We start from the raw sequence: 57,671 nt of genomic DNA, 5'->3' as shown, positions 1-57,671 counted from the left end.
CTACCGACAACTTCTGTTTCAGGGAATTAAACGGGCTCGGGAATTAAATCTTAATAAAATTGATTTTGGTGTATCTGCAACTTTCGAGAAGAGAAAACTGGGAGCCACGATAATTCCAAAAGTAGCCTACATTCAAGCCCGAGATAATTTTTCAATGGAATTAATGGGCACACTTCAAAACGAAGACAAAACACTTTAAAACGATACAGGAAATAAAGTCTAAAAATACAGTCGTCAGTTCGAGTGTTTTTCATGGAATAAAATGGAATGAAAAATGTATCGAGAACCGCTTTAGTTCTTCTCTGTTTTGTCATCCCGACGAAGGAGGACACGAGGACATTGTACGAACGGGCGAAGCAATCTCATCAGTCAAACCTTTGCCATTAAAACAACTAACATCAAAAATATAAACTAATCAAGTCTTCATTCCCTTTCCTTCTTATTCCCCTCCTTCGGAGGGGCTGGGGGAGGAAGAGAGCTGGGGGGTGAGGTTAAACCAAATAAACATGTTCAAAAGTACTATTGAAGAATTTAATAAAAAAGTAAATATAATTATATCCATAGAAGATAACCATCTCAAAAAAGCAATTGATGGCATTAATTTATGCAACAAAACCTTGGCAACCCTAAAAGAAAGAGTCGAGCAAAACGATTTCGACACAGTACCCGATGAAATTAATTTCTTTAAAAATATCAAACCACTTCCGATGAGTTACCTGATTTATTTTACCGAACTGCGTTCTTGCGAACTTCGCAAACCCAAAGCGGGCACATCCTATCAGATCGAATTTTTTGAAAAGGAAATGCGAAAAATTAATAAATTTTTCTCTCGCAATTTAGATTTTGTTAATTATATGGAGCAAGGATACACCTATATCGATCATCAGTTTTTCACAAGAAACCCAGGTAATAATTTTCCTTTCACACCAATGACAGATTACTATCAATATCCCGAATTTTCCTCCTCACATGACATGCTTTGGGCCAAAGTAAAAGCAATGCACCGATTTATTCATTACATCCGCGAAGCAATGCAAAAACTCAATGCTGGTAATACAATTATGTTTAACGAAAAAAAACACAAAGTACTCCTTTGGACAGCTCCAAAAACGGCACTCACGGAATTAATCTATGCGCTATATTCCAATGGGGCCTTAAATCATGGAGCAGCCGACATAAATACTATAGCCGCTTCTTTTGAGGATTTCTTCAACATCAAAATAGACAATATCTACAAAACCTATTCAGAGATTAAAGATAGAAAGAGTAGCAAAACAAAATTCTTAGAAGAACTGATGCTGAATCTACAGCAAAAAATCCATAAAGAAGACGAGTGACTAAAAATCGTAGCCAATCGTACCTCCGAAAAACACAGCCAAGAAACACGGTCTATAATGGAGTCATAAAGTCTAATAACTTGCCATCCAGTACTATTTTGATGCTATTTAAAATAATAACTATTCTCACATTAATGCCCCAATTGGGGCATTTTTCATTAGAATAATAGATTGTGTAATCCGAAACTTGAACAAATTCAAAAATGAAAATAAAAGAAACTCAGAAAAGCCCCAAAACGTGCTTTTAAAAATGTTCAAATGTTAAATTACTTCGGTACTACGAAAGCCATTGGGATTAAAAAAGAATAAAAGCAATCAATTTTGTACCACAATAAAGTTATAAAATTAATTATAACCTTAAATCGTTTTAAAATGGCAGCAACAATTATCACAACAGAAGATCTTTTAGAATTCAAAATTGATTTGTTAGAAGAAATTAAAAAAATTATCGGATCGCAAACTACCGAACAAAGCAAAAAGTGGCTAAAATCCCCCGAAGTACGAAAGTTGTTAAATATCTCTCCCGGAACACTTCAAAACCTGCGTATCAATGGAACACTGACCTACACCAAAATCGGTGGCACTATCTATTACGCTAATCAAGACATTGATAAAGTACTGGAAAACAACAAGGTTAGTGCTTCTCCAAACTTATTCAAATGAACTGTCATTGCTTCGTTCCACTAGTTATCGGAATGAAGTAATCTCACAAATATCGACTAAGGATGGCACGAGGACTTTGTCCTAAAAGGCAAAGCAATCTCATCAACTTTATGCTCTTACCTCAATTCCGTACTCCTTATGGTTAATCAAACTGAATACTAAAAACTGAACACTGAACACTATCTCATGAACTACATCAAACACCTCACCGGATTTTTTAATAAAATCAATTATGAACCCAACCTAAATCCAACGCACATTTCGCTCTATTTGGCACTTTTCCAATGTTGGAACGTAAACCGATTCAAGAATCCAACAGGCATTTCTCGGGAAGAAATCATGAAAGCCAGCAAAATCAATTCAAAAGCAACGTATCATAAATGCATGAAAGAATTAGAACTTTTAGGGTTTATGGTATACAATCCGACATTCAATCCACACTCTTGCTCCAACATCATTATGATCAATTTTTCTGAAAAAGAAAAAACAATTTCAAAAATACCACAACCAACCCATTCAAAAAATGAACCCGTTCACAATTTGACCGAATCAAAAAATGAACATGTCATTGAACAGGTAAATGAACAGCTCTATATATATAATAAAAAACAAACAGTTAAAAACAATTTAAACAATACAAAAATAGATATAGAAAAAATTTCAAGAAATGAACCAGTTCAAAATTTGAATCCTTTGATAAATCCAAAAGAGAAAGAAATAAAAACGGAGACCGGTCAGCAAATACTTCCAGTATTCGCTGCTACCAATAAAAAACAAACTGAAAGCGGGCAGCAAAAAGAAAAAAGTTGCGCCAAAAAAGAAAAAGCTGTTGAACTCGATTTATTTTTTGAAACCACAGTGCCATCACTCGAAATGATACTGGAATACTTCTCTTTCAAGGAAAGCTCCCAAATAGAAGCCAATAAGTTTTTCAATTACTACTCCAGCATAGGTTGGCTCATAGGCGGTAAAACAAAAATGAAAGATTGGAAAGCTGCAGCAAGAAACTGGATGCTCAACACAGCTAAGTTTGCTGCTAACACCCAAAAATCCGATTACAACGCCCAACCAAAACCGATGCACTTGCACACAGCAACCCAGAAAAACTATGACGAACCATTGTAAATCCGTCCGTGAAACCTTCCTGGTCTACAAAGGTTTCAAAGTGTATAATTTCCAAAAATGCTTGGAATATTTAGAAAACCAAGGAAAAACAACCTATGGAAGTTCGTTTCATATCAGCGAAATGGATCACCCCACCATCTACAAATTGTTGATTTATATGATAAAAGATGAGAAAGCTGCCATAAACCAAAATATAGACTTATCAAAAGGAATTCTATTATCAGGTTCAATAGGTTGCGGAAAAACATCCCTAATGAACTTAGTACGTCCTTTTGCTTATCATGCATCCGATTACAAAATCAAAACATGTAGGGAAGTCTCGTTTGAATTTGCCAAAAATGGCTTTGAGGCCATCAACTGCTACACGCTAAAGCAAACCAATCGATCGAAACTAACCGGTTATTGCTTTGACGATTTGGGTGCCGAACAGCAAATAAAGCACTTCGGAAATGATTGCAACGTCATGGCTGAGGTACTCATCAGCCGTTATGAACAGTTTGTCGAAAACAAATCGGTAACCCACATAACCACCAACCTATCCGCCTCCGAAATCGAAAACAACTACGGCAACCGACTCCGGTCCAGAATGCGACAAATGTTCAATTTGATAACATTCGACCAAAACACCAAAGACAAACGATAAAGTCATTGCGAGGAACGAAGCAATCCCATCACGAGAGGCTCAACCCTCCTTTCACTATTCACTATTCACCGTCATCCTGAGCGAAGACGAAGGACACTATTCACTAATCACTACAAAAAAATGAAAAAAATCAACACCTTCTGGAACTGGTTCCAAGACAACAACAAAACCATCCAAAACCTTATAAATGAAATCCCTAAAAATCAAAAACACATATGCTTTTGGATAAACAAAAACCTCAGCTACTATTGCAAGGAAATTGACTTCATAATTGTATTTCCAAAAAATGGCAATACCAAATCCGAACTCATCATAACTGCCAATGGCAACCCGGAATACTTTAACCCGGTAATTGATTTAATCGATAATGCACCACAATTGAAGAACTGGAAATTTACCGCGTTCATACAACCAACCGAAAGAATTGACAAAATTATTGATGGATTTGACGAGCCTTATATCTTTCATGAGATTACATTAAAAGCAAGCGAACTCAAATTTTTACCTGTTGAGTATCATGAATTATCGCATAAGGTAGACATTGTAGTTTTTCTAAAAAACTATAATTTGTATTGCGATACAAAGACGTTACAGCAAGCAATTTTTATCATCATGCAAGACATTGTAGGAGAAAAATCCCTGTACCAAAACATCAATTTTGTGCAGTTGGCACAAGTACCGGATAACAAGGAGGGATTGATTCAATTATACGATTTTCAATTGTTTCTGGACAATCTAAACGGTGTAGATTTAAATAATTATTTTCTCAAAATGTGGGAAACCGTAAGGTAAAACAAAACCCAAAGTTTATTTTTGATTTTATTGAGTACAAATGGCTGATTATAAATGTTGAGCTGTCATTTATAAAAAAAACCATACGAACCTGTTCATTATTTGAATAGGTTAGTATTATTAAAATTAATAGATTTACGTTTTCATTTTACCACCACAATAATGCAAATAGTCCATAAAATAAATGATTTTCTGTTCATCATTTTTCCAGAATTGGAAAATGCCAATGAAATGGAAATCTTCAATGCAATTCAAAAATACTACACGTATGGCCCTTTTGTGCCGAAAGTTACGATAGATAATGGCAGTGTTACTGTTGAAGTAGATACAGAAATCATTGCCACGCAGGATGCCGATTACAATAAAACAATCGCTTTGTGCGAAAAAGGAAAGTTTGATGAAGCAAAGATTATCCTGGAGAAACTCATCCTTAAAAACCCTTCAAATTCAGAATACCACAGAATACTTGGGCAAGTACTTTCAGAGCAAGGGGATCAGGATGAAGCAATAAATGCTTTAATTGATGCCTTGCGCTGGAATTCATTTAACGGTTGGGCGTTAATGATGATGGGAAATATTTTCGCAAGACATAAAAAAGATAGTGCAACAGCGATGAAATATTATGACCAAGCGATAGTGGCCAATACTGCAGATCACATTACTTTGGCGAATATTGCCTATTTACTTTTTCAAGAAAACAAATTCGAAGACGCTAAAAAATACGCATATGAAACATTAAAATTAAATGACAAATACCCGAATGCGCATTTTATCCTTTCGTTAATCGCCCAATCAAAAAACGATTTACATTCTGCTTTCTATAGTGCTTTACAAGCAATTAAATTTTCTAAACAAAAAGACGCATTATACCACAACGCGGTAAAACAAGCCTTTGACACAGCAAATAAAATTACAGGAGATCTTGATGGTGAAAAAATATTTTCTGCTTACAGAAGCCAACTGGAAGGTGAAGGTGGAACAGAAATAGAAATTTATGCCGATGACGAAATCAAAACAGCTGCCAAAGTAGAAATTGCAGAAAGATACAACCGTAACAAACACATAGTAAAATACAAAAGTACATATCCTGCAGTTGAGCATTTAGTGATGCACGAATTGGTGCATTTAGATTTTGTCAACCAAGCCCGAAAAGAAAACCTTAACCAAGTATTCATTTCAACCCAACAAAACAAAAACAATTTTATTGAAACCATCCTTCCTGCAATCAATAATTTAAAATCAAAAATACAAGACCAGTCCACAATAGACTTTTTTATAGAAAGTGTATTCTCTGGCTTAAACTTGCAAACCTACAATACTCCTATCGATGTATTCATTGAAGATTTTCTGTACAAAGAATATGCAGAACTAAGACCGTTCCAATTCCTATCCTTATTCGGTTTGCTTCAAGAAGCTATAAAAGCAGTGACTGATGAACGAATCCTAGACATTGCACCACAGAGTGTTATCTCAAAAACAAGAACGTTCAGCTTAGTTAATGCTATGCAATTCAAGGAATTATTTGGCATCGATACCATTCAAGAATTCAAACCAACTCGGGCGGAACTAGATCTCGCAGATGCATTTTACAAAGAATTTATCGAATACCGTGAGGATCGCAAACCAGGAGAAGAATACGAATTGATAAAGCACTGGGCACAAGACCTTGGTTTAGACACCTTTTTCGAACTCGAAAGCGAAGCCAAATTCGAGAATAAAAACAACATCGATGATTTCCTAAACAAATTGCAGCAAGACCCTTTCGGACTGGAGGAAACAGAAGACCCATTTCAAAAAAGAGAAATGGAAAAATTCCAAAAACACCAAGAAGAGATTGGAACCAATATGGCAATCGTGATGTTTATGGTCGAAGCCCTAAAACATTTCAAAGAAAAAGATGCTGAACTCATAAAACAAGCCGCTTTCGAATTGGCAATGTTAGGAACACAAGGTATTGATCCCAACAAAAAAGACTATATCATTTCAAGCATCAACAACAAACGCTTTTCCGGAAATCAAGTCTTGGCATTTTATTATGTTTCCTGGGCATTAGCAATACCTGAACAAGTACAGCATTTAGGTTTAGATTTTCATAAAGAGTTTATAATGGCTAAAAAATTATCTGATTAATAATTTATGTATTACAATACAGACATAAACATCATTGGAAGTATCCCTGATTATCATTTGATATACAAGAGGTTGCCATTGCTTTTAAATGACCCAAAGGAATTAGAAAATATTTAAGTAACCAATAATGAATTTGATTTTAGAACTGAAAAATCTTGGATTAGGCTTCAAATCAAATTTTAATTGTATTCAGAAAAAATAAGCAATCTAGCACTAAATGAATTCAGAAAAAACCACTACTCTAAATCATAATCTAACCATAGGACAAAGAATATCTACTAGAGGAGAAGATTTTATTGTTACGGGCACTAACACAAATCACGATGGTTCACAATTATTGGAAGCTGAGGGCATTAGTGAATTGGTGAAAGGAAAACGATTTTCTTTTGATACCAATTTAGATACCGACATAAAACCTATTGACCCCAATTTCACGACACTTATTCCTGATACCGACAGTGGTTACAGAAAAACAAAATTATTCCTAGAAACCCAAATCCGGAACTCAGCTATATTTTCAGATAAAATAACGATTGCTACAAAAGCTGCTATAAATGCAGCAGAATACCAATTAACTCCTACCCTAAAAGCACTCCAATTACCAAGACCTCGCCTATTAATCGCAGACGGTGTTGGATTAGGAAAAACAATCGAAGTGGGTATTTTTCTAGCTGAAATGATCAAAAGAGGCAAAGGAAAACGCATTATGGTATTGGCTCCAAAATCAATACTAGCACAATTCCAACAAGAACTGTGGAACCGTTTTGCTATTCCTTTGGTACGATTAGATTCTGATGGAATTGCGAAAATTAAATCACAATTACCAGCCAACAAGAATCCTTTTGAATACTACGATAAAACTATCATTTCAATTGACACCTTGAAGCAAAACGCAAAGTTTCGTCATTATTTAGAAAAATCGAGATGGGATGTTGTGGTTATTGATGAATGTCATACAGTGGCTAATGATAGAAGCCAAAAAGGAGATTTGGCACAATTCATTGCGAAAAAATGCGAATCATTGATTCTTACTTCTGCGACACCACACAATGGTAAAAAAGAAAATTTTGCCAACCTCATCAATATGATTGAACCAACTGCCATTCCAAAAAATGGCGAGTACGATAAAAGTCACGTGGAGCCATACTATGTGCGTAGATTCAAAAATGATATTGCAGATGAAACAGTTAGAGCCAACTTTCAGGAACGAAAAATTGTCCGTTCCTCTGCTTCCTTAAGTGTTGATGAAAATGATTTTTTACAATACCAACAAGAACTTAAATTTCTGGCTATTGAGAAAATAAAAGAAGGAAACGAACAAAAATCCAAAAACGATTTTCTGTTTTCTATAGGTTTATTCAAGGGGTTTATGTCATCGCCTCTTGCTGCTTTAGAAAGTGTAAAACGAAGATTGGAAAAAGTCAAAGTTAAAAACAATTCTGATGATAGTTTTGAGGATAACGTAGAAATCTTGGAGACCTTAAAAACCAAAATCGAAAAAATTCTATCTGCAAAATCAGATACAAAATACAAAAAATTAAAAGAAACGCTACTAGGTTTAGGATGGTCTGGCAAAAAGCAGGACGACCGATACGTTATTTTTGCGGAACGCATCAAAACGCTGGAATATTTGAGAGACAATCTTAAAAATGATTTCAAAATTACGGATGAGGCTATTGCCTATTTTCACGGTGGTCTTTCGGATAGTGAACAACAAAACATCGTGGAAGATTTTGGAAAACAAGATAGTACAGTAAAAATTCTATTGTGTTCTGATTCAGGATCTCAGGGGGTTAACTTACATTATTTCTGTAACCGTATGTTCAATTATGACATTCCTTGGTCCTTGATTACTCTAGAACAACGAAACGGTCGTATTGATCGCTATGGGCAAAAGAAGACTCCTTTTATTCATTACATTATTGCCGAATCCGATATTGATGGATTGAAAACCGATTTACACATTGTAGATCGATTGACCAAAAAAGAAGAAGAAGTCTATAAAACATTAGGGGATGCTGGTTCTGTAATGAAGTTATACGATACCGATAAAGAAGAAAAGTTTATAGAACAGGCATTTTTAAAACAAAATGAAAATTTTCTGGACAGCACCGCCAAAGCAATGGTCGATTTTGACTTCTCCACGCTTTTTAACAATGAGGATGATAAAACAGCCGTATTGGTTACTGACAATCCTTATGAACAACCAACCTCTATCTACTCTTCTGATTTTAAATATTACGAGGCTTTGTTCGAGCAATTAGACTCAGCAAAACAATTACAACACAAGGAAGTTACGGTAGCCGAAGATTATATTGAAATTGTTAACACCAAAGACCTTAACCAAATCTTATTCGATTTGCCACCAGAATCTAAACCGGCTATTGGCAGTTTATACAAATTATCATTGGATAAAGATTTAGTCCAAAAATCCATTGAAGATGCCCGAAAGAAAAAAGGAGCTTGGGCTGAATTTCAGGTGCTCTATGATTTACATCCTGTCGTACGGTATTTTATGACCAAATTAGAAGCCAGCGTGGATAAAGATGTGGCATTAGTTGCCAAATCTAAAATATTTCCCGCTCAAACTTCTTGGTATATTTTTCAAGGACAAATTGCCAATAATCTTGGACAACCGGTATTGTCCGATTTTTATGTGGTAGGATTGAATGACGACGGAACTATTCATCGAAAAACACTCGATTTAAATCAGTTCATTTCAGAGTTTAAATTGTCAGAAAAGTTGTTTACGGAAACCATAACAGAAGAAGATCTTGCAAACTTGCAAAGCATTTTGCCCGATGCCGTAGAATGGGCACACAGCCGTATGCAGGAAGAACAACAATTGTTGGAAGGTAATATGGAGACCAAAATGGCCACTTACCAAACCAAGATCGAAAGTTGGCACGCAGCAGCAATAGAACAATTAGAAATTGATTTTACAGATAAATCCTTGGGTAATTATTGGGCAAAGATGAAAGACAATAAACAGCGGGAAATAGAAACGATTTTAAGCAGTTCCAGCCAATACTTTCAAGACTTAACTTCCTTGCAAGGACAACCTTATTTAAAAGTAATTGCTGTTTTTTATAATTCATAATCAGATATGCTTAAATTTCTAAAAAATACCGGAGATTATTTCTCTACCAATTATTTTGATGAAGATTTCACTTCTAAAGTGTTGTCTAAAACGGGTTATGCGGCAGAGGATATCAAAGAATTCAATAAAAAAATTACGCCTTTAAAAGACCGTTTCTTCCGATTCAAACAATTGTTTATTGAGGGAAAACTACGTGTCAAAGATAAAATTGAAGAAACCCATAAGTTTCATTCTTTCCTACTAAATGTGTTGGGATATGATGGCGACCATCCGCAATATAAAAATCTGTTCCATCTAACCGAAAAGGATGTGATTCCGGTGCGTCATATTTTGTATCGTGGAGACCAACCACACGTGATGATAATGGAAATGCAAGCTCTAATCCGTGAAGATGATACCGAACCCGATGGTCTATTCGAACAACAATACAATGTAGCCGAAGAAGAACTGTCCAATCCCCCGCAACGCTACCACCGCAGTCAATGGGATAAGGTTTTCACTACGCCAACTGGTGTTAGCATTTCTCCGGTAATTATCAATAAAGCCATTTCTGAATTGTTTCTGTTGGAACAACACAACCGCCCGAAATACATTATGCTTTTGGCTGGAAACATAGTTTTTCTTTTAGAGCAGGAAAAATGGTTCCGTGGTAGTTATTTAGAAATTGACTTGGAAGAATTATTCACCGAAGCAACTGCAAACCGGAATGCCAATAATTATGCACTGTTTTATTTCCTTTTGGGAAAAGAAACTCTGGCTCCCGACAGCAATATGGTTTTGCTGGACCAATTGGATGAAGACAGCCACAAAAGCGCCTATGAAGTTACCAAAGATTTAAAAACAGGTATCATCAATGCGGTCGAAGCTTTGGCTAACGAAGCGATATGGTATCATAATAATATCAAAGCTTTAGAACAAGACCTAGACGAAACAGACGATACCTTCGAACAGGAAATCAAGGACGACTGTTTGCGCATTATCTACCGTTTACTCTTTATCTTCTATGCCGAAAGCCGAGAAGAGTTAGACATTCTGCCAAGCAATGACCCTATTTATAATAAAGGTTATTCGCTCGAAATGTTGCGTGAACTCGAACAAGTTCCTTTGTATTCCGAAAGTAGTATCAATGGCTATTTTTTTCACGAATCCTTGAGTAAATTATTCTATGTGTTGAGTTCCGGTTATCGTGAAAGTGAAAACGGCAACAACAAAAGTTTCCGCGTGCGCCACATCGACTCCCCAATTTTTGACGACCGCAAACTCTATCATTTGCACAAAGTAAAATTCCGTAATAAAACCTGGCAAGATATCATTTGTCAATTGTCACTTTCCAGACAACAAAAAAACAAAACTCGTGGGCGTATTTCGTATGCCAATCTGGGAATTAACCAGTTGGGTAGCGTGTACGAAAGTTTATTGGCTTTCCGAGGTTTTTATGCCGAACAAGATTATATCGAAGTTCACAAAGCAGGGAAACCGCATGAAGGAACGTATATGGTGCCACGTTCCCGCAGAGACGATTTCAAAGAAAACGAAATCCTGAAAGACAATAAGGATCAAGACATCATTACAAAAAAAGGAACTTTTGTCTATCGCCTGAGTGGTCGTGACCGACAAAAATCAGCTTCCTATTATACACCTGAGGTATTAACCAAGTGTACCGTAAAATACACCCTAAAACCCATCTTGGAAAAGTTGGAAAAAGGCGAAATGAAAGCCGTTGAATTACTGGAACTAAAACTATTGGAACCGGCAATGGGTGCTGCTGCCTTTCACAACGAAATGATCAATCAGGTAGCCGATGCCTATTTGAACTACCGCCAAAAAGAACTCCGTGACAGTGGCAAAAACGAATGGCGTGTAGCTCCAGACAAATACCTCGAAGAACTGCAACGTGTAAAAGCTTACATCGCTACCAACAATACCTACGGGGTCGATTTAAACCCAACGGCTATTGAGTTGGGTAAACTCTCTTTGTGGCTCAACGTGATTCATAAAGATATGGAAACGCCTTTCTTTAGCAACCGTTTGGCGGTAGGTAATGCCGTGGTGGGTGCTTGGTTGAAAGTCTATGATGCTAAAGATTTAATGGTAGATTTAGACAAAAATGGTACTGTAGCTACAAAACAATCCAAAAAAGAATGGTGGGACAAAGCTCCTCGTCTATTGGAATTCAAACCTTCTACTGATTACGACAAAATAAAACACAACCGCAAGCAGGACGAAATCTATCATTTCTTGTTGCCTGATAAAAATATGTTGGCCTCTGCAGGGATTAAAATGCTGAAAGCGGCCTTTGAAAACGAAAACAAAGCAGTTACCAACTGGAAAAAAGAATGGTGCAAGCCACTCTCCAAAACCGAAGTAGAAAAACTAAGAACCATTAGCACCAAAATAGACGAACTGCTCAGGGAGTATTACAAATTTCAACGCTCCATAAACCAAGCAACTGCTACCAAACAACATATTTTTGGCGTGCCCGTAAAACAAATTACGGCCGAAATGCGCAGTTATGACGAAAAAGAACGCCTTGCTGATCAACGCAACCGCCACAACGCACCCTATTTCAAACTAAAAATGGTGATGGATTATTGGTGCAGTTTATGGTTTTGGGATGTGCGGGAAGCAGCTGCAATACCCAACCGCAGACAATACTGGCAAGACATTGAAGAAATCCTGAAGCTTGATGTAAACAAAGCCATTGAGGGTATCGAAGACCGCCGAGGACAACAATCTATGTTTGAAACTGGTGTGCAAATGAGTATGGTGTTAGAACCTGGAACCTCCGCTGTAGAAAATCAAGCTTTTACCGATGTGGTGGTTGACAGCACCCAACAACAGGATTTGTTTGACAAAAACCAACGACTAGTTTTGGTAAGCCAACTCGCCAAACAATACTTTTTCTTTCACCCGCAACTGGAGTTTCTGGAAGTGTTTTGGGAACGTGGAGGTTTTGATTTGATTGCCGGAAACCCACCGTGGTTGAAAATTACCTTTGAAGAAAAAGGCATTATCTCCGAGAAATTTCCTGAAGTGGATATTCGCTCTGTAACCGCACCGCAAATACGCACAATGCAAAGCGAATATTTTAGCATAGAAACCCAAAAAGAAGCCTATTTAAATGAAAATATAGGTACCGAATGTGCCAGTGTTTTTATGAATGCCTACCAAAACTATCCTTTATTGAAAGGACAACAAACCAATTTGTACAAATGTATTTTAGAAAATGGGTTTAATATGTTAGGCAAACAAGGGTATATGGGTTTAATCCATCCTGAGAGTGTTTACGACGACCCTAACGGACAACCTTTGCGTAAAGAAATCTATCCAAGATTGAAGTATCATTTTCAATTTGTAAATACATTAAAATTATTTCAAGAAATATTACATTGGACAACTTATAGTCTCAATATTTACAGCGGAAAAAACACAGAAATTGATTTCTTTTCAATGAATAATTTATATCATCCATCAACAATTGAAACCTCTTTTATCCATAATGGAAGCGGTCTTACTGGTGGTTTGAAAATCAAAGACGAAGCTACACAAAATTATGAATGGAATATTAAACCCCATAAAGATAGAATTGTTAAATTCTCATCTGATAGATTAAAAATTTTATCTAAAACTTTTGAGAATACAGATGATGGAGAAACGGCTAAATTAGTTTCCATTCACTCTGCATCAATAATTAATGTTTTGGAAAAATTAAGTTCATTTAAGTCTTCAATTCAAGATTTTCCATCAAAAATAACGGAAGGTTGGCACGAAACAAATGATGTGAATGAGGGAACCATTAGACGTGAAACTCAATTTCCAACTATTGAAAGTAATGAAATGGTTTTTAGTGGTCCCCATATTTATGTTTCAAACCCATTATACAAAACACCAAGAGAAATTTGCACTCAAAAAGATCATTTTGACACAATAACTGGAAATTTAATTTCAGAAGATTTTATTGCCCGAACTAATTATGTCCCGGATCTAAATACTAATCTTTTTCCAAAATTAATAAAGGGTTTTAATACAGGAAAGAAAGATGAAGTTGGAAATGATATTTACGATAATTGGATAGAATATTACAAAGTAGGCTTTCGAAAAATGTTAAGCCAGACTGGAGAACGTACATTAACTAGTGCCATATTACCCCCAAAATCAAGCCACACCAGCGGTGTTATTTCAATCATATTAAAAGACACCGAAAAACTTGTAGAACTTATTGGTTTAACTTCTTCAATAACGCTTGACTTTTTTATTAAAACTGTTGGAGCATCCAATTTATATGACGGTAGAATTTCTTCGTTTCCACTCGGTATCGAAGATAAATACAAATCGCAATTGTTCAATCGCACCTTGCAACTCAATTGCTTGAACAAGTACTATGCGCCCTTATGGCAGGACAACTGGCAGGACAGTTTTACTCAAGACCACTGGAGCAAAAACGATACTCGGTTAAAACCGTTTGCAACCTTAACCCAAGAATGGCAATGGAGTACGCCGTTGCGCAACTGGTTTGAGCGTCGCCAAGCCTTGGTCGAGATAGATGTGATTACCGCTACGGCATTGGGCTTGACCCTGGAGGAGTTAACCTTAATTTACAACGTGCAATTCCCGGTACTGCAACAAAACGAAGACGACACTTGGTACGATACCAAAGGAAATATTGTGTTTACGTGCAGCAAAGGATTAACTGGTGTTGGTCTAGACCGCCCAGTTTGGGACACCATCAAAAACCTAAAATCTGGAGAAACTTACGAACACACCATTGAAAAAAGCGAACTGTACAGAGGTCAAAAAATGACGTATTTCGCGCCATTTGATAAGTGTGATAGGGTGGAAGATTATAAACTGGCTTGGGAGCATTTTGAAGAGGTTTTTGAAGCGTAAAGTTCGAAAGGTTTTACTACAACCAAACGAAATATAATTTATCCTCACCCCCAGCCCCTCTCCTTTGGAGAGGGGCTGGGGGTGAGGATAAATTAGGATAGTATTTGTGTCTAAAATTGCTTTCTAACAAAAACAGTAATTTCAAAAAACGTTTTAATTTTTGTCGCAAATATTGCCTAAATGTGCGACAATTAATTTAGAGTAAAGCTATATAAAATAAGAGATTGTTCCGTTTGTAATTGTTTATGCCTAAAAAATATTTCGTCACAAATATTTACTATATTTGTGACAAGATCATGAAATGAGCATAACCGATAAATTAGTCATAAACACGAATGATGATATGTGAATTACATATGACCGATAAAAAACAATAAATATCAGCATATGAAAAAAGAACCACAAAATATAGAACAAAAAGTATTCAATAAAATGAAAAGAACCAAGCCGGGCACTTTGTATTTTATTGAACAATTTAGCAAATTAGCCGAAAAAACCGCTATTCGTAAGGCGTTACAACGCCTAAAAGAAAACGAAAAAATAGTACGAGTGGCACAAGGTATTTATGTAATCCCAAAAGAAAGCGAACTCGTGGGTAAAATAATACCCGGTGCCGAAGAAGTAATGGCTGCCATTGCCAAAAAAGACCGATTCCGAATAGTACCTACAGGCATACAAGCACAACATTTATTGGGATTGAGCACACAAGTACCTATGAGATTGGTCTATCTTACGGATGGTGCTCCAAGAACAATACATATTGGAAAACAAACCATTAACTTAAAAAAAACAATACCCAAAAATCTGATTGCCAAAGGAGAAATTAGTGGTTTGGTAATTCAGGCCTTAAAAACCATAGGAAAAGACAAACTAGAGGAAAAAAGCGAAACGATTATCTTGGAACAATTAAAAAAAGAAAAACCAGAAAACATCCTTCACGATAGCAAACTAGCACCAGCCTGGATTGCAACTATTCTGAAAAAAGCAATACCAACCGAATGAAACGCCCACGAAAATTATCATTGATACACAGGGATATGATTATAGGTGTTCCATCTTCCAATAAAAAGCAAATAGTATAATCGGATGAAAACATTTTTACAACTCGATAAAGAAGAGAAAACAGTAATTTTTGAACAAATCAGAACCAAAACAGGACTTCCCATTCAAGCCATTGAAAAGGATTGGTGGGTAACACAAACATTAGGATTAATTTTTGCAATGGATTGCGCACCGCAAATTGTTTTTAAAGGGGGCACTTCATTAAGCAAAGCTTGGAATGTTATTGAACGTTTCTCCGAAGATATCGACTTGGCACTGGACAGAAGATATTTAGGTTTTGATACCGAAATGAGCAAATCCCAAGTCAGTAAATTGCGTAAAGCGTCCTTCCAATTCATCTCCACTATTTTCTTCTCCCAACTAAAAGAGCAATTTGAAAAAGCAGGTTTCACCGATTTAAAAATACAATTGGCTGCCGTTAAAGATACTGACCAAGACCCGTTAATTATTGAAATCTACTATCCAGAAGTAAGTCCAACATCAGAGTACCTAAAACCACGAATTTTAGTCGAAATCGGTAGTCGCTCCTTACGAGAGCCCTGTTCACCCAGAGTATTCTCTTCATTGGTAGGAGAACACTATCCCGACCAATCCTTTGCAGACAAACCCATTACGGTAGCAACCGTAAATCCGGAACGTACCTTTCTGGAAAAAGTATTTCTTTTACACGAAGAATTTCAAAAAAAGCCAGATAAAATTCGTACTGATCGATTGAGCCGACATTTGTATGACCTAGAAAAATTAATGAATACTCCTTATTTTCAAATAGCAATTACAGATAATGTTTTGTATCAAGGAATTGTGGATCATAGAAGTACCGTTACTCCCATTAGAGGCATTAATTATGCCAATCATACTCCCTCAAAAATCAGCATTATTCCACCAGCAAGTATCCTAAAGGAATGGCAAAAAGATTACGAAATAATGCAGCAGAATATGATTTACGGCAACTCGCTTTCATTCGAAAACCTGATGGAAAGAATTACAGAGATTCAACAAAAAATAAATGCCAAAAAATAATCCCTTATGTTACCACTACAACAAGCTTACGAAGTAAAACATTCTATACTGGAATACCTTAAAGCTACTTTTAGCTTTAAGGACAAAGTGGTACACAAAGCATTTTATGATTTCATTACACAGGAAGAAGAAGGGATTTTCAAAGGCCCTTATGTGTCCATAAAATTACCTTTTGTAACGGCTAATAGTGAGGATATAATGCCATTGGAAATAAAACCTAGTTTTCCGCCTTACGATCATCAATACAAATCGTTTAAAAGGCTGAATACAACAAACAACAACATCCCAAAATCTACATTAATAACCACGGGAACCTCATCGGGTAAGACGGAATGTTTTTTATATCCTATTCTTGACTTTTGCCATATAAACAACCACCGTCCCGGAATAAAAGTGGTTATATTATATCCAATGAATGCCTTGGCAACGGATCAGGCAAAACGTTTGGCAGAAGCCATTTGGAATGAGCCATTATTAAAAGGAAAAATAACCGCAGGTTTATTTATTGGAGAAGGAAAAGACAAAGCCAAATACCCTACAGATATGGGCGAAAACCATATCATCGAAAATAGAGATAGTATCTTGGATAGTCCACCGGACATTTTGTTAACCAACTTCAAAATGTTGGATTATGCTTTGATGCGTGCAAAATTTCATAACCTTTGGAGCTATAATTTGGAAGACCCTTCCCTATTGCAATTCTTGGTATTGGATGAATTACATACTTACGATGGTGCACAAGGAACAGATGTGGCCAATTTAATAAGACGTTTAAAACTAAAATTAGACATTCCCAAAGGACAAATATGTGCCATTGGGACATCGGCAACAATTGGTTCTGGTGAGGAATCGAAAAAATTACTTTGTGAATATGCCGAGAAAGTTTTTGGAGAAGAGTTCAAAGAAGAGGCAATTATTACCGAAAACAGACTTACGGTCGACGATTTTTTTGAAGGAGATGAAGAAAATCTGGAACGATTTATACCAAGACAAATTGGGCTTTTGGAAAGTAGATTACAGGAAAATGAAACCTACGAAAACTACATCAATCGTCAAAAAAGACTATGGCAAATCCCCGAAACTATTGATACTGTTGCATTAGGAAATGAATTGAAGAAACTCAAAATTGTTAAAGATTTAATAGCACTTACCAGTACGAACATTAAATCTTTACATCAATTATTATACGAACTCTCCGATAGAAATTCAGAATTCAAAACCCTTGCTGAATGGGATGAAGCAAATGAGTTAAACCCTCGCGAAGAAGTGGTGAATTCAATTGTGGCTTTAATAAGTGCAGCCAAAACAGGAAAAGAAAAGTTTCCCCTCTTGTTTATTCAAATACAAATTTGGATACGAGAACTAAGCGGTGTGTTGAGAGAAATGAGTGAAACACCTAAATTTACTTGGAAAGATAAAGTAGCTGGCGAGAATGACCCAAGAGCATTACCCGCTTACTTCTGTAGGGATTGTGGCTCCAGTGGATGGTTAGGAATTAAGGATGATAATAAAAATCATTTTGATACCGACCCTCAAAAAGTGTACGAATACTATTTTGAGAACCATAAAAACATCTATTTCATCAATACAACCAATCACAAACACATTGAGGAATACGAACCAACCAATATCATAAACGATTATATTGGAACAAAAACATTACAACTGCAAGAAAAAGAAGGAACCAATACCTTCAAAATTCAAGCAGTTAGAAAATTAAACGAAACAAGAGCAAAACACATTTGTCCGGAGTGCAATTCTGAAAATACATTAAGCATTATTGGAACTAAGATAGCCACATTATCATCCATTACTGTAAGCCAAGTACTGTCATCAGATCTTGACCCAAGAGAGGACAAGTACCGTAAAATATTAGCGTTTACCAATAGTGTGCAAGATGCTGCACACCAAGCTGGTTTCGTGGAAGCAAGGAACTATCGTTTTACTTTTCGTTCCTCACTTCAAAAAGTGATAAATAAACTGGACAGACCGGTAACTTTAGAAGAACTTCAAAAGGAATTTATTGGCTATTGGAAAATGAATTCCGATGAAACTAAACAAAATAATGAACTGGCTTATTATTATCGATTTTTTCCGGAGGACTACAAAGGCAAAATCGAATTGGATAAAGATTATCGAATTGGAAGCCAGTTTACAGAGGAATTCAAAAAAGAATTTGATGAACGAATACGTTGGGAAATTGTTTCCGAGTACGGATACAATGCCCTAATTGGACGAACTCTTGAAAAATCGGGTGCTTCAGCAGTAAAATTTGATGAAGAAAAAATCAAATCTATTTTTCCAATACTCCAAGATTGGTTAATCCAAAACAATTTAATCTCCATAACCGAAACCGACTTACTGCCGTTTATCAATGGAATTTTGCATCGTATAAGAATTCGTGGTGGAGTGAATCACGAATATTTAAATAAATCCAGAACGGGAAGATTAACTAGATTTGATCTGAACTGGTACAAAGACAACAGACATTTCTTGAATAAAATGTTTGGAAGTAGATCGAGATTTCCAAAAGTAATAAGTGCAAGTAAACAATCAGGAGAAATTATTGATACTACTTTTACCAATACAAACAATTGGTACAGAAGTTATTTTATAAAATCCTTCCCAATGGCATCAGCTCATCAAGCTATCATTAATGAATTCTACAGCCGATTATTGGAAAGCTTGGAAGAAGTGAAAATCTTGGATAAAGTGGTATTAGAAGGCAATAATAACTATGCTATTCTTGCCAACGCCATCATAATAGAGAACAAAGTTAAAAAACACGTATGCAACAACTGTGGCTCCTTTTTAAATGTAGCCGCTTCGGATACTTCAACTAGGAATACCAGATGCTTAGATTACACCTGTGTAAATGGTGTTTATGAACCGGATACAAAGCAAAAACCAAATTATTATCAGTTAGTTTACAATCGAAATCGGTCTCCTAGAATTTATGCAGCCGAGCATACAGGAATTTTAGAACGAAAAGACCGAGAGAACAAAGAAATTGATTTCAAAGAACGACCTAATTTCAACTCCTTAAATACTATTGTAGCCACCTCAACATTAGAGATGGGTATTGATATTGGAACATTGAATACTGCTATCAATAATTCCGTACCACCTCTAACATCTAATTTTCTGCAAAGAGTGGGACGTGCTGGGCGTTCTTCTGGAACGGCTATGATAGCTACATTTGCCCAAAGCAAAGCACACGATCTTTTTTATTTTGAAGAGCCCTCTGATATGATGGAAGGTGAAATAGCGACACCCGGTTGTTATCTTGAAGCCAAAGAAATTTTATACAGACACTTTTTGGCTTATTGTTTGGACAATTGGGCTACAGCAGACCCTAAAAACAATACCATCCCCGGAAAAATTATTGCATTACGGTTGTCTAATACTGATCTTAACGCTGCCGAATTTATTGTCAACCGAATTATTTCATACATCAAATCAAATGAACTGATATTAGTAAATCGATTTATCGATTTTTATAAACCAGACCTCAATAACGAAAGCAGAGTATTAGAAGAACTGAAATTATTTTTAGCAGAAGATGTGTTTTACGAAAGAATAAAAAGAGTATTCAAAAAAGTAAAAGAAGAATTGATCAGCATTCAAAAGAAGAGAAAAGAGATTGATGAAATCATCAAGAAAAACAATTTACCTGAAACTGATGAGGAGAGAAAAAATTTAGAAGGAGATAAAAAAGCACTATCAGGATTACGAAAAATAATAGAAAAAAGGGCAATATTAGAACATTTAACTAATGTTGGTTTATTGCCTAACTATGCTTTTCCAGAAACAGGAGTTACATTAAATGCTTGGGTAAATGCTAACAAACCTAAAGCAAGTACTGGTTTACCAACAAACAAACAATTTGAGATAATCAGGTCTTCCAATGTAGCTATAAGAGAATTAGCACCTGACAATGTATTTTATTCACAGGGTTATAAATTAGCCATTTCAGGATTAAATACTTTCGATTGGAAAGATGCTGATGTTTTAATTAAAAAACGTTTTTGTTCCAATTGTGACCACATAGAAAATAATGCGACCACTACGGAGACGAATTGTCCCAAATGTGGTGACAACTCTTGGTCTTCAGCAAAAAATCAACACACTTTTGTGAAAATAAGTGGCGTAAAATCAATCAATACCCGAGAAAATGCAACATTAGACGATAGTAGTGATGATAGAGATGTAATTACATATAGAATTTCAAAACATATAAAATTCGATTACAATACCTTTCAAGGTGCTTGGGGGATGAAAAATATTCCATTCGGTATAGAATATGTGAAAAATGTAGATATAACAGAAGTTAATTTAGGATTATCATCAGTTACGGATGCAAATAAAATTACTATCAATAATTTAGAAGACATTCCAAATCACGGCTTTGTAACCTGCAAACATTGTGGAAAAAGCAGCTCAACACCACACAAAGCAAAAAATAAAGAGAATAATAATTTCAAATTCCATTACGGCTATTGCAAAAATAAAGACTATGATTACCAGGGTAAAACCGATGCCGTTTTTGAAGAAGTTTTCTTATTTCGAGAAATAAAAACAGAAGCGCTCAAAGTATTGTTACCTGTTCAAGATTTGGAAAGCGAAGCCCAAGTAAATATGTTTAAAGCGGGTTTAGAACTGGGATTAAAAAAATATTACAAAGGAAATCCGCAACACCTCAATATTGTAAACTATTCCGAATTCAATAAGCAAAACAGCCGATTTGATAAATACTTGGTAATACTCGATAACATTCCGGGCGGTACAGGATATTTAGAAAAACTTTTCAATCCATCTGAATTTACCGAAGTAATTAAAAAAGCTTATGAAGCAATCAAAGAATGTAATTGCCAGCACAACGGAAAAGATGGTTGTTATCGTTGCATTTATACCTACTCCAATCAATACATTCAAGAAGATTTAAGCAGAAATAAAGCAGAAATTTTATTCAAAAAAATTGTAGATAATTCAAGTGGATGGGAACCCTATTCCTCAGGTTTAGGTTCATTGTCAGGTAACGGTCAAATTGAAGAAAGTGAACTGGAAGATCGCTTTATCAGGAGCCTACGGAATTATTGTGCTAAAAACGCAGAACAAGGATTCATTTTCGAAAGTTATGTAGAAGATGCTATCATTAATTATAAATTAAAAACAGTTAACGGGGATTATACTTTTTACTATGTAATAAGACCCCAATTGGAACTAGGACCTGCGGAAAACGTGAAATACAAAACACGTTCAGACTTTTACATTTCATTAACAAGCGCTGAGAAAGAAGGCGTTACCTTAAGCGATGACAAAATTACAAGCGTAAAGAATATTGCAGTATATCTCGATGGATATACCTACCACGCTACTAAAGAAAATTGCCGTTTTTATAATGATTTGCAAAAACGAAATGCAATAGTAGAATCGGGTGATAAAATTACCTGGTCACTTTCGTGGTCAGATATTGAAAAATTCGATGCTATTGAAAAAGAAAGCGATCAGGTTTCAAAACAATTTAAAAAAGATGCCTTAGCAGTGGATAGCATCAAATACAAAACAACGATTGAGTTTTTCAAAAAAATACCTTATTGGAATAATTACAATAGTGATTTTATGCAAACAAAAAACGCAATGGATCGATTATGCTGGCTGTTGTCTAATCCACTGCAAGAGCAATTTCCAAAACAAAAAATAGGGTTAGCATTAGCAATACAACAAACCAAATTTGCAATTCCATCTATGGAAGCTATCGAATTAATTGAAGTTTTAAATAAGCCTTCGATTGTTATTAACCCAACAGTACAGGCTACAAATAAAAACCAAGGGAATTTTTATAACCTTCCTGACAACCAGTTAAAATATGATTTTGCAAGTCTAGTTTTTGGTATTCGATTAAATGATTTATCAATAAAAGCAGCCTGTAGCGTAACCGAATTGCAAGAAAATCTTGAAAAACAAAATTGGGAGCTGTTTTGGCAACTTTACAATTTAATTCAAGAGGATTGCGTATTGGTAAATGAAACTATTGATACTACTATTTTACCAACTAATACGGATGAAACAATAGATAAATACAATTGTCTAAAATACCACGAAAAGGAATTGCATCAAATTGTGATACAATTGATAGACAACAATATTCCATTTAATGAAGAAGGCGGATTTTATATAGAATATGAAGGCATTTATGCCGAAGCAATGCTCGGCTTTGAAAATATAAAAATAGTAATACAACCACTTTCCGATGAAGACAGAAAAATTTTTAAAAAGGCTGGTTACCAAGAAATAAATACTAATGAATTTAATATAAATCAAATAATATGATGAAGCTTTTCATTCACGATAAATGTATGGAGCAATTATTTGAATTGCCAAAATCCACCCAAAAAAAGGTGCTTGAATTTCAAAGAAAATTTAGAGAAAACTCAAAATCAAGTGCTATTAATTTCGAGTCCATTTCTACTTTCAAGGACCAACAATTAAGAACGGCAAGAATTGATGATAAGTACAGAGCAATCGTAAAAGCTCCGGTATCAGGAGATAATTACTATTTGCTATGGGTTGACAATCACGACGAAGCAATGGATTGGGCTAAAAACAAAGTCTTTCATTGGAATGACAATACCGATACAGCTCAAATATTTACGGCTCCTGAAGCAGAAATTACAATTAACACACTAACTGATGCTTTACAAACACCACGTTTATTTGATGGTTTTTCAAACGAACAGCTAGTACAAATTGGTGTGCCATCCCTAACATTAAGTTTAGTTCGTAGTCTAAAAGACCTTAATGAATTAGGTGATAGTGAAAAATATATCCCAACAGATGCTTTTGAAAATCTATTTTACCTAACCGAAGGACTCAACATTGAACTGCTAATTGCTGAAATTAACGAAGGGAAATCAAAAGCTACGGAACAAGAGGCAAAAGCAAACAGCATCAACAACAAACGAAGTTTTGTTGAGGTAGATGATGATTTAATGTCTGAAATCATAAACGGGGATTTAAGCAAATGGCAAATTTACCTTCACCCATCACAACGTAAATTAGTCGAACCTGATTTCAAAGGTTCTGTAAGAGTTACGGGCGGTGCTGGTACAGGAAAAACAGTAGTAGCTCTGCACAGATTGAAAAAGTTAACTTCAATTTTAATTGATGGAGATGACAGAAAAATAGTATTTACGACTTTTACCAATGCATTAACACAAAACTTGACGGTGCTGGCAGATAAATTAAATATTGATAAAAGCAAAATAGTCATCACTAATATTGATACCCTTTTACGTGATTTAGCGAAAGAATACAATTTGGTAGATAATAATGTTAGAATTTTAGATTTCTACAATTCAAAATCAAGTTACGAGCTTTGGGACGATTTCTTGGAACAAAATTTAACCGAATTTGACACCTTGTTTCTAACTGCTGAATATCAGAACGTAATTCTTTTTAATGACCTTAAAAATATAGAAGATTATCTAAAAGTTAGCCGAATAGGTCGTGGAAAACCCATTTCCCGTAAAGTAAAAATGGACGTTTGGGAATTGGTCGAAAAATACAACAAGAAAAAGAAAGAAGAGGATTATGTTGACAGGGCAGAATTATTTAACGTGGTGACAAACCACTTGAAAACGCTTCCACTTAGACCTTTCAAAAATGTAATTACAGACGAAGTGCAGGATTTATCCAATGTTGAACTTAGGTTCCTTAGAGCTTTAGTGGAAGAAAAAGTAAATGATTTATTTTTGGTTGGTGATCCTTATCAGAAGATTTATGCAAGAAAAATTAATTTCACTGCTGCAGGAATTTCAATAAGAGGAAACCGTAGTAAACAGTTGAAAATAAATTATAGAACTTCAGAAGAAATAAAACGTTTGGCAGTTACTGCCGTTCAGGGTATCAACTATGATGATTTTGATGGAGAAACTGAAAAATTAAACGGCTATTTATCCTTATTTCACGGAGAATTACCAACCTACCAAGTCTTTAAAACAAAATCGGATGAAATAAATGCTATCCTCATTCATATTGAAGAATTAAAAGAAAGAGGATTTAAGCTCAATGATATTGCATTGGCTTTTAGAACCAAAGAGGCATTAAAAGAAGTAAAAACGGCATTACATAAAAATAAAATTCCTTTTTCTGATAATGCAACCGTTGGGAAAAGTAATTCAGGAGTTACACTTTCAACATTCCACGGTTTAAAAGGATTGGAATTTAAGGCGGTAATGCTTTGCGATGTAAACAAAAGAACAGTACCCTTGATGATCCAAAAAATGGACACAATGGAACAACAAGAAAAAGAAGACTATTTAAATAGTGAAAAATCACTTTTATATGTTGCAATGACCAGAGCCATCAGTGTTTTGAAAATAGTGGGAACAGGGATAAAATCGGAATTAATAAACATTTAATTTTACAAATTAAGGGTAATTTAACCCCTTAAAGTTGAGGGTATATAAGAATTATACCCAATTTGAGGATGATAAAAACAGGACGATAACAAACTATGATAAAGAGAAACTATTATTCAGTTAGGACAGGAAAAATATCGCCAGACCAACAAGTTAATTTTGAGGTTCTGAAAAAGTTGTTTTCGGTGACATACAACAAATTAAATACTGACGGATATTTTCAAAAATATTTCGGAATTAACTGTGAAGACGGATACATTCCTGGAGAATTGGGCGAGGAAATTGAAGCAATGATATTTGTGAATTTAAGAAAAGACAACCTATATCCAATTTACCAAAACTTACCCAATTATACCGAAGACGATTTCTTTGACATAATTGAGTTTCTTTACGACCACTGCTCAAAAGGACTTAATGGACATTACCACAACTGGAACAACTGTGGGTATCATTATGAAGAATTTAATGACATTGAAGGTCAGAAACAATACAGAGAACTACTGAACCCTATCTTACGAGAATACAAAGACGGTTTTGAAATTTCGGAAAGTGGCGAAATTTTGATCTTATCAGACAATGGTCTTTCAAACTTATTTGAAGCGGACATTCCAACAAATGAAAAGGAAAACGTTTCTAATAAAATAAACTCTGCAATTTTAAAATTCAGACGATACAAATCCACGCTTGACGACAGAAGAGAAGCAATTAGGGAACTTGCAGATGTTTTGGAATTTATTAGGCCAGCAATTAAGGAACATTTAAACAAAAAAGACGAGAATGATATTTTTAATATCGCTAATAATTTCGGTATTAGACACCATAACAAAGACCAGCAGACAGAGTATGACAAAGCAATATGGTATAGTTGGATTTTCTATTACTACTTGGCAACATTACACGCTGTTTTACGAATGACAAACAAGAAATGAAAAGAAAAACTAGATATTACTGCACATTTACAATAGGTGGAGTTTCGTGCTCCGCAGACAGTTTTGTGGTTACAGGAAGTTCATTTCTACGAATTAGCATTTGTGAAAAAAATTACCCATCGCGAATCTGTAAAACGTTTTGTTTAAAACTATGATTATGGGAAATTAATAATTTGATTGGGTTTGAAAAAAAATATTGAAGATAAAAGGATTTAGTAACTTGCTTAACAAATCAAAACCTGTTAAAACAAATCATTATGAATTATTTTTTAACATGGTAAATTAATAAAATCATTACCAATGATAGAAAAAATAGAGATTAAAAAAGTTGCATCTTATAACCCAATAGGCATTGAAATCACAAACTTAAAGAAAGTGAATTTTATTTATGGAGCTAATGGTTCCGGAAAAACTACAATATCCAATTTTTTGCATAATGCTTCGGAAACAAAATTTGAGAATTGCAGTATAAATTGGAAAAATACTCAAGAATTAAAAACGTTAGTTTATAACAAAGAATTTAGAGAACGAAACTTTGGCAAAGGAAAAATTGGAGGTGTTTTTACATTAGGAGAAGCTACTACTGAACAAATTGCAACCATCAATGAAAAGGTTGAGGAATTAAAAATTATAAAAGCGGACGGTGTAAAAAAAAGAGAAACATTAAATACACAAATACAAAAAAAAGAAACCTTAGAAAATAATTTTAAGGAAACTTCTTGGACAAAGATTTATAAAAAATATGAAACTGTTTTTAAAGAAGCTTTTACAGGTTCATTGCAGAAAGAAAGTTTTAAAAATAAACTGTTGTCAGAATTTAGTAGTAATACTAAAACGCTAGTAACTTTTGATGAGTTAACAGAAAAAGCAAAAACTATTTTCGGAAAAGTTCCGCAAAATATAGCACCAATAAACGCAATTACATTTGATAGAATTATTGAAATAGAAAGCGACCCTATTTGGAAGAAAATAATTGTTGGTAAAGCCGATGTCGACATTGCAAAACTTATTCAAAAACTAAACTTAAACGATTGGGTAAATCAAGGTAGAAACTATATTCAAGAAGATAATACTTGTCCTTTTTGTCAGCAAGAAACAATTACAGATGATTTCAAAAAACAATTAGAAGATTATTTTGACAAAACGTATTTAAGTGATTTGAATACTATAAAAACGCTAAAAGAAGAGTACAATTCCTTAATGAATAATTTTGTTAATGAATTGAATAATCTTGAAACCAATCAAAAAGTTTTTCCGGAGACAAAATTAAATACAGATAGATTTTCGGCCTATTTAAAAACTTTAATTAGTCAGAATACTGCTAATGGAGAATATCTAAACAATAAAACAAATGAACCAAGCAGAAGCATTGAACTAGTTTCAGTAAAAGAACAATTAGCTTTAATTTCAGAATTAATTACAAATGCTAATGAAGAAATTATTAAGCATAATAATATTGTTGCCAATTTTACAAGCGAAAAAATCAGTTTAACTCAATCAATTTGGAAATATATTATTGAAGAATTCAGAACAGATATTGTGAAATTTAATGCAGATAATAATGGATTGCAAACTGGCAATACTGCTCTTCAAGGTCAACTAACTGCTAAATTAAAGGAGTTTAGCGATTTAGATATTGCAATTAAAAACTTGAGTAAAAATGTCACGAGCATTCAGCCAACTATCAATGAAATTAACCGACTTTTAAAATCCTATGGTTTTTTAAGTTTCAAAATTGAACCATCTTCAGAAGAAGGTTTTTATCAAATTCAAAGAGAAGACGGGACAATAGCCGAAGCAACATTAAGTGAAGGCGAAATTACATTTATTACTTTCTTGTATTATTTACAATTGGCAAAAGGAGGAAGTTTAGTAGAGAATGTAAACGATGAAAGAATTTTAGTTATTGACGACCCAATTTCAAGTTTAGACAGCAATGTGCTATTTGTTGTTAGTACACTTATAAAAGATATTATTAAAAGCATTAAATCAGATAAAGGAAATATAAGACAAATTATTCTTTTAACTCACAATGTTTATTTCCATAAAGAAGTATCTTTCATTGATGGAAGAACTAAATTCTGTAGACAAACAAATTTTTGGATATTAAGAAAAAACGATAAGTTTACCAATATTCAATCCTTTATTATGGAAAACCCAATAAAATCATCATATGAATTGCTGTGGCAAGAATTAAAAAGTGAAAATGTAAAATCGAGTATTACTGTTCAAAATATTATGCGAAGAATAATTGAAAACTATTTTAAGCTTCTAGGAAAATATGGCGATGATGATTTAATACAAAAGTTTACCACTAAAGAAGAACAAGAAATATGCACGTCATTAATCAGTTGGATTAATGATGGTTCACACAGTATTAATGATGATTTATTCGTTGAGCTACAGGATCGAACAATTGAAAACTATAAAAAAGTATTCAAAGACATCTTCCAGTTAACTAATCACGATGGGCATTACAATATGATGATGGGAATAAGCGAACCAATACAGTTAGAAGAGGAAGAAATTAGTACAGTTCAATACAATTAATTATGATTAAAGTTTATTTAGATTGGAATGTTATGTCAGTTATGAAAAACAATCATTTCCAAGAACTAAACGATATAATTTTAAACAGGGATAAATTTCTTTTATTATATTCCACCTCACACATTGGAGATATTTTCGCTAGTATTAAAAATCATAGTGAGGAAGAGCAAAAAATAGTTCGAGAAGATTTAGATTACACAACCCATTTAACAGATGATTTATGTTTAGTAAATAATTCGAAGGAAGTTACTTTAAGTAGATACCAACCAGGAGAGTTATTGGATGACAGAATTAGAGAAGCTCCACTTTTTGAAGATTTTAGTCTTGATAATTTATTTAGTTCAATTGAGGAAGATAATCCAATGTTTGGAATAGTTAGTTCTATGAAAAATATGATTTCTTCAATGCCTTTAGACTTCGCTTTTAAAGAAGCCTTCGAAAATCCTGAAAGTGCAGCAATGTTGGATAAAATGTTTCCGGGGCTAAAAGAAGATAAAACAATGAACGGTTTCTTTAAGAGTTTTGGTAAAATGTTTCATAATATGAATGAAACAGAAGACTACAAAGATTTAAGAGATATGGTGCAACAAAGTGGAGTAAATAGTGGACACTTCAACGAAAATAAAAACCCTTTTGAAGTAATTGATAATGCTTACAAGAAAACAGGAATAGAAAATTTCAACGTAGATAAGTATTTTGATAAAACTAAAAATGCTCCGGAATGGTTTAATGATATTACAAATGAGTATGTCAAACTAGATATGCACGGTTTTAAAGCTGACAAAGTAAAAGTTACTGCCACAGAGAAAAACACATTTAAGAATACAACTGAAGATGCTTCTCATTCCGCATTTGCATCAAGATGCGAGTTTTACATTACTAATGATGATAAGAATTATCACAAAACAAAAGCAGTCTTTCAAAAATTAGGCATTTATACTATTGTTTTAAAACCAAACGAGTTCATCCAATACTACAACTCATTTCTAAACGTAAATAATTTTGATGACCACTTTAGAAGTATAACTGATGAAATGAAAAGAGTTGAAAATTTTCAAGAACAGAAATATGAAAGTGGAGAAAGTTTTGGTTGGGTAAATTTTACAAGTCAATATTTCTTTAATTTTTACAATAAAATACTAATCCCCAATCCCGAAGTAAATGAAGCTTTATTTATTTTAGGAAAAGAAAGTCCATCGAAAAGTTATATCATTAGTCAACAAGAATTAGAAGCAATGTTGAAATTATTTACTGACAAACTTGGTGTAGATTTAAATGGAAAAGCTTATTACGAATTAGGCGAAATAAAAAACGGAGAAGATTGGTTGGGTCGTAGTTGGGAAACAAGTGTTGGTCAAATTAACATAAAAAGATTAAACGGTTGGTTTCAAATGTGTTTTTTTCCACTAAATGAGGAAGAAAAACAAATTGAAAGGTAACTTTATTACAAAAGTATAAATTATGATGAACTCGCTAGATGCTATAATAAAAAGTACAAATTTTGCTCAAAAACTCAATAATCAATTGGGGATTAGTAACTCTATGATGCAAATGATGCATTCACAAGAGCTATGGCAAAATAAATTAAGCGCGATGACTATGAGTGATGCTATTTTTAAAAGCATTGCGCACCAACAAAGCTATTTTCTAAATAATATTTCTGGATTTGACAGTCTTTCAAAAAAAATGGCAATCCAATCTAAATTATTTCAAATTCCACAACCAACATTAGACGTAATTAAAGGAATAAGTCAAATGCAGGAAAGTATATTCGGAAATTTAAAGGGTATCACTTCCATTTTTGAAAGCCAAAAATCTTATTTAGCACAAGTCAATAGCTTACAATTTGCTATGAGTGGAATATCCGGACAAATTGCGGCAATTGCAGCTAAAAGTAATCAATGGAATTTATTAGATGAATTTGAAAATATCAATGAAGAAGCATTTGAAATAACAAATAATTTTACTTCTGATATAGCATTATCAGAAGAAGAAAGTATACGGTTTGAGCAATTAATTGAAAAAATTGTATCATTCTATCAAAAAAACAAACAGTTTGGTGTTAATGCTTTATTATTCATTTCAGTAATGGTAAACCTTATGAGTATACATCAATATTACGATTTTGTAAGACCAAAAGCTGAACTTGCTACAAAAGAGGATTTAGTAAATTTTGAGAGAAAAATACAGCAATATATAGAAGTAAAACTCAAAGAAGTAAAAGAGTACAGAACTACAAACCGAGTTTCAAAAGTAATGCTAAAACCAAAAACTAAAACGATTATTGTAGCATCACTTCCCAAAAATTTTGATGTAATTGTTTTGCAAATAAATCATAAATGGGCATTTGTAAGCTATATAAATCCAAAAGATAATTTAATGGAAACTGGATGGGTTATGAAGAAGTATTTAGATAAGAATTAAAAATATTTCCAAAACCCGATCAAACGGAATTGCATTCCGTGCGCTTTCCCTTAACGACTAAAGACAACAACAATCCCATCCTTCAACACAAAAATCAAAAAAATTATCTCCATCCAATTGTAATAGTGGATTAAAAGTTCTATATATTTGAAAAAGCATAAAACGAAACTAACTTCGCCAATCGATCCCTATTTGGGTGTGTATAAGAAGGTATATTATACCTTTATACAAGTTGTCATAAATACTCCGAAACAACATAAACAAATAAACAATGGAATTTATTACAGAGAATTTGAAAGGGATAATTTTAGCTTTAATTGCTGTATTCGCAGGAATTGCAATTACACTTAACATCAAAAAAAGTTCAAAAAAGAAAAACACAAACAAAGTCAATCAAAAAGGAAATCGTGTTGGTGGTGATATGGCTGGTCGAGATGTCAATAAATAATTTGTATGCCAAAAGATGAAATTCTAAATGATGTTACCCAATCTGAAAATGTTTTAGAAAATGGTGATTTAGCCGGTCGTGATATAAACAAGCCAACTTATAATATAGGTCGAATTACTTTTGGAGGTCAATCGCAACTGGAAAAATTGTATGATAGACTCGAAAAAGAAAAAAATGAATCCGCAATTTTTAGCGAAATTGTAGATGAACTTTTACATTTTAAAAATAATGCTGACGATAAAGGATTTATCGGTTTAGAAAAAAAATTAGAGAATGGAAATAGACTCAATTATTTACATTTTGCTGAAACTTCAAAAGAAAAATTCGCTAAAAAACTTTTGAAAAACGAACATTCAGAAACTGCTCAATTAATCTATGCTTTTTTACTTGCAAAAGTTTATTCAAGTTATCAAACTAATGTATATCCAAGAATTTCGGAAGGACTTTCTGAAGAATTTATAAATCAACTTGTTACAGAATATATTATTAAACCTTTAGAAGATATACTTGGCAATAACTTATTGAGGATTTATGATGATGAAATAAATGGAATGATTTATTTTTTAACTGGAAACTGTCATATAAAATGGAATTAGTATGTTAATATACAATCAAGCTTACGACATATATCATACAATGTTTAGAATCTTACAAATAACTGAAAAGATAGAAGAAAATCTTGAAGTTGATAAATTAAGAATTCTAGATTTTTATTTGGCATTCCCTACAGAACTTTTAGAAATAAAAAGTTTTCAAGGATTCAAAAAATATGAAAAATACATAAAAGCTGAAAGCAATAATTATGAGCATATAATTGATAGAAAACGACTTTTTTTTAAAATGGAAAATATACAGATTTTAGCGATTAAAGCATTAATCTCATATGGTTTATTTGATGCAAATGAATTTAAAAATGGAATAATAAAAAGAACTGATTCTATTCTTGCTGAAAAACTTTCAATAAGAATTAATCAAGCAAATGAAGAAAATCCAAATCTTATAACTTTGATTACTGGTCCTTTAGCGTCAATGAATCTTTATGGTCATTTAGGATTAAAAGTCAGAACAAATCTAATTGAATTTAAGTATGACGCAATATAATCCATTTCTCAAATTAAATCGTCTAGTAATTTTTACCTTAACAGGTAAAAAAGCATATGACGAACTATTTCACGATGGCGTAAACATTATTAGAGGTCATAATAGTGCGGGTAAATCAACAATAGGTAATTTTATTTTCTTTGTACTTGGTGGTGATTTTAAAAAATGGACAAAATCAGCTACTTTATGTGGTGATGTTTACGCAGAAGTTGTAATAAATACAGAACCAATAACCATAAAAAGAACTGTTTCCGTTTCTGGCAATCAACCAATGTCCATCTTTTGGGGAACTTATGAGGAAGCAATAAAATCAACCAGCGAAGGTTGGCAGATATTTCCATATCGCAGAACTGAAAGTAAAAAAAGTTTTTCAAATGCATTATTTCTTTCTTTAGGTTTTCCTGAATTAAGAGGCGATGTTGATAGCAACATAACAATGCATCAAATTTTGAGATTGTTATATATCGACCAAAAAAGTCTAACATTAGACTTATTAATGACAGATTCATTTGATTCTGCAATTACAAGAAAAACAATTGCTGATTTATTATTTGGCGTCTATGATGATTCATTATATTCTGATAAAATTTTATTGCGAGAATCTGAAAAAGATTTTGACATTAAGAAAAAGCAATTTGAAGGTATTGAGCAAATTTTCAAATCAAGCGATAATGAATTAAATCCAAACATTATTAACGCATTAATTGAAGAAAATAATAATCAATTATTAAGTATTGAAAATTATCTAACAAAAGTTGATTCCGAACAAACTCAAAATAATGAAAATAATGGGGAACGAGATTTAAAAATAGTTACAATTAAAACTAATCTATTATCAACTAGAAATAGTCTTTCATTATTACAAAACAAAATCAGCGAATATGAATTTGAATTAATTGATTCAGCGGATTTTATAAAAAGTCTGGAAAAAAGAGCTTACGCTCTTTCAGATTCATTATTAACAAGGGAAACTTTTGTTGATGTAAAAATGAATCATTGTCCAAATTGTCTTTCTACACTTGACAAAGTAATTGAAGAAAATCATTGCGAATTGTGTAAACAACAATTACCAGAAGACAAAGGTTCTTCTCAAATAAAAAGAATGCAACAAGAAATCGATAATCAAATTAGAGAATCGAAAAAACTATTTTTAGAAAAAGAGCATACTTTATTAGAACTCAAAACAAGTTTTCCAACTCTTGAATTAAAAGTAAGGGCTTTTCAAAGAGAACTTAATGAAGCTTTATCTAATGTAAATACAACTAGAAATCAAGAACTTGATGAGCTTTTAATCAAAAAAGGCGAATTAAGGTCAAAAAATGATTACTTAATCAAACAGTTAAAAGCTTTAGAACAAATTGAAGTTATTAGAAAAGAACTTATTGGTCTTAAAATTAAAATTGATTCTCTAAAATCAAATATTAATTATAAAGAAGCTGAACAGTTTAGAAGATTACAAAGTGCTTTCGATTTAATACAAAGTTTTGCTTTAAGACTTTTGCATAGTGATTTAGGAAGACAGCCTGAATTCCAAACTGGAACGAATATTGAATTAGATTTTGAAAAAAATACTTTTTCACTAGACAATGAAAATAATTTTTCTGAAAGTTCTAATGTCTATCTAAAAAATAGTGTCCGTTTTGCTATTTTCTTTGCGTCATTAGGAAAAGATTTTTTTAGATACCCAAGATTCATACTTTGTGATAATATTGAAGATAAGGGAATGGAACCAATGAGAAGCCAAAGTTTTCAAAATGAAATTGTAAAAATATCATCTGAAAGTGAAATTAGACATCAAATTATAATTACGACCTCAATGATTTCACCAGAGTTAGACAATTCAGATTTATGTGTTGGAGAATTTTATACCGAAAGTAGTAAAACGTTAAAATTGGAGTAAAAATAGTATACAGCAACACTTACTAAAATTGGCTTAATTTGAAAAATGGTTTTGTATTGGGATGATTGGCAAATCCAAAAAAAGGCTTAATTCAACACCAAACCCACTGTAGTACTGGGACGTTGTGTACAATGCTGAGAAAATATGAATCAATAATTTAAAATGAGAATATCAAATATTACTTTTCTGGAAGAAAAAAATAATGATTATGTTGTGTTAAATTCAATAAGTGGACTTGAAGAAATTAAAAAAATTTTAATAACTTCAGGTTCAATTGAAAATGACAAAATAATTAATTTCCTAAATTTTTCGTATAACATTGATGAATTTAGATTAGAAATGGTGGACGAAAAATTTTTGAATCTTGACCTTTATTTGAAAAAACTTTAGATTCTAAACGAAGTTAGATTTCTCCAGCTCCCGAATCCTTTCGTGTGACTTGCCAGATCGAAATTACATTCCCTTCACCTTCCAATTAGCAACTTACATCGAAACTTCAAATTTTAAAATTTATGTGCTTCCACTCCAAACAATCAAAGTCCGCCACAGAACTACAAAACCGGTTCAAAGCAACCTTGTAAAACCTTTTGGAGTTCCAGCCCCAAAACCATATCATCACAATAGAAGCCAATCCCCTGATGGCAGAAATCCAAAACACCAAAAAAAAATGCCTCTTGTCCTCAAACGCAAAGACGAAACGAAATGATTACAACACGAACCAATCTAAAACTTTACTTATCCTTACAACGTCGATTTAATTGTACTAAAATCTAACTAAAAATAATCATTAAACATCACGGGCAATCAAGCGGTCTCTCTTCGGTCGTTCACTTTGTTCCGTTCGGCTGTTCCAGTCGGTCAACCTTACATTTTCATAAGAACATTTTCGGTAAATAGTCTATTTATTATTTCAATTTAATATTCAGGTTTCCCTCCGTTCCACAGACACTTCACAGCACAAAAAAATACAGCAGCTTGAAAATAAGCAGCTATAATTTTTGCGCTGTTTCGTTCCTCATCTCCACACGTTCACTTCCTGCGTTCGGTCGGGCTTATGCATCCACCATACCGCTTCATTTCGTTACACTACGCTTCACTGCATTCCAGCCGTATTCTGTCTGCAGCCCTCCATTTTTTCAGCGGTTGCTCCTTCGCACAGCCATCGGGCTTGGTTCCGCTTACCTCACTTACATTATCTTAGAAGCATCCATTTTCATTTATCAATAATCCACTATCAATTATCAGTTGGTTCGGTCGCTTTGCCCTAAATCAAGGTACACCGCCAAAAAGGCGGTTGCCTTCTATTTTTTACCCGCCGTTTCACGCTCATAGCCGCTACGTTTCGCTTCGTACCTCCACTCAACTCTCGCGTCTATGGTGGCTGTTCGATTGCCGCAACCCCGCCACGGCGCTCCTCATCCGCAAAAAAAAGTTCCTTGCCCTAAAAACAGGCACCACTTTTTTTGCTCCTTGCGGTGCTTGGGGGTGTTTGATTGCCGATTATACAACAACACCCCTAAGGAATTACAACAACTACGATAGTGCATTTTTCTGAAAAGAAAAAGAAAAAAATCCAGCAATAATAGCATTCATTCCTCACTTTCAGTCGGTATTTCTTCCCTCCATTTTCGTTCGTCATTTCTGCTGTTGTAACGGCTTTCTTTTTTTCTCTTTTTTCTTTTCCGAAATGATAATTCTTCGCATCCAAAAGAAAATAAAATCAGCGAAAAAAATTAAGGTCGAATCTTTAACACCAAAGCGCTATGCCGAATTTTATCATCAAAACACACCAAAAAAATGCTATTTACAAAGGAAACCAGATCTACATCCTCAACAAAGGAATGAATTCCGGTAAACCACAAAACGAACCGTTTACTAATAGCTTTGTAATCCTATTTCAAAACGATGAAGATGCCGAAACAGTGTATTGGTTAGCTTATAGTTTATGGAAAGCAAAATTCTGGCACCAATCATTATTGGGGTCCGTAATTCCATTTTTAAGAATTGCTGATTTTAAAAAGGATTTTATGTCAAAAGTTAACGAAATGATGCAGGAACATGAGCTGCACAAAAAGCAGGTCCAAGCGTTGAGGTTCCTGGAACAAAAAGAGGATCAATTACAGAAGAATATTGTACTCATTAATGAAATGAGAAGAGTGATTCTTACCAGATACTGTAAGAAGAAATAAAAATTAATACTTCTGGTTTAATTAGCTACATTTGAAAATAAGTAAATCCTGATATTTATCATAAAAATCTATTTTAATAGTGAAGAGCTTGGGTAAGAAGTCCAACCCATTTACTAGTTGATAGCAAAATTTAAAATCAAATTCTATGAACAATAATAATTTTAACGACTCATTAATATCTACAATCACTAAAAGCAAATTGCCAGAAGTAATTACTGATTTAGCAGAAGTAAATATAGACAACGTTTTTAATAATATTTCCTTTTTAAAAGACATTCCAATTTTAGGTGTCATAGTAAATTTATTTTCAACTACTTTATCAATTCGAGACTACATTTTCATGAGTAAAATCGTATCTTTTTTAAAACCAATGGATAAAATTAGCCCAGAGGATAGAGAAAAGATGTTTTTGAAGTTAGAATTAAATGAAGAGTATAATGGTAAGGTTGGAAATAAGCTGCTTTTCATACTAGATAAAATTGATGACTTACAAAAAGCTAAACTTATTGGAGTTCTTTTCAAAAACACTTTATGTGGCAAACTTAACTATGAACTTTTTTTAAGATATGCTTCAATAATTGACAAGGTTTTCTTATCAGACCTAAAAAGACTGCCTGAATACGAAACTCCTATTGGGAATCAAGAAATTTCTGCTTCACTTTATGGGTTAGGATTAATAATACGAACTGGAATTTTTGACAATACTGAAAATGATATTGAACAAGATATTTACAAACTATCTAACCTCGGAAAAACTCTAAATGAACTTTTAGAAGACGAATGGTAGAAAAAGTGACAACTTCTCTTAATCACAAATCATTATACTCTGTCCTAAAAAAAAGCCTAATCTTACGATCAGGCTTTCCTACTTAATCCGGAAAAGGTTACCAATCATAACCGGATTATTTATTTTTTGATTTTGAGTAACCACTTTAAAAGTAGCGATATCGCAAAGCTGACTATAGCCCCTATACTTGCTAAGATAATGGTTTTTAGAATATCTTCTGAAACGATATTGGGCACAATACTCAACAAAGTTCCGGATGCAGTTCCAAGGTGCAATGTGTTATTTGATTCCATCTCTAGGTAAATTTTCATTGTCTCTCCTCATCCTCTTTACTATATCCTCCTCCGATTTTGCCTCATCATCAACCGTCATTTGACTAACTGCAGAAAGCACGCCACCTGCAACCGCCAAATACCCCGCAACACTAACGACAACAGCTGGCAAAATCACTGGTGCTGCAATCACACTTCCACTTAAGGCCAGTAAGGCCAAACCAATACTTCGCAACATCCTGAAAAACTTCGGAGTGGGAGCTTTTGTTCTTTCTACTACATTCATAATTTATTGCTTTTATTTGATCCCTGTCATCCTGAGCGGAGTCGAAAGATTAGATTGGATCTTTATTTTCACTTCTTCGTTGTGTCCCAAGGCAGCATATACGATCGTTGTCAGCTTTTCTAAAGCTATTCGGGAGGCGCTCCCCTTCCCTATTCCGGTTTGTATTGTTACGGGAGCGATACAGCCCAACAGTTCCTTTTTAGCATCATTAGCAGAATGTATTAATATAAAATCTCTTCCCGGTACATTTTGCAAATGCAGGTGCCATTTGAATTTAGGACTAAACCGCTTCTGTAAAACATATTCTCCTTCGGGAATACAAGAAATGCGCCTTTGGTTTTGCAACCAGGGCAACTCGATGGCATAACAAACTACGGTGCCGTTCCATTCTAAAGTTCCTTGTGTTCCCTCGGGAAAATAGGTCCTATTTAATACCAAAACCATCTTACAGACCGCTTACTTTTACCAATGCCAATGGATTGTATGCCCCATTTTTCAAAGGATACATTTTTCCATTTACCTCCTGATAAAACTCCAGACCTAAAGCCAAAAACAACGGACTAACACTGTTTTGAGTCACTGCATTCAACTGATTGATAGCAAGCACTGGAGTAGAATCCCAAGGCATGACAGCCGTTTCAGAACTCGAAACAACAAAAGTTTCCTCCTCAAAATTAATTTCAGCTCCCGCAGAAATAATTTTATAGTGAGTTGTTCCACCAGGAGCAGCGATCATAATCGCAGGAACAAAGGGATCTATAGCAACCGAAATTTCGCCTGCAGCTCTATCAATGGTCGCCACAAAAGGAACAAACAAAGTCGTACCTAATTTTCCAGTGATATTAAAATCAAACCCTACAAGCAATTCCGCTTCGCCATCAATTACATTTCGTAATCCTCTATCGTTTGTCATATCTGCCTGAATGACTTTGACCATAGATTGAGTTAATCGGCTCACCATTCTACTATCAGCAGAATTGATAAGCAAAGTTCTCAAAGCTGTTCTTAGCGTTTTACCAGCTTTACCAGCCCTTCCAAATTCCGCCCCGTTTTCTCGCGTTCTTTGGAATGCAGGATCACTTTTGATTCTGCTCGCATCAATACCCCCTTTTTCACGAGCCAAATGCCCATCTTTGGTTTTGTAAAAGGTAATATCTCCGATAGTACCTTTCAATTTAATTATGCCTTTCTGTCTTGCCATAATTCCTAAAATTTAGATTAATTATTCAATTAAAACTCTTTCAATCATCATCCTGTTGCAACACTTTTTGATTGATTATAAAACAAATTTTAGTCAATTAAATCACATAAAAAAGACTCCCCTATCCCATATGTCACTTTGTGACACAAATGGCATAAAATGACCTAAATACCCATCTACAACCAACATTGAAAGGAGTAGATTTCCGCTTCTGAACCAAAGGAATTATTTACTATTTTTATGGAGTGCCAGAACTTGAACCATAACGGTTTCAAGTTAGGCAAAGCCCAATAAAAGTCATAGATAGAGTATGAGAGCCAAAAACAAGAGATTATGTATCTACCCTAAGGACATACAACGTATAACTGGAAAGAGTTATCGTCAAAGCATTAGACTGTTGCAAAACATCAGAAAGGAACTTAATAAGCTTCAAAATGAATTTGTTTCTGTAGAAGAATTCTGCCAATACACTAGTCTAAAAATGGAACAGGTCGAACCTCTGATAATTGGTTAGGAAACTATTTTGATCCTTTTAAATTAATAATCTGAATAGATACTTGAAATCATAAAACGAAAACGAGAAACCTAGGCTTTCAACTAAGTTTCTCGCTCCATATGACTAAAGATCTCAAGTAATAAAATCAATACTTACCCGCTATTAATTTATAAACTACTCAGTCTTTGAAATCCACTGATTCTCGATTCCCCATTTTTCATTCGGTACAGCGGCAGTTTCAAGAATTAGGGTTCCGCCGCTACTAATCTCTTCTTGCGTCAACCAATTTCTAAATAAGGGCTGACCGTTTAATTGAGCTGATTGAACATAGAAGTGCTCTTTATTATAATTAGACACTTGGATGTGAAAAGATTTTCCGTTTTCCCAATTTAATTTTACAGACTCAAAGATCGGGGCTGTCAAATAATAAACAGGACTCCCTATGTTTGCTGGAGACAAGCCAATACTTCGCATCACAAACCAAGAAGACATTGTCCCTGCATCATCATCCATGGTACGAACATAAGCTTGGGGCTGGTTCTTATAAATCCTTCCAATATAGGAATCTATTCCTTTGCTATTGTCGTTAAAATAAGCCTGAACCACGGTATCCAACATAATATTCCGAAACAATTTTTGTGATTTCCAAGGTTGAGCACTCGCATTATACATCCCTGGAACTTGCAAGTCAGGTTGATTGGCATGATTGTAATTGTCCTCCGCAAAAAATAGATCCAATTGCTTTAAAAAAGAAACTTCTCCGCCTATTAATTTTTTCAGTCCCGATACATCAAAAGGTACAAACCAGCGGTACTGCCAAACCGTACCTTGATACATGCCTCGAGCGGGCATTTTATCAATATCTTTCTGGGATAAATCAGCAAAATCTTTTTTCCAATAGGTTTTATAATCCAAAGCTTTATTAAAATACTTGGCACTCAAAACGGAATCTTTGGTGATTTTCAGGATTTCAGAAAGCGCCCAACTATCATAAGAGGATTCCAAAGCCTTGTCAGGCGAATTGTATTCCAAGCGGTCTACTTCTGCAATTAAAGAATCCTTGATAGTATTAAAATCTACTGGATATCCTTTTCTATATGCATCTAATAAAACGACAATCGCATGTTCCGTGCGGACTGTAGGCGAAGACTCGTGTTTAGTAGCCCAATTATTCTTCCCATACGGATACAAATTTGCAATAGAGTTTACAATGGGGCCAAAACGTTCCGGATAGGCCAGCGAAAGCATGGGCAATTGTTCTCGATAATTATCCCAAATGGCCCAACCGTTGTATATCGGACTAATTGATTTTTGAATCGAACCGTCGATGGCTTTGTAGCTTCCATCCGATTCCGAAACTAAAAATGGCGCTTGCAATCCTCGGTATAAAAGCGAATAGAATAAATCTTCTCTGTCTTTTTCGCCTGTTACCTTTATTCTATTTAAATGATGCTCCCAGACTGCTGCTGTTTGCGCAGCCAAATCTTTCAGGGGCATCGTTTCTATTTTAGCTTTGGCGTAAGCCGTACTCACGGAGGAAAAACCAACACGAACTTCCATTTCGGTAGCACCAGGAAGTCCAGAAACAAGGTACTTATGTTCTTTAATTGGCTTTATAGTAGCGAAATTTGAGAACTCCAGAATATAATAAATACGATATATTCCCTTATCACAAGTGGTTTGAGTATCGATCCAACCACTAATGGTATTGCTGTTAACTTCATGTTCTTCTGCAACAAATCGATTGACAAATGCATGGGATAAATCAATAAAAAGACCTGCTCCTTTTCTTGGGAATTTATAATGATGGATTCCGAAATTATGTTTTACACTCATTTGAGCCTGAATCTCATTATCAAATGTGACCCCATAAAAGCCAGGAGAAGCTGATTCTTGTTTTTTGAGTAGTAGCGTTTTCGTATCGCCATCCAAAATAGGTTTAATCAACAGATTGCCTCCACTTCCCATACACCCAACTCCTTCGATACGGCTGTGGGTAAATCCCCGAAATTCTTTTGCCAAATGCTCGTAACCCGAATGAATATGAGGATAGGTCTGAGGGCCAATACTCATCATATTGAAGGGAGATGAAGCCGATGGGGACATCTGGCCATGATCGCCTGAACTACCCAAAAAGACATTTACTTTATCTAAAGAGGATTCCCCTTTGGTACTATTATTTTTTAAAGGCTGGCAGGCTATTATCAACAAAGCAAGACTTGAAACGAGTATTTTTTTCATGGTATACATTTACGGATCTAAGGGATCTATTGGATTTTGGTGCAAGGATTCCACATTAGGCAGGAATTCTAGTGCTGTCGAATTTAATCTTTTTAAAATAATAGCAGGCAAATAACCCAATTCTTCCTTGCAACGGACATTAAAATTTGGATTTCCTACATAATCACTGTGGCTCACATTCGTAACGACGATACTTTTTTTGTCGAGTGGCATTTGGTACGCAATCATCAATCGGCTTGCATTGCGCAAATTAGTTGTGGTGTGCCGGGCAAAAGGATCAATCAGAATATTTTCTTCGGGAATATGATAGACCTCCATCAATTCTTTTTTCATTTCGATCGCCTCACAAAAAGTAGCTCTAAAAGGATGGGCATGACCACCGGAAACAATAATAAAGGGGGCTTTTTTGGCTTGATATTCCAATACTCCCAATTGTAAATTTAATTTTCCAATGGCGGACAATCGGTCTTGATAATTTTCTGGTCCGTTACCCAAAATTAAAATAGAGGCATAATCAAAAGTATTAAAATCAACTTGTTTGATATGAGCAATTGCTTTCTTGTTTTCCTTTTCCTCCAAAGGTTCGTAACGCGCCACCTCATAGCGATGGTTCATATACAAAAGCGATAAACTGAAATCCAGACTTTCTTGAAAAAACAGAGCATTCTCTTTCGGTTTTTTATTATGAAGCAGGTCTGACCACATAAAAACAGATCCTTTATAAAATTTAGACTCTACATCGTAAGAAACCGAATCTATTGTAGCATATTGAGCAGCTTCTCCAAGACCATAAACTTTCATAATGCGGTTCATTGCCTGAGCACAAAGTTGCCACGCATTTACTATTAATTCAGTATCGGTACTGTTTTTAAAATTCTCGTATTTCCCCGAAGGACGCAAATTATTTTTCACAAAATCTTGCAGTTCCTTTTTGTCTTTCATTAAACGCCGGAGTTCAACATCAATATCAGCAAGTTCTTTATCATTAAATTGATACCCACTAATCAAACAAGAAAGACTGTCTTTGCAAGACTTTAGTTTAGAAGCAATCGCTTGTTGCTGATTCTTGAAAATCGTTTTGAAAACCATATTCTTTTCCAGAAGTTGGCTAACGGATTGATCATTTTGAATGGCAGTCAACAAATAAAAATTCTTATCCTGAATCACCGAACTGGATTTAGAGGAAGTAAACCCCAATTCAAATCCTTTCACTCTTTGGCTATAGCCTGAAATAGCTACAAACGCTAGTACTATATAAATTATTTTTCTCATCTTTTTGTATAAAAAATTGGGCAACCTGTTCGATTGCCCAATTTACTTAATTTAATTTTTAAAAACCGTTATTCTGAGTTACTGTTCCTGTTGGCAGTGCATCAATATACCGCTGTGGGATTGGGAAATATTCGTTTTTCCCTGCGGTAAATACGGCATTGGTCAAATGCGTTCTTCTCGTTTTTTCGACATTCAGATAGGTATTGATGGTAGCATTTGCCTCTCCCCATCGAACTAGGTTAAAGAATCGGTGGCCTTCCATAGCCAATTCTAATCGGGTTTCTAAATGCACTGCTGCTCTTGCGGCAATTTGATCCGTCCAAATAGCACTATACGGTTTAATGCTGTAATTTGCTGCGTTTGCACTACCATCCAACGTTTTTACGTAGGCCGAATTAGCGGCACGATTCCTAATTTGGTTCACTAATATTCGAGCTTCATCTATTTTTCCAATTTCGACCGCTGCTTCTGCTCTCCATAAAACAACCTCTGCATATCGAATAATGTAATAATTTAAGGCATTTACATACGGCCAAACGGTAACATGAAAAGCAGATTTAGCAGAAACAATTCGCTTTTTAGGCGCAAATGCACCGTAAGTTGCTAAATCTCTTGCCCAACTGTCTTGGTATAAAACACCCAAATCCTTGTAAGGAATTCCAGGTCGTCCTATTGTGATATCGATGCGTGGATCTACATTGTCACTGGATACAACATTGATGTTATTTTCTAAAGGTAAACCAGAAGCATCCGTTTTAAAGGCGTTCACAAGATTCTGTGTAGGACGATGAAAACCATATTGTGAATAAAATGGACCTCCAGGTGCTGACAAACGATCTCCAATACTTCCGTTATACGAACTAGGTTGACCATCTTTTACAGATAGTTGTATTGCAAAAATAACTTCCTTATTATTGTCATTTTCTGGCAAAAAGAGTTGCTGAAAATCAGCTAATAAGCCATAATTACTGCTCATTATTTCAGTAGTTGCATCATACGCCAATTGCCATTTGTTTTGGAAAACATAACATTTAGCTAAATAGGATTTAGCAGCAATTTTGGTTGGTCGTCCTAACTCTGTTTGTGTAGCAGGCAGATCAGCATACGCCAATTGAAAATCAGTTTCAATTTTAGTCCACAGTTCCGCTGAGCTAAAAGTAGTGTTGGATTTGGCATAATCAGCCACTGTAGCTGCCGTTTCATCAATATACGGAATACGATTGTATATTTTTTTCAACTCAAAATAAAAATGTCCTCTCAAAAATCGTAATTCTGCCATACGTTTCACTTTTAAACTAGCTTCAAAATCAGGAGAAGCATTTAACAATCGCATGGCTTCATTTGCCCGTTTCACCCCTTCGTACAGCGCTACCCATTTGCGTTCTATATCCAGCGTGGTGGAGTTTTCATTGTAAATCTCCATTTGGTGAATGTTGTTCTGATCTCCAGTTCCTCCACCGCCTTTGTAACTATCATCGGAGGTTACATCGCCAAAACTCCAATTGGAACTTGGTGAATTAAGGGCATTCGTGGCTCCGTCAATTTGTCCGTTTAAAACGCTGTATGCAGATATAATGGCGCGTTCTACATTAGCAGGCTTGGTCATTTCAGAAGGATCCACTTCGCCATACGTTACTTCTTCCAGAAAAGTGTCAGAACAAGAACTCATTTGAAGTCCCAAAGCTAAAAAAGCTACTATTTTTATTGTGTTATTTATTCGCATCATTTTTAAATTTAAAAGTTTAAATTACAACCAAAAGTAAATGTTCTTGAAGTGGGATAAATTCCTCTATCAATACCTATATCGAGATTTCGGTTGCTGGAAGAATAACTTTGCAACCCAATTTGTGGTGTCAAACCACTGTATTTAGTAATAGTAAATACATTACTCGCCTGTCCATACAAACGCAATTTCATTCCGGCTAAAGCCTCTGGTGCAAAAGTATACCCCAATTGTAAATTGTTTAATTTAAAATACGAACCATCTTCAACATAATAGGAAGAAGGGCGAATGTTATTATTTCTATCATCTAAGGACAATCTCGGAATGTTTGAATTTGGATTATCAACGGTCCAGGCGCCTAATAAATCGGCATCTTTATTATAAGCTGCCTGATTAAAGAAATTGGTCTTGTATTTTGTCAGATTATAGATGTCATTTCCAAAACTTCCGTTAAAAAACATTCCTAAATCAAACTGTTTGTATTTAAGATTAATGTTAAAACCGAGCATGATATCCGGATGTGGAGAGCCGATAAAAGTTCTGTCATCCGCATCAATTACACCATCCCCGTTTACATCTTTGAACTTGATGTCTCCCGCTTGTGCATTGGGTTGCATCCCATAATCCGAAACTTCTTGTTGACTGCGAAATAAACCTTCGGAAACAAATCCATAAAAAGAACCAATAGGTTGCCCAACGGCACTTCTGGAAATTTCCTGACCAAAATTAACGGTATGCAAGGAAGAACTAGGAATACCCAAATACGCTACACTATTCAAGGCAGTCAATTCATTTTTGTATCCCGTCAAATTTAAGGCAAGGTCATAAGAGAAATCACTGATTTTATCGGCATAGTTTAAATCCAATTCAAAACCGTGATTTTTCATTTGCCCATCATTAATCCATTGCCCGTCATTAGTACCGCCATAGGTTAATGGAATTACATTATAAACCAGAATATCATCCGTCTGCTTATTGTAATATTCTGCTGTAATATTTAATTTGTTATTAAAAAAACCAAGATCCAATCCAATTGTTTTTTGAGTAGTGGTTTCCCAAGATAAATTAGCATTCGAAACCCGAGTTTGTGTTAATCCCGTTGCAATCACATTTTGCCCTCCAATGGCATAATCCGAATAATTATTGTTATTAGAATAACTATCCACCGTAGAATAGGACGGTAATTCTTGATTGCCGGTTTGTCCCCAACTCGCACGAAGTAAAAAGGAAGTAAATGTGTTTCCAAAATCAAAAAATGCTTCCTTATCCAATCTCCATCCAGCAGAAACTGCCGGAAAGGTGCCCCAGTTATTATTGGCTAATCGGGAAGTTCCATCCCTTCTTACGGTGGCACTGACAATATATTTTTGATTGAAATTATAATTTACTCTCCCAAAATAGGAGTTCAAAGCCCATTCATTTGCAGTTCCTGTGTTTAATTGATTTTCAGTACCGTACGTTAAATATCTAAAATTAGGATCTTCATAAAGGAAATTTTGGCGAGAAGCCCCAAAACCTTCGTAATAATATTTAATCGCTTCTTGTCCTAAAAGCACATCCAGATTGTGTTGACCAAATTGTTTTTGGTAATTTAAAGTATTGGATATCGTAAGTTGATAATTAAAACTGTTGCTTGTAGTTAAAGCATTTTTAACATTCTGTGAAAGAATCTCATTAAAAACAGGTGAAAAATTCCTGAAATTATAATTTTGAAAGTCCAATCCCAAAGAAGTTTTAAAAGTAAAATCACTAACTTTTACTGTGGCAAATACATTTCCTAAAGCCTGAATTCGCTTTTGTTTGTTGTCTTTGGCCCGCGTTAAACTTCCTAATGGATTCGGAATATCATTGATTGGGTTACCCGCAAAATTTCCGTTAATATCATATACCGGAACAATGGAAGGAAACTGCAGGGCATTGTAAACAATACTTCCCAAAGAGCTATTGGTTCCAGTTGCCACTTGCTCCGAATAAGAAGCCGTAAAGTTTTCGCCAATAGTCAGAAAGTCTTTTACTTTATAACTAGAATTAAATCGTGCTGTAAAACGTTCAAATCCAGTATGTTTTATAATTCCTTCCTGATTAAAATATCCAAGTGTAAAAGCGTGTTGACTTTTTTCATCTCCTTTTGACAACGATAAATTATAAGAATGGACTGCTGCTGGTCGCATGATTTCATTAATCCATTTTACGTCACCACTCGGAATTGTATTGGCAGCATTAAGAAACGCCGGAATTGTAGGCGAATTAGGATTACTACCATAGATACCGCTTGCTGGAACTTTCCCATCATTTTTAGTCGCTTGCCAAAGTAAGTCGCCATACTGTTGCGCATTCAACATTGTAGGCAAATTAAATACCGATTGCACACCGGAATACCCATCAAATTGCATTTCCGTTTTACCATTTTTCCCTCCTTTTTTTGTCGTGATGACAACCACTCCATTTGCCGCACGAGAACCATAAATAGAGGACGAGGCAGCGTCTTTTAATACCTGAAGGGTTTCTATGTCAGATGGATTGATCCCATTTAAACCATTTGAAGCGGGAACTCCATCAATAATCACTAAAGGATCATTGTTGTTAATTGTACTAAAACCGCGTACACGAATTGAAGACCCTCCTCCTGGGCTGTTATCACTCATGATTTGAACACCCGGCAAACGACCTTCCAGCATTTCGGTTACATTTGCTTTAGGTTGTGATACAATCTCTTTCATTTTTACTGAAGATACAGAACCGGTAACATTTCGTCGTTGTTCTGTGCCATACCCCATAACGACAACTTCGTTTAATTGAGAAGTTGATTCTGAAAGCATTATTTTAATTTCAGTCTGGTTTTCAATGTTGATTACTTTAGTCTCAAATCCGATATAACTCACCGATAAAACCGTTGTATTTGCTGGAACACTAATCGTAAATTTTCCGTCAAAATCAGTTGTTGCAGCGATCGTGGTTCCTGCTACAAAAACTGAAGCTCCAGGAATAGGCAAATTAGATTCGTCTAAAACCACTCCTGTAATTTTTCGGTTTTCCTGATTCTTTTTTACAATCTTTCTTGGAGTACTACCAACCAATTCTTTGACTAAAACTCCATTTTTAGTTACTTTAAAATCAAGACTCACCTTGGTTTTCAAAACGGCTAATACCTGATTTAAATCTTGGTTGTTTATCGTAATAGAAATTTTCTTTTGAAGAAAATTTTGATCAGACATGTAAATAAACTTGTTGTTTATTTGTCGTTCTATAAGGGTAAAGGTTTGCTTTATCGAAACGTCTTTTAGGTTTAAATTGATTTTCTCTTTTTTGTCTGCAATATCTTCAATAGTACTTGTATTTGATGTCTTTGAATACGATATACCATTACCAAACAGAAGTAATAAGGATACCGTTAGAATAATTTTTTGTTTCATTTTATCTGTGATTATTTGTTTTTTTTAATCAAAACTGATCTTAAAATAGCTGGTTTTCTACTACTTATTAAATGGAGTTCAGCAAACCCCTTTTTTTATAGGATTCTAAAGCCTTACTAATATATTTTAGGGCAATAGCGATATGATTTTCAACCGTTTTAGGAGTGACATTTTGGATTTCCGCAATTTCTTTGTATTTTAATCCATCGATTCTACTGAGTTCAAAAGCCTGACGTGATTTTTTAGGAATAATATCTAATATTTCACGTATCAAATTAGTTTTCATTTCTTTTTGTTCATTTTCAATAATCTCCTGCTCCCTACTAGGAGAAAATATAGTATTTATAGATTTTGTTTCATCAATTTGTTGGTAAAACAGCTCTGATTTCCGAACTGTTTTTAAACTGTTTTTCACTATTACATAGATATACGATTTAGGGTTTTTAATTGTATCAAGAATATTTCTATTGGTCCATAACTGAATAAAAATATCAGCCACTTTTTCTTCAACAAGGCACAAGTTCGATTCATAACTCATTCCAAAACGACACAAAGGCGCGTAATACCTTTTAAAGAAAAGTTCCATCGCCTCGTATTGACCGTTCTGAATTTGCTTAAATAAATAATCGTCTGAAAAGCAATCACTACTGCCCATTTTTATTGCATTAATTTTCATGGTACTTGGATATCTCTATGTTATTTTGAATGGTTTTTGTGATGCTTACCTCTGAAATAAACTCTAGAGACGTTATAAATTCATCAATGGTCTGGTTTTTAAAAGCTCCCTTTATATGCTGATTTGCTGTGGCAGCATCCTTAATGATAAAGTTTACGCCATAGAATTGATTAATTTTTGGGAGTGCATCTTCGAATTTTTCATCATCCAAAATGAGTATATTGTCTTTCCAGGCAGAAACCTTATTCACATCAAAATTTCTTTTGATCACTAACTTGGTTTTAGAATTCCAAACTAATTCTTCATTTGGCAATAGGTTAATTTCATCCTTACTTTCTTTAAGCAGTACGTTTACTTTTCCTTTTGCCAAAGAAACCGTTTGATTAATAGTATTGCTATTAACATTGAACTCTGTTCCTAAAACTTTTACATCAAAACCATTTGTATGTACAATAAAAGGAGAATTACTATTCTTGGTAACTTTAAAAAAAGCTTCGCCATGCAACCAGATAGCTCTTTGTGTACTGAAATCACTGGAATATTTTATTTCACTGCCTGAATTTAAAATAACAGTACTGCTATCCGGTAACTTAAAAGTTAGCCGCTGCCCTTTAAGTGCAATTTTATGATTGGTATACCCCGAAGGAGTCATTCCTATGAAATAAAAAACCAAACAAAAAACCAAAAGCAAAGCCATAGAAAAGACGGACTTCTTTTTTATGGAAACTTTTACGGGTTTACTCTTTTCTGGTTTATTATATTCTGTGATGATTTCCTCAAAAGAAATAGTTCGTATTGGCACTTCACTATTGGGATAACTCATCCAAATGGTTTGAAAATTTTCAAAAACAGCAAGGAGATCATCGTCCAAAGACAGTTCAATTTCAAACACAGATCGCTCTGCTTTAGACATTTCGTTGGCAAGATACCGCACACATTTTTTTTCTTTCTGACTAACATTCAACATAAAAAATTCTCTTTACTAACAGGAGTCAAAATAAGAGAAATACCCCTAGTTTTCAATACCATCAAATCGACACGATATCGTTAATGAATTGTTAATAGCTATATTATATAAGGCATACAGGCTTTTAAAAAATTAGTGCTTAGATAAAACTAGTATATATAAAAAGATCCTAAAAGATTTTACTTCTATCTAAACAATAGACCAAGCAGTCTACATTAAAGCATTGAAATGCTACAGAAGATGATAATTAAGTTAAACAAACTAGAAGATGAGTTTGTATCCATTGAAGAATTTTGCCAATTTACGAGCCTTAAAATTGAACAGGTTGAACCTTTAATAATTGGATAGAATTTATGTTTTAGGCAACTAAATTTTGAACCAATGCCTGTTCAAAAAAAAATGGTTAACCAGTTCAAATTATGACAATTAATCATTAATTCCAGCGAAAAAACACTTATATTTGGTAATTGAAATTTAGAACAATTTGCTAACATATTGAGAGGTGTCAGTTAAGGTGTCACTTAAAATAAAAGCTTTGCGAAGCCTTATTTTACGGCGCTTTAGAAAAACAAACAACTCCCTCTTTCTCCGCCAGTAGAAATACTAAAAAGGCTAAAACGCTGTAAATCATAAGATTTACGGCGTTTTTTGCTTGGTGGCTATACCAATAAAGTTCATTAAATGGTATCCTTTCAGTGACCTATTTTGTGACCTATTCTGAAAATCTCAAATAGGTCACTGAAAATCGCTGGAGCACTTGTATAATAAGGCGTTCACGGTTTGAACATCTTGTTTGGAGTGTTTAAGATGAATAATTTTATCAAACTTAAAGTCACCACATTATGAACAAAACATTCAACCTGCTTTTCTTTATCAAGAAAAGTAAAATCAAAGCCAACGGCACCGCTCCTATTTATCTAAGAATTACTATTGATGGTGTCCCGAAAGAGATTGCTTCCAAAAGATACATTGAACCCTCCAAATGGGACAACAAACTCCAAAAGATTACTGGAATATCCGATGAAGTAAAATCCCTAAATAGATACCTGAAAACACTGGAACAGGAAGTTTACGATGCGCATCATAATATGATGAAAGACAAAACAGCATCAACTTCAACATTTCTAAAAGCAAAACTGCAGGGAACCGACCAAAGAGCCAGAATGTTAATTCCCATTTTCCAGGATCATAACAACAAAGTAGAAACTTTAGTTGGCCAAGAATTTGCACCAGGAACATTGGAGCGATATAAAACATCATTGAAACATACAGTTGAATTCATACAATGGAAATATTCTGTTTCGGATATCGATATTAAAGACATTGATCATTCTTTTATAACCGAGTATGAATTCTTTTTGCGAAGTGTTCGCAAATGCGCCAACAACACAGCAATCAAATACATCAAGAACTTCAAGAAAATAGTAAAGATTTGTATTTCAAATGGATGGTTAGATAAAGATCCATTTGCAAACTATAAATCAAAAATTCGTGAAGTCGAAAGAGATTACCTAACTCAAGAAGAAGTTCAGGATATTTATTCTAAAGAATTTGCAACAGAAAGATTAAACCTGGTAAAAGATATTTTCGTTTTCAGCTGCTTTACTGGTCTGGCTTATATAGATGTCAAAAACTTAACGGTATCAAACATCAGTATGGGTATTGATGGCGGAAAATGGATATTCACCCATCGTCAGAAAACAGAAACAGCTTCTCGCATTCCCCTCCTCCCTATTCCGGAAGAATTACTTCTAAAATATGCCAATCACCCACAATGCATAAATGAAGATAAACTGCTACCTATTTTGAGCAACCAAAAAATGAACAGCTATCTAAAGGAAATAGCAGATGTTTGCGGCATTAATAAGGATTTAACCTTCCACATTGCCCGGCATACTTTTGCAACGACTGTAACGCTAACAAATGGCGTACCCATAGAAAGTGTAAGCAAAATGTTGGGACATAAAAGCATAAAAACCACCCAACACTATGCTAAGATTCTAGATAAAAAAGTGAGTGAGGATATGGATTTGTTAAAATCAAAGCTGAGAAATTTTAAGAATCGCAATGTCTCTAATGGGACTTCTTTATAAAGAAGTCTTCAAAGATCACAAACCAAAATGATTGTTATTCCATACAAATAAGTCAATTTTGTCTGAAATAACAATCATTGTAAAAATTAATTCCAAAAAAACTCGTCTTCCTACATACCGTAAAGTATTGAAAAAAAGGGGAGATAGCTTTGGTAAAACATTTATCTTTTTAAACTATCTCCATTCAGTTTAACACGGCTTTATTGTTTGTACACGCAACCGAGTCTTAGCTATTGTGTGTAATATTTTAGATGTATTTTTTTGATTTTAAATATTCAACTAAATTTTCGAGTTCTGCAAATGCATTTTTAGCTAAAATGTTCATTTTTTCAGAATCTTTTTTTACACTATTTCTATCTTCAGAATTTTTAAAGGGAATTAAAAATCCAGAATTACCTCCATATACATTTTGCGCTGTGAAATCAGTAAATAGATCTAATTTATAATTAAAAATATCAATCATTTGTTGTAATTTTTTATCTACTGTTTTGTTTTTAATTAATTTCACAGCATGTTGGTATTTTATAATCTTGTGAATAGAATCTTGTTTATAACCGTTCCATGAATCGTTCATGCAGATCTCTTCTTGAAATGATTTTATGTCCAACTTTTTAAGCAATCTTTTTATAATTCGTTTGTCGCTCTCATTTGGTATATTGTGACTTTCAGACAATAACTTTAATTCAATTAATAGAGTTATTGTAAGTATCGTTAGTGAAAAAATTATTGCGAGTTTCCAATCGCTAAATAATTTAGGTAAAATGAAAAAATTGGTTAAGTATGTTGTTATAATTGGAGCAATGACTAAAGAAATGTACCACTTATTTATTATTTTCGTCATTAGTTTACTTTATATTGTTATATTTTACACAAAGACTTCAGATTTTGAGTTGATGGAATTTTGAAGCTGTAAACAGCTTCCTTCAACAAAGTTGAATAATTGTTTCAATGATTCTATTATCTATATCTAGCTTAAGTACTATATTTTTCATTCTTTTTCTTTAGTTCTTATGATACTACAGTCTAAAGCCATTTTTTCCAACATCAAAAATATATGAACGTCTTTCTCTCTATTGTATTTAGAACTGTTTTCTTCCACAAAATCTATCAACCAACTAGTAAAATATAAAGCGACATAAGCACTTCTATCATAACAAATAATTGCAGATTTTTTATAAGATGGGAACAAACTAGGTCCTCTCTTGCCATCTTTTGTTTCAAATGATTTAAATTCACTAACTCTTGAATGTCCAAAGTGTGCAACTTCTGAAAGTTCAGAGTATAATTCTTTCCCAGCTTCGCCAAATAAATTGATTACGTTTGGAGTCTTATTCAAAAGTTTTTCAATTGGTCTGTTATCAAGTTCATTCAGTCGTGTAAGTTTCTCTAATTGTTTTCTAATGAGTGTGTATGCCTCTATTAAATCGCCATCTAAAATTAAGTTGTTAATAATAAAATGAGTACGAACAAAAGAAATTGCTAAATTTAGTTGGTATAAAAACTTTTCAGAGGGTTCATCATACTTTCCGAAAAGATTTTCCATAACAAGAATTAATAAACCATCCATTGTTTTTCTAAAAATATGGTGAAGTTCAGATTCACTGTTCTCAAATTCCTTATTTACTCTTTCACGAGATTTTAAATATTGTTCATCAAAGGTTAGTACGGCATCTATAATCTCTTTAGTTCTTAGCTCCATTAAACATAAATTTTATGATGTAGATTTAAAATAGTCTCTATAACGCTTTGGCTTAGTGAGGTTAGTAAATTACCACAGAGTATTTTTGGCTTAACAAAATACGATTAAAAACGTTAATTCCACTGTATTTACAAATGGCTAAAGACTTGTTTTTACAAGCAGTTTTTTACTAATTTACTTTTATCGTTATCAAAATGTGTAATAATATTAGATATGTATGCTATTTCTTGACCTTTTAAATTTTTTTCTTCAATTTTTAAATTTATTTCCTCTTCTTTTAATGTCAACAAATTTTTTCCAATATCGGTAAAGTTTAGTTTTATTAAGTTTTCTATCGTTCCAACAGTCGCTGTTAGGATTAAATCAAATTTTTTATACTTAACTTTTAGTTTATGAAGCTTAAGCAAGCTCTCGTATTCATCAATGAAATAATTTAATTTTTGTTCAACTTCAGTGACAGTATAATTATTTTTAGAAATATCTGTAAGCCAATTTTTTAAAGCATTCAGTTTATTTTTTGCGTCTGTGTCAGCCTTAAATTCAATAATTTTTTCCCATCCTACTGTATCATCAATAAATGGGAATTTTTTGATTATTAAATTAATAATAGCTTGTGTATCTGCATTTTGATTTAAATTTGCGTTTTTACATATAATCGGAGTGCAATTTTGATTCTTGTAGTTTAAAACAAAAGAAGAAATAATTGAATTTAAATCGGCAGATTTTGATGAGCTTAATAAAATATTCTCCAAACTATTTAGAAAATCGGTACTTTTTGTTAAATTTTTTAATTGATAAACTCTTTCATTATCTAAATCAGTTATTGTGTTTATTAGTTTTCTAAAATTTTCTTGAGAATGTAGTCCAAAGCATTCTTCTGGTGTTTCTAAAATTATTGGTTTAAAAGGTTCTAACATACCAGATTTTTGTAAAAACTCAATTTCTTGAATATTTTTCTTGAATAGATTTCCCGTTTTGTCAAGACCTTTGGAGAGAGATTCTCCGACTAACAAAGATTGTTCTAATTGCGATTCACAATAATATAATTTATCAAAATACAAGAAATCAGTTTTTAATGAAAAACTATTTAAGAAATAAATTATGTCAATATTTTTCGTTCCTATATTTTTATCCATAGTTTTTCATAAAATTGCTAGTAACTTCAGTTTGTCTAAAAACCTCCAAAAGAACTCAATTTTATTAATTAACGAGTAAATATATGAGGTTAATCATAATTGTTTATCTTAAAACTACCTCCTGTTTCGTTTAACACAGGTTTGATAATTCGTGCTCCGCACGCAAGGAAATCCTTGCTGTTATCGGTAGTTGTTTTTGTTATTTCTCCTAGATAAAAAGAAGGCTGAAAGTAAAACCTTCAGCCCGCATTTTGTAAATACAGAACCCAAAATAGTAGACTATTTCTTTTAAAGTACTAGCAAAACGTGTTAAAGTATTCCAAGCTATCGTGTGTGGATACATAATAAATTTCTTTAAAACATAACCTTCAATTTATAACTATCATCCATTATCATGAGTTTATTTGCATTTATTATGCATGTCAACAAACTTTAGCTACAATTGTGTTATTATATCCCATCTTAGTATACTAAATAGAGATAAGTTCGCCCTTGTTCAACTCTAACCAGAATAAAAATCTAGTAACTAGAACTCCATTCCTTTTTCTTTAAAACTCTTTCCAAATCTATATCAATTTCCCAATTCATAAACCATTTTTTTTGTTCCATTATTTTCTCTATTTCCAATCTAACTTCATCATTACTTGGATTTTTCCTAGGAATATATTTAGAAGCTTTTATTATTTTAATTTTATGTTTTTCATCAATAAATGGGCAGTTTATTATATCAAAAAACAATAATGTTAATTCAGATTTTAAAAATACAAAATCTTCATTAAACCGATTTACTATTTCTTCAATTAATTTTCCCTTAATTGAGTGATAAGTTAAATCATCATTGAAATAATATAAAAGAGTAATAAAATGAAAATAATTTAAATTTTTCAGCTTATCATCTTCTAGATTAAAGTAATCCGAAACTTTTTCAGGACTAAATTGATATTCATTTCCAAGTTTTTTTATAGCAAGCAAAAGATTTATTGTTTCAATACTTGTTTCATTTTTGACTTGTTTTCTATGAAAATTTGTAAGTATAAATTCACAGTCCTTAAAAACCTTTGAATATATGGAATGTTTTATGTCAGGTCTACTTTTACTTTCAAAATGTTTTACAAGTAAAACAATTATTTGGGCAATCCTAAATGTTGTATTTGTATTAATGTTTACAGAATAACAATACGAAACGATATCGATTAACATTAAAAGAAAATTTTCACTCCTTTCAATATTATAAAGTTTTACATCATTCTTAAGTAAGTCAACAATTTTTGATTTAAAAAATCGAACAACATCTTTACTTAGAGAATCATATGTAAGATTATTTTGTTTAACGATTGACTGGAATTTTTTAATAAAACTCTGCGAAACAACATATGGTTTATTTACTTGTTTTATTTGTTTTACTGCTTTCTCTTCAATCATATTTTCTTCAAAAAAACTATCGTAAAATTCTATTAGATATTCTTTTACTTCAAGTTTTCCAACAGCGATATTTGATATGAAAGGAGATACTTTAATGTCATCTTTTTGTGGGTTTAAATACAACTTATAAAACTGAAGTTCTTTTTGAAAGGTTCTCTTAACCATTTCTAAAGTTGTAGAATCATTAGAGAACACGAAATAATCATCAACATATCTTCTTACATCATAATCCACTCCAAATTTTAACCCTATGTTTTTATCACTCAACTTTTCTAAAACATTTAAATCAACTTGTTGCAAAATAATTTCAGCGAAAATTCTTGATATTTCTGGACCAACCACAATACCATTCGTTTCATTATAGTTTGAATGTTGCATTAACTTATCGAAGGTGTTTTCAAACGTGATAATATTATTACTTGAATTTAATTTTGCTGATTCTTTATTCTTTACAGCCCAAGTAATTGAATGTGTATAAATATGATAAAAGCATTTGCTTATATCAAACTCCATTAAATAATTATATCGCTGTTCTAATCTTTGAAATTCGTTTCTATCATAGAATTTATAAATTAAATCTATTGGTTTATATGTGTAATATGATTTGATGTACTGTGATTCAGCATCTAGAATGTCAGGTTCAACTTCTCTATCAGGATTTGCTATATTTTCTTCTTCAAAAACAAAATTAGGAGAAAAATAAAACTTTGCAATCTTATTTATTTTTCTAAGAGAAAAGGGACTTTTTGAACATAAATGCAATATTAATGAATCATATTTTTCAAAAAGTTCAATATAACGATGTTGTACAAATGGATGAATAATACTTAGTGTTCTTGTATCTCCTATGATATTTTTTTTAATCTCATAATTAAATGATAAAGCGTATTGTCTTTGCCAATTATCTTTTATTTTATTATTGAAATACATTGTTGTCCGATAAAAAAGAAGCCAAATTAATGGCTTCTTAAAATAATCGTAATTTAGAGTTGCAAAATTCAAATAACGATGGGTAAAAATAAGTATTTTTCGACTAAGTCTGTTTTCGGACAGCTGATTTCTTTAATAGATGATTCAATGGTTCAGAAAGCTGTTGAGAAATATGATTCAGACAGATATGTGAAAAGTTTTAAAAGTCAAGATCATTTATTTAGTATGGTTTTTTGCTGTTTAGAAAAATGCAATTCATTGCGCGAAGTTGCTCAAGGAATGCTTGGTTTGTCGGGTAAAGAGGAAACTGTTAGGATTAATCATCTTCCTAAAA

General features: G+C 33.6%; 40 protein-coding genes (1 of these 40 running past the window's edge). 26 read left to right on the top strand and 14 right to left on the bottom strand.

The features are described 5' to 3' along the window. From BLS90_RS05555 to BLS90_RS05435, 24 genes are all read left to right on the top strand, one after another. Nucleotides 1–199: the 3' end of an aminotransferase class I/II-fold pyridoxal phosphate-dependent enzyme gene (locus tag BLS90_RS05555; protein WP_091256174.1), read on the top strand. It extends 2,237 nt beyond the left edge of the window; the window shows 199 of its 2,436 coding nt (coding positions 2,238–2,436); its start codon lies beyond the left edge, outside the window; the stop codon is at nt 197–199. Nucleotides 200–506: 307 nt separating this feature from the next. Further along, nucleotides 507–1,337 (top strand): RteC domain-containing protein, encoded by an 831-nt coding sequence (locus BLS90_RS05550; RefSeq protein WP_091256172.1) that lies wholly within the window; start codon nt 507–509, stop codon nt 1,335–1,337. Nucleotides 1,338–1,709: 372 nt separating this feature from the next. Continuing rightward, the gene (locus BLS90_RS05545; protein WP_091256170.1) at nt 1,710–2,000 is read left to right on the top strand and encodes a helix-turn-helix domain-containing protein; all 291 of its coding nucleotides are present in this window, start codon (nt 1,710–1,712) and stop codon (nt 1,998–2,000) included. 186 nt (nt 2,001–2,186) lie between these two features. Continuing rightward, nucleotides 2,187–3,125: a hypothetical protein gene (locus tag BLS90_RS05540; RefSeq protein WP_091256168.1), complete on the top strand. Its 939-nt coding sequence runs from the start codon at nt 2,187–2,189 to the stop codon at nt 3,123–3,125. Continuing rightward, nucleotides 3,109–3,768: a P-loop NTPase family protein gene (locus BLS90_RS05535; RefSeq protein WP_091256166.1), complete on the top strand. Its 660-nt coding sequence runs from the start codon at nt 3,109–3,111 to the stop codon at nt 3,766–3,768. The genes BLS90_RS05540 and BLS90_RS05535 overlap by 17 nt, the downstream gene beginning before the upstream one ends. Before the next feature lie 120 nt (nt 3,769–3,888). Next, nucleotides 3,889–4,560 (top strand): hypothetical protein, encoded by a 672-nt coding sequence (locus tag BLS90_RS05530; protein ID WP_091256163.1) that lies wholly within the window; start codon nt 3,889–3,891, stop codon nt 4,558–4,560. A 162-nt stretch (nt 4,561–4,722) separates the two neighbouring features. Next, entirely contained in the window at nt 4,723–6,690 is a 1,968-nt protein-coding gene (locus BLS90_RS05525; RefSeq protein ID WP_091256161.1) for a tetratricopeptide repeat protein, read from the top strand. Between the two features lie 217 nt (nt 6,691–6,907). After that, nucleotides 6,908–9,790, top strand: coding sequence for a helicase-related protein (locus tag BLS90_RS05520; RefSeq protein WP_091256160.1), 2,883 nt, complete (start codon nt 6,908–6,910; stop codon nt 9,788–9,790). A 6-nt stretch (nt 9,791–9,796) separates the two neighbouring features. Continuing rightward, the gene (locus tag BLS90_RS05515; RefSeq protein ID WP_091256158.1) at nt 9,797–14,677 is read left to right on the top strand and encodes a hypothetical protein; all 4,881 of its coding nucleotides are present in this window, start codon (nt 9,797–9,799) and stop codon (nt 14,675–14,677) included. A gap of 387 nt (nt 14,678–15,064) precedes the next feature. Then, nucleotides 15,065–15,679: a DUF6088 family protein gene (locus tag BLS90_RS05510; RefSeq protein ID WP_091256155.1), complete on the top strand. Its 615-nt coding sequence runs from the start codon at nt 15,065–15,067 to the stop codon at nt 15,677–15,679. A gap of 84 nt (nt 15,680–15,763) precedes the next feature. After that, nucleotides 15,764–16,759 (top strand): nucleotidyl transferase AbiEii/AbiGii toxin family protein, encoded by a 996-nt coding sequence (locus tag BLS90_RS05505; protein ID WP_091256153.1) that lies wholly within the window; start codon nt 15,764–15,766, stop codon nt 16,757–16,759. Between the two features lie 6 nt (nt 16,760–16,765). Beyond that, nucleotides 16,766–23,092, top strand: coding sequence for a DEAD/DEAH box helicase (locus BLS90_RS05500; protein ID WP_091256152.1), 6,327 nt, complete (start codon nt 16,766–16,768; stop codon nt 23,090–23,092). Continuing rightward, entirely contained in the window at nt 23,089–25,182 is a 2,094-nt protein-coding gene (locus tag BLS90_RS05495; protein ID WP_199734612.1) for a 3'-5' exonuclease, read from the top strand. Before BLS90_RS05500 ends, BLS90_RS05495 begins: the two co-directional genes overlap by 4 nt. Before the next feature lie 95 nt (nt 25,183–25,277). Next, complete coding sequence (locus BLS90_RS05490; RefSeq protein WP_199734614.1) at nt 25,278–26,111, top strand: hypothetical protein; 834 nt, start codon at nt 25,278–25,280, stop codon at nt 26,109–26,111. Nucleotides 26,112–26,411: 300 nt separating this feature from the next. Then, complete coding sequence (locus BLS90_RS05485; protein ID WP_091256147.1) at nt 26,412–28,661, top strand: AAA family ATPase; 2,250 nt, start codon at nt 26,412–26,414, stop codon at nt 28,659–28,661. Between the two features lie 2 nt (nt 28,662–28,663). Further along, a complete protein-coding gene (locus tag BLS90_RS05480; RefSeq protein ID WP_091256145.1) occupies nt 28,664–30,100 on the top strand; it encodes a hypothetical protein in 1,437 nt (478 codons plus the stop codon). 22 nt (nt 30,101–30,122) lie between these two features. After that, nucleotides 30,123–31,085 (top strand): hypothetical protein, encoded by a 963-nt coding sequence (locus tag BLS90_RS05475; RefSeq protein WP_091256142.1) that lies wholly within the window; start codon nt 30,123–30,125, stop codon nt 31,083–31,085. A gap of 271 nt (nt 31,086–31,356) precedes the next feature. After that, nucleotides 31,357–31,533, top strand: coding sequence for a hypothetical protein (locus BLS90_RS16800; protein ID WP_175455436.1), 177 nt, complete (start codon nt 31,357–31,359; stop codon nt 31,531–31,533). 5 nt (nt 31,534–31,538) lie between these two features. Beyond that, complete coding sequence (locus tag BLS90_RS05470; RefSeq protein ID WP_091256140.1) at nt 31,539–32,129, top strand: ABC-three component system protein; 591 nt, start codon at nt 31,539–31,541, stop codon at nt 32,127–32,129. A gap of 1 nt (nt 32,130) precedes the next feature. Continuing rightward, entirely contained in the window at nt 32,131–32,634 is a 504-nt protein-coding gene (locus BLS90_RS05465) for an ABC-three component system middle component 5 (protein ID WP_091256137.1), read from the top strand. Next, nucleotides 32,621–34,534: a hypothetical protein gene (locus tag BLS90_RS05460; protein ID WP_091256134.1), complete on the top strand. Its 1,914-nt coding sequence runs from the start codon at nt 32,621–32,623 to the stop codon at nt 34,532–34,534. The genes BLS90_RS05465 and BLS90_RS05460 overlap by 14 nt, the downstream gene beginning before the upstream one ends. A gap of 162 nt (nt 34,535–34,696) precedes the next feature. Continuing rightward, nucleotides 34,697–34,924: a hypothetical protein gene (locus BLS90_RS05455; RefSeq protein ID WP_091256132.1), complete on the top strand. Its 228-nt coding sequence runs from the start codon at nt 34,697–34,699 to the stop codon at nt 34,922–34,924. A 1,373-nt stretch (nt 34,925–36,297) separates the two neighbouring features. Beyond that, nucleotides 36,298–36,723 carry a DUF6943 family protein gene (locus BLS90_RS05440; RefSeq protein ID WP_091256125.1) on the top strand — a complete coding sequence of 142 codons (426 nt, stop codon included), beginning with the start codon at nt 36,298–36,300 and terminating at the stop codon, nt 36,721–36,723. A gap of 145 nt (nt 36,724–36,868) precedes the next feature. Then, complete coding sequence (locus tag BLS90_RS05435; protein WP_091256123.1) at nt 36,869–37,510, top strand: hypothetical protein; 642 nt, start codon at nt 36,869–36,871, stop codon at nt 37,508–37,510. A gap of 119 nt (nt 37,511–37,629) precedes the next feature. Here the strand turns inward: BLS90_RS05435 and BLS90_RS16795 are convergent, their stop codons facing one another. The 10 genes from BLS90_RS16795 to BLS90_RS05380 all read right to left on the bottom strand — a co-directional run bounded on the left by BLS90_RS16795 (nt 37,630) and on the right by BLS90_RS05380 (nt 50,057). Next, nucleotides 37,630–37,803 (bottom strand): hypothetical protein, encoded by a 174-nt coding sequence (locus tag BLS90_RS16795; RefSeq protein WP_091256121.1) that lies wholly within the window; start codon nt 37,801–37,803, stop codon nt 37,630–37,632. Further along, the gene (locus BLS90_RS05425) at nt 37,790–38,068 is read right to left on the bottom strand and encodes a hypothetical protein (protein WP_091256118.1); all 279 of its coding nucleotides are present in this window, start codon (nt 38,066–38,068) and stop codon (nt 37,790–37,792) included. Before BLS90_RS05425 ends, BLS90_RS16795 begins: the two co-directional genes overlap by 14 nt. Before the next feature lie 12 nt (nt 38,069–38,080). Beyond that, nucleotides 38,081–38,512: a DUF5675 family protein gene (locus tag BLS90_RS05420; RefSeq protein WP_091256116.1), complete on the bottom strand. Its 432-nt coding sequence runs from the start codon at nt 38,510–38,512 to the stop codon at nt 38,081–38,083. Nucleotide 38,513: 1 nt separating this feature from the next. Next, complete coding sequence (locus BLS90_RS05415) at nt 38,514–39,269, bottom strand: hypothetical protein (protein ID WP_091256114.1); 756 nt, start codon at nt 39,267–39,269, stop codon at nt 38,514–38,516. A 670-nt stretch (nt 39,270–39,939) separates the two neighbouring features. Continuing rightward, nucleotides 39,940–42,006: a glycoside hydrolase domain-containing protein gene (locus BLS90_RS05405; protein ID WP_091256778.1), complete on the bottom strand. Its 2,067-nt coding sequence runs from the start codon at nt 42,004–42,006 to the stop codon at nt 39,940–39,942. A 9-nt stretch (nt 42,007–42,015) separates the two neighbouring features. Then, complete coding sequence (locus BLS90_RS05400; protein ID WP_091256108.1) at nt 42,016–43,278, bottom strand: YdcF family protein; 1,263 nt, start codon at nt 43,276–43,278, stop codon at nt 42,016–42,018. 58 nt (nt 43,279–43,336) lie between these two features. Then, nucleotides 43,337–45,004, bottom strand: coding sequence for a RagB/SusD family nutrient uptake outer membrane protein (locus tag BLS90_RS05395; RefSeq protein WP_245705047.1), 1,668 nt, complete (start codon nt 45,002–45,004; stop codon nt 43,337–43,339). Between the two features lie 8 nt (nt 45,005–45,012). Then, nucleotides 45,013–48,414 (bottom strand): SusC/RagA family TonB-linked outer membrane protein, encoded by a 3,402-nt coding sequence (locus tag BLS90_RS05390; protein ID WP_091256106.1) that lies wholly within the window; start codon nt 48,412–48,414, stop codon nt 45,013–45,015. Between the two features lie 67 nt (nt 48,415–48,481). Then, nucleotides 48,482–49,090: an RNA polymerase sigma factor gene (locus BLS90_RS05385; protein WP_091256101.1), complete on the bottom strand. Its 609-nt coding sequence runs from the start codon at nt 49,088–49,090 to the stop codon at nt 48,482–48,484. After that, nucleotides 49,080–50,057 carry a FecR family protein gene (locus BLS90_RS05380; RefSeq protein WP_091256099.1) on the bottom strand — a complete coding sequence of 326 codons (978 nt, stop codon included), beginning with the start codon at nt 50,055–50,057 and terminating at the stop codon, nt 49,080–49,082. The genes BLS90_RS05385 and BLS90_RS05380 overlap by 11 nt, the downstream gene beginning before the upstream one ends. 842 nt (nt 50,058–50,899) lie before the next feature. On the opposite strand from BLS90_RS05380, the gene BLS90_RS05370 reads away from it, so the two are divergent. After that, on the top strand, nt 50,900–52,150 hold the full coding sequence (locus BLS90_RS05370; protein ID WP_091256095.1) for a site-specific integrase: 1,251 nt from the start codon (nt 50,900–50,902) through the stop codon (nt 52,148–52,150). Between the two features lie 247 nt (nt 52,151–52,397). Here the strand turns inward: BLS90_RS05370 and BLS90_RS05365 are convergent, their stop codons facing one another. The 4 genes from BLS90_RS05365 to drt3b all read right to left on the bottom strand — a co-directional run bounded on the left by BLS90_RS05365 (nt 52,398) and on the right by drt3b (nt 57,337). Beyond that, complete coding sequence (locus tag BLS90_RS05365) at nt 52,398–52,991, bottom strand: hypothetical protein (protein ID WP_091256092.1); 594 nt, start codon at nt 52,989–52,991, stop codon at nt 52,398–52,400. Between the two features lie 147 nt (nt 52,992–53,138). Further along, nucleotides 53,139–53,849, bottom strand: coding sequence for a hypothetical protein (locus tag BLS90_RS05360; RefSeq protein WP_091256090.1), 711 nt, complete (start codon nt 53,847–53,849; stop codon nt 53,139–53,141). Between the two features lie 152 nt (nt 53,850–54,001). After that, nucleotides 54,002–54,985: a hypothetical protein gene (locus BLS90_RS05355; protein ID WP_091256088.1), complete on the bottom strand. Its 984-nt coding sequence runs from the start codon at nt 54,983–54,985 to the stop codon at nt 54,002–54,004. 519 nt (nt 54,986–55,504) lie between these two features. Then, nucleotides 55,505–57,337, bottom strand: a complete 1,833-nt coding sequence (drt3b, locus tag BLS90_RS05350) for an antiviral reverse transcriptase Drt3b (protein WP_091256087.1) — start codon at nt 57,335–57,337, stop codon at nt 55,505–55,507. A gap of 78 nt (nt 57,338–57,415) precedes the next feature. Here drt3b and BLS90_RS05345 point away from each other — a divergent pair. Beyond that, a partial coding sequence (locus BLS90_RS05345; RefSeq protein WP_139171389.1) for a DUF4372 domain-containing protein occupies nt 57,416–57,671 on the top strand: 256 nt, incomplete at its 3' end.

It is taken from the genome of Flavobacterium omnivorum (assembly GCF_900099915.1).
Taxonomy (GTDB): domain Bacteria; phylum Bacteroidota; class Bacteroidia; order Flavobacteriales; family Flavobacteriaceae; genus Flavobacterium; species Flavobacterium omnivorum.
Note: the sequence above shows the minus strand (reverse complement) of the source record. Positions and strands in the feature narration are given on the sequence as shown.

Excerpts from the sequence above, each read along its gene's own strand:
- BLS90_RS05550 (WP_091256172.1), top strand. The coding sequence starts at position 507 with ATGTTCAAAAGTACTATTGAAGAATTTAATAAAAAAGTAAATATAATT.
- BLS90_RS05515 (WP_091256158.1), top strand. The coding sequence starts at position 9,797 with ATGCTTAAATTTCTAAAAAATACCGGAGATTATTTCTCTACCAATTAT.
- BLS90_RS05400 (WP_091256108.1), bottom strand. The coding sequence starts at position 43,278 with ATGAGAAAAATAATTTATATAGTACTAGCGTTTGTAGCTATTTCAGGC.
- BLS90_RS05470 (WP_091256140.1), top strand. The coding sequence starts at position 31,539 with ATGCCAAAAGATGAAATTCTAAATGATGTTACCCAATCTGAAAATGTT.
- BLS90_RS05535 (WP_091256166.1), top strand. The coding sequence starts at position 3,109 with ATGACGAACCATTGTAAATCCGTCCGTGAAACCTTCCTGGTCTACAAA.
- BLS90_RS05395 (WP_245705047.1), bottom strand. The coding sequence starts at position 45,004 with ATGATGCGAATAAATAACACAATAAAAATAGTAGCTTTTTTAGCTTTG.
- BLS90_RS05530 (WP_091256163.1), top strand. The coding sequence starts at position 3,889 with ATGAAAAAAATCAACACCTTCTGGAACTGGTTCCAAGACAACAACAAA.
- BLS90_RS05510 (WP_091256155.1), top strand. The coding sequence starts at position 15,065 with ATGAAAAAAGAACCACAAAATATAGAACAAAAAGTATTCAATAAAATG.
- BLS90_RS05505 (WP_091256153.1), top strand. The coding sequence starts at position 15,764 with ATGAAAACATTTTTACAACTCGATAAAGAAGAGAAAACAGTAATTTTT.
- BLS90_RS05440 (WP_091256125.1), top strand. The coding sequence starts at position 36,298 with ATGCCGAATTTTATCATCAAAACACACCAAAAAAATGCTATTTACAAA.
- BLS90_RS05405 (WP_091256778.1), bottom strand. The coding sequence starts at position 42,006 with ATGAAAAAAATACTCGTTTCAAGTCTTGCTTTGTTGATAATAGCCTGC.
- BLS90_RS05525 (WP_091256161.1), top strand. The coding sequence starts at position 4,723 with ATGCAAATAGTCCATAAAATAAATGATTTTCTGTTCATCATTTTTCCA.
- BLS90_RS05360 (WP_091256090.1), bottom strand. The coding sequence starts at position 53,849 with ATGGAGCTAAGAACTAAAGAGATTATAGATGCCGTACTAACCTTTGAT.
- BLS90_RS05385 (WP_091256101.1), bottom strand. The coding sequence starts at position 49,090 with ATGAAAATTAATGCAATAAAAATGGGCAGTAGTGATTGCTTTTCAGAC.
- BLS90_RS05495 (WP_199734612.1), top strand. The coding sequence starts at position 23,089 with ATGATGAAGCTTTTCATTCACGATAAATGTATGGAGCAATTATTTGAA.
- BLS90_RS05490 (WP_199734614.1), top strand. The coding sequence starts at position 25,278 with ATGATAAAGAGAAACTATTATTCAGTTAGGACAGGAAAAATATCGCCA.
- BLS90_RS16800 (WP_175455436.1), top strand. The coding sequence starts at position 31,357 with ATGGAATTTATTACAGAGAATTTGAAAGGGATAATTTTAGCTTTAATT.
- BLS90_RS05415 (WP_091256114.1), bottom strand. The coding sequence starts at position 39,269 with ATGGCAAGACAGAAAGGCATAATTAAATTGAAAGGTACTATCGGAGAT.
- BLS90_RS16795 (WP_091256121.1), bottom strand. The coding sequence starts at position 37,803 with ATGGAATCAAATAACACATTGCACCTTGGAACTGCATCCGGAACTTTG.
- BLS90_RS05475 (WP_091256142.1), top strand. The coding sequence starts at position 30,123 with ATGATGAACTCGCTAGATGCTATAATAAAAAGTACAAATTTTGCTCAA.
- drt3b (WP_091256087.1), bottom strand. The coding sequence starts at position 57,337 with ATGTATTTCAATAATAAAATAAAAGATAATTGGCAAAGACAATACGCT.
- BLS90_RS05355 (WP_091256088.1), bottom strand. The coding sequence starts at position 54,985 with ATGGATAAAAATATAGGAACGAAAAATATTGACATAATTTATTTCTTA.
- BLS90_RS05465 (WP_091256137.1), top strand. The coding sequence starts at position 32,131 with ATGTTAATATACAATCAAGCTTACGACATATATCATACAATGTTTAGA.
- BLS90_RS05365 (WP_091256092.1), bottom strand. The coding sequence starts at position 52,991 with ATGACGAAAATAATAAATAAGTGGTACATTTCTTTAGTCATTGCTCCA.
- BLS90_RS05380 (WP_091256099.1), bottom strand. The coding sequence starts at position 50,057 with ATGTTGAATGTTAGTCAGAAAGAAAAAAAATGTGTGCGGTATCTTGCC.
- BLS90_RS05435 (WP_091256123.1), top strand. The coding sequence starts at position 36,869 with ATGAACAATAATAATTTTAACGACTCATTAATATCTACAATCACTAAA.
- BLS90_RS05545 (WP_091256170.1), top strand. The coding sequence starts at position 1,710 with ATGGCAGCAACAATTATCACAACAGAAGATCTTTTAGAATTCAAAATT.
- BLS90_RS05420 (WP_091256116.1), bottom strand. The coding sequence starts at position 38,512 with ATGGTTTTGGTATTAAATAGGACCTATTTTCCCGAGGGAACACAAGGA.
- BLS90_RS05460 (WP_091256134.1), top strand. The coding sequence starts at position 32,621 with ATGACGCAATATAATCCATTTCTCAAATTAAATCGTCTAGTAATTTTT.
- BLS90_RS05500 (WP_091256152.1), top strand. The coding sequence starts at position 16,766 with ATGTTACCACTACAACAAGCTTACGAAGTAAAACATTCTATACTGGAA.
- BLS90_RS05390 (WP_091256106.1), bottom strand. The coding sequence starts at position 48,414 with ATGAAACAAAAAATTATTCTAACGGTATCCTTATTACTTCTGTTTGGT.
- BLS90_RS05455 (WP_091256132.1), top strand. The coding sequence starts at position 34,697 with ATGAGAATATCAAATATTACTTTTCTGGAAGAAAAAAATAATGATTAT.
- BLS90_RS05480 (WP_091256145.1), top strand. The coding sequence starts at position 28,664 with ATGATTAAAGTTTATTTAGATTGGAATGTTATGTCAGTTATGAAAAAC.
- BLS90_RS05425 (WP_091256118.1), bottom strand. The coding sequence starts at position 38,068 with ATGAATGTAGTAGAAAGAACAAAAGCTCCCACTCCGAAGTTTTTCAGG.
- BLS90_RS05520 (WP_091256160.1), top strand. The coding sequence starts at position 6,908 with ATGAATTCAGAAAAAACCACTACTCTAAATCATAATCTAACCATAGGA.
- BLS90_RS05485 (WP_091256147.1), top strand. The coding sequence starts at position 26,412 with ATGATAGAAAAAATAGAGATTAAAAAAGTTGCATCTTATAACCCAATA.
- BLS90_RS05370 (WP_091256095.1), top strand. The coding sequence starts at position 50,900 with ATGAACAAAACATTCAACCTGCTTTTCTTTATCAAGAAAAGTAAAATC.
- BLS90_RS05540 (WP_091256168.1), top strand. The coding sequence starts at position 2,187 with ATGAACTACATCAAACACCTCACCGGATTTTTTAATAAAATCAATTAT.